Annotated in this window: 31 protein-coding genes (2 of these 31 only partly in view); 2 read left to right on the forward strand and 29 right to left on the reverse strand. The window is 37.4% G+C overall.

Annotated features, from left to right (window positions below; all coding sequences use genetic code 11):
* The 24 genes from GQR60_RS11185 to GQR60_RS11300 form a co-directional block, all read right to left on the reverse strand.
* Window positions 1-121: the 5' portion of a family 43 glycosylhydrolase gene (locus GQR60_RS11185; RefSeq protein WP_124993002.1), read on the reverse strand. Its footprint begins 1274 nt before the window's first position; only the first 121 of its 1395 coding nucleotides appear in the window; it begins with the start codon at window positions 119-121; its stop codon lies off the left edge, out of view.
* 19 nt (window positions 122-140) lie between these two features.
* Window positions 141-2183: an NPCBM/NEW2 domain-containing protein gene (locus tag GQR60_RS11190; RefSeq protein ID WP_191991613.1), complete on the reverse strand. Its 2043-nt coding sequence runs from the start codon at window positions 2181-2183 to the stop codon at window positions 141-143.
* 24 nt (window positions 2184-2207) lie between these two features.
* A complete protein-coding gene (locus GQR60_RS11195; RefSeq protein ID WP_124993003.1) occupies window positions 2208-4688 on the reverse strand; it encodes a glycoside hydrolase family 31 protein in 2481 nt (826 codons plus the stop codon).
* Between the two features lie 60 nt (window positions 4689-4748).
* Entirely contained in the window at window positions 4749-7148 is a 2400-nt protein-coding gene (locus tag GQR60_RS11200; protein WP_124993004.1) for a glycoside hydrolase family 5 protein, read from the reverse strand.
* Window positions 7149-7612: 464 nt separating this feature from the next.
* On the reverse strand, window positions 7613-9172 hold the full coding sequence (locus GQR60_RS11205; protein ID WP_124993005.1) for a carboxylesterase/lipase family protein: 1560 nt from the start codon (window positions 9170-9172) through the stop codon (window positions 7613-7615).
* Between the two features lie 15 nt (window positions 9173-9187).
* Window positions 9188-10312, reverse strand: a complete 1125-nt coding sequence (locus GQR60_RS11210) for an alpha/beta hydrolase-fold protein (protein WP_225441394.1) — start codon at window positions 10310-10312, stop codon at window positions 9188-9190.
* A 135-nt stretch (window positions 10313-10447) separates the two neighbouring features.
* A complete protein-coding gene (gene xyl3A, locus GQR60_RS11215; protein WP_124993006.1) occupies window positions 10448-13069 on the reverse strand; it encodes a xylan 1,4-beta-xylosidase in 2622 nt (873 codons plus the stop codon).
* A 200-nt stretch (window positions 13070-13269) separates the two neighbouring features.
* Window positions 13270-15192, reverse strand: coding sequence for a glycoside hydrolase family 97 protein (locus tag GQR60_RS11220; RefSeq protein ID WP_124993007.1), 1923 nt, complete (start codon window positions 15190-15192; stop codon window positions 13270-13272).
* 52 nt (window positions 15193-15244) lie between these two features.
* The gene (locus GQR60_RS11225) at window positions 15245-17167 is read right to left on the reverse strand and encodes an alpha/beta hydrolase-fold protein (protein WP_124993008.1); all 1923 of its coding nucleotides are present in this window, start codon (window positions 17165-17167) and stop codon (window positions 15245-15247) included.
* A gap of 684 nt (window positions 17168-17851) precedes the next feature.
* Entirely contained in the window at window positions 17852-19057 is a 1206-nt protein-coding gene (gene uxuA, locus GQR60_RS11230) for a mannonate dehydratase (RefSeq protein WP_124993009.1), read from the reverse strand.
* Between the two features lie 10 nt (window positions 19058-19067).
* Window positions 19068-19874: an SDR family oxidoreductase gene (locus GQR60_RS11235; RefSeq protein WP_124993010.1), complete on the reverse strand. Its 807-nt coding sequence runs from the start codon at window positions 19872-19874 to the stop codon at window positions 19068-19070.
* 54 nt (window positions 19875-19928) lie between these two features.
* Entirely contained in the window at window positions 19929-20567 is a 639-nt protein-coding gene (locus GQR60_RS11240; RefSeq protein ID WP_124993011.1) for an NUDIX hydrolase, read from the reverse strand.
* 138 nt (window positions 20568-20705) lie between these two features.
* Window positions 20706-22331, reverse strand: coding sequence for a glycoside hydrolase family 43 protein (locus tag GQR60_RS11245; RefSeq protein ID WP_124993012.1), 1626 nt, complete (start codon window positions 22329-22331; stop codon window positions 20706-20708).
* Between the two features lie 40 nt (window positions 22332-22371).
* Complete coding sequence (locus GQR60_RS11250; protein ID WP_225441395.1) at window positions 22372-24312, reverse strand: sialate O-acetylesterase; 1941 nt, start codon at window positions 24310-24312, stop codon at window positions 22372-22374.
* 67 nt (window positions 24313-24379) lie between these two features.
* The gene (locus GQR60_RS11255) at window positions 24380-25351 is read right to left on the reverse strand and encodes a glycoside hydrolase family 43 protein (RefSeq protein WP_191991614.1); all 972 of its coding nucleotides are present in this window, start codon (window positions 25349-25351) and stop codon (window positions 24380-24382) included.
* Between the two features lie 113 nt (window positions 25352-25464).
* On the reverse strand, window positions 25465-26598 hold the full coding sequence (locus tag GQR60_RS11260) for an endo-1,4-beta-xylanase (RefSeq protein ID WP_124993013.1): 1134 nt from the start codon (window positions 26596-26598) through the stop codon (window positions 25465-25467).
* 110 nt (window positions 26599-26708) lie between these two features.
* Window positions 26709-28196 carry an MFS transporter gene (locus GQR60_RS11265; RefSeq protein WP_124993014.1) on the reverse strand — a complete coding sequence of 496 codons (1488 nt, stop codon included), beginning with the start codon at window positions 28194-28196 and terminating at the stop codon, window positions 26709-26711.
* Between the two features lie 745 nt (window positions 28197-28941).
* Complete coding sequence (locus GQR60_RS11270; RefSeq protein ID WP_124993015.1) at window positions 28942-31128, reverse strand: endo-1,4-beta-xylanase; 2187 nt, start codon at window positions 31126-31128, stop codon at window positions 28942-28944.
* Window positions 31129-31210: 82 nt separating this feature from the next.
* Window positions 31211-32596 carry a glycan-binding surface protein gene (locus GQR60_RS11275; RefSeq protein ID WP_124993016.1) on the reverse strand — a complete coding sequence of 462 codons (1386 nt, stop codon included), beginning with the start codon at window positions 32594-32596 and terminating at the stop codon, window positions 31211-31213.
* Between the two features lie 43 nt (window positions 32597-32639).
* Window positions 32640-34271, reverse strand: a complete 1632-nt coding sequence (locus tag GQR60_RS11280; protein ID WP_124993017.1) for a RagB/SusD family nutrient uptake outer membrane protein — start codon at window positions 34269-34271, stop codon at window positions 32640-32642.
* Between the two features lie 59 nt (window positions 34272-34330).
* Window positions 34331-37486: a SusC/RagA family TonB-linked outer membrane protein gene (locus GQR60_RS11285; protein WP_124993018.1), complete on the reverse strand. Its 3156-nt coding sequence runs from the start codon at window positions 37484-37486 to the stop codon at window positions 34331-34333.
* A gap of 555 nt (window positions 37487-38041) precedes the next feature.
* On the reverse strand, window positions 38042-40795 hold the full coding sequence (gene galB, locus GQR60_RS11290) for a beta-galactosidase GalB (protein WP_124993019.1): 2754 nt from the start codon (window positions 40793-40795) through the stop codon (window positions 38042-38044).
* A gap of 137 nt (window positions 40796-40932) precedes the next feature.
* On the reverse strand, window positions 40933-43824 hold the full coding sequence (locus GQR60_RS11295) for a glycosyl hydrolase 115 family protein (protein WP_124993020.1): 2892 nt from the start codon (window positions 43822-43824) through the stop codon (window positions 40933-40935).
* Between the two features lie 171 nt (window positions 43825-43995).
* Complete coding sequence (locus GQR60_RS11300; protein WP_191991615.1) at window positions 43996-46140, reverse strand: alpha-glucuronidase family glycosyl hydrolase; 2145 nt, start codon at window positions 46138-46140, stop codon at window positions 43996-43998.
* 357 nt (window positions 46141-46497) lie between these two features.
* Between GQR60_RS11300 and GQR60_RS11305 the strand changes: the two genes are divergently transcribed.
* The gene (locus GQR60_RS11305) at window positions 46498-50556 is read left to right on the forward strand and encodes a two-component regulator propeller domain-containing protein (protein WP_160463464.1); all 4059 of its coding nucleotides are present in this window, start codon (window positions 46498-46500) and stop codon (window positions 50554-50556) included.
* 79 nt (window positions 50557-50635) lie between these two features.
* Here the strand turns inward: GQR60_RS11305 and GQR60_RS11310 are convergent, their stop codons facing one another.
* From GQR60_RS11310 to rhaT, 5 genes are all read right to left on the reverse strand, one after another.
* Window positions 50636-51934, reverse strand: coding sequence for a class II aldolase/adducin family protein (locus GQR60_RS11310; protein WP_124993022.1), 1299 nt, complete (start codon window positions 51932-51934; stop codon window positions 50636-50638).
* Between the two features lie 60 nt (window positions 51935-51994).
* On the reverse strand, window positions 51995-53149 hold the full coding sequence (locus tag GQR60_RS11315; protein ID WP_124993023.1) for an iron-containing alcohol dehydrogenase: 1155 nt from the start codon (window positions 53147-53149) through the stop codon (window positions 51995-51997).
* Window positions 53150-53176: 27 nt separating this feature from the next.
* Window positions 53177-54538, reverse strand: coding sequence for an FGGY-family carbohydrate kinase (locus GQR60_RS11320; RefSeq protein ID WP_124993024.1), 1362 nt, complete (start codon window positions 54536-54538; stop codon window positions 53177-53179).
* Between the two features lie 76 nt (window positions 54539-54614).
* A complete protein-coding gene (locus GQR60_RS11325; protein ID WP_124993025.1) occupies window positions 54615-55880 on the reverse strand; it encodes an L-rhamnose isomerase in 1266 nt (421 codons plus the stop codon).
* 97 nt (window positions 55881-55977) lie between these two features.
* Window positions 55978-57048: an L-rhamnose/proton symporter RhaT gene (rhaT, locus tag GQR60_RS11330; RefSeq protein WP_124993026.1), complete on the reverse strand. Its 1071-nt coding sequence runs from the start codon at window positions 57046-57048 to the stop codon at window positions 55978-55980.
* 136 nt (window positions 57049-57184) lie between these two features.
* Between rhaT and GQR60_RS11335 the strand changes: the two genes are divergently transcribed.
* Window positions 57185-57671 carry the 5' portion of an AraC family transcriptional regulator gene (locus GQR60_RS11335; RefSeq protein ID WP_124993027.1) on the forward strand. 389 nt of this gene lie beyond the right edge of the window, so 487 of the gene's 876 nt are visible here — the first part of the coding sequence; the start codon lies at window positions 57185-57187; the stop codon falls past the right edge of the window.

Consider the following 57671-nt stretch of genomic DNA (forward strand, 5'->3'; position numbering starts at 1 on the left):
ATGGTGCAGGATCTGCCGTGTATTTAGTCTGAATAATCGGATTTTGTGCATTTCCTGCACCAACTAATGCAACCAGAACTGCAACCAGACAGCCTTTTAGGTTTAGAAATTTACCTGGCATATTTTATTGTCGTATTTAATTATTTACTAGAACTAAATTTATATAGTAATACGCCATGTGCAGGGACTTTTATGGCCAGCTTTTCGGTGTTAGCGTCTAAGCCTGTAACTTCTTTCTGACGCCAAAGGTCACGCACATTAACTTTTCCTGTGATACCTAATTGTTCAAAATCGCTGTACTGAGTATCAATAATCTCAGTTCCGAAGTTGCAGAAACCAACTGCACGGCTGCCATCTTCGAGTTCTTTTACATAAATTCTTAAATCGCCGATGGTTTGTACACAAGTAGCTTGCTTGCCAAGTGGGTCCTGGTTTACATCAATTACCTCATCATTGGTCAACAGGTTAAGGGTAAAATCATCCAGTTTCTCCATGTCGCATCCAATTAAAAGAGGTGCAGCAAAAAGACTCCACAAACTAATATGCAAATATTGTTCGTCGGGTTTAAGCTTGCTAGGGTGTGTATTGCCCCACCCTACCTGTCCAACAACCAGCATATCGGGGTCGTTCCAATTGCCAGGTTTAGCATAAGGAGCCGACTTTTCGTGGTCGAGAGCAATACTTTTCACACTCACCCAGGTATCGGTAATATCGTTGGTGGTACGCCAGCAATTGCCGCCAACCGAACCGCCCCACTTCCAAACGTCGGACATACCATATTGGCATACACTATAAACAATATCACGTGGTTGCTTACGAAGGTACTCGCCCATCAATTTAAAAGGCTTCATGGCTGTTTCCAACTCACTACCACCATTGTACGAAAGCGATGACACTTTATAAGGGTCATTATCGGGCAGGCCATCAATAACGTTTCCATAGCTGCACCAATCGTATTTTAAGTAGTCAAATCCCCACTCTGCATAAGTTTCGGCATCCAACTCCTCGTAGCCAAAACTACCGGCACAGCCACCACACGACCATGGACCGGGGCTGGAATACAACCCAATTTTCAAACCAAGGCCATGTACATAATCAGCAAGGCCTTTCATATCTTCAAATCGTTTATTGGTTACAATATTTCCAGCTTCGTCACGCATTTCTCCTTGCAGTGCAGGATCTTTAGAGTCACGGTTGTTTTCCCAGAAATCGTCGATATTGATATAAGTCCATCCATGATTAATCAGCCCACTTTTTACCATCGCATCGGCGGCACGTTTCACTTTATCGGACGACACCTCTTGAGCAAAACAGTTCCAGCTGTTCCATCCCATTGGAGGTGTTAGGGCCATTTGGTCGCCACAAACAATACGTAGCTTTCGCTCTGCTTTACCTTTAATATTTTTTGCCGACAATGTAACCTCATAAGTTCCTTCTTTAGATAGCTTTCCTGTAATAATACCTGTTTGAGGATTCAGTTTCAAACCTTTTGGTAATTTTTGAGCTGAAAATGTCATTGGCCTATCACCAGTTGCAGTTACTAAAAATTGAAATGGCGAACCAGAGCGTACGCCATAAACCTTTGCACCTGTGATTTTTGGTGATGCTAATGGTTTTGGTGTTAAAATATAAGGTTCGCTTGCTATTGGATTATAGGTTTTAAATGTATGAACTCCGGTGGTTTCGAATTTAGCATCGGCCCAATTAGCATGGTCGTAGTAATTGCCATTACCGCCATCGGCCACTACCAGTTCAACTTTCTTTACGCCGGTTAATGCAACTGAACACACTTTAGCAGAATCACCTATATGCATCACACCACTTGCCCAAAGTTTATTTCCATCGCCATAAACTTCAAATTCAACAGCAGGTTCATGACCTTTCATCTCATCATCAAGCCCTACTTTTGCGGTAAACTCACTTGCATTTCCTTCCGTTAAAACAAATAAAGAACTAACGGCATGGGTAGCAAATCCCCGTTTAAAGGTTTGCCCTGCAATACTCATCGTATTGCCATCTAAAGATTTATTTTTCATCGGTACGCCATATCCTTGGGTTGCCGTACTCAGGTCTAGTTCATCAAGCCATACTGTTTGGGCTGATAGATTTTGCATTCCACACAGACCGGCTAATAATACCAATCCAATAATACCTGCCAATGTGATATTCTTAATCGCATTCATAAGTCACTATATTTTATATACCTATTAAAATTTAACCAACACTTTCTTTCCGTTGTACTTCACCACTTTATCAAACAACATAACAACCTCATCGCCTGCCGCTTTGCCTTTGTCCACTTTAACAATGCCGAAAGTACGCTCTTTAAGCATTCCCGGGAAATTTCCTTCGCGGTCATTGATAGTCAAAACTTTTTCAGCATCATTCCAATTAAAAGTGATGGTTGAATACATGCCTTTCTCATAGTTGTAATTGTCGTTTTCATCTTCGTACAGGGTGAATTCGCCATTGGCACCTTCATAAATACGAATTTCAAGCTTATCCCATTTCTTTTCTGCTGCATACTGCACTTTTGGCCCGAATGGAAGAATGCTGCCAGCTTTTATATATAATGGAATTTTATCAATGGTAGTTGTAGCGGTAATATTCTGTCCTCCTAAGTATTTTTCGTTTGTCCAGAAGTCGTACCACTCTTCCCCAGCGGGCAAATAAACATTTTTAAATTTAGGTTTACAGAAATTAGTTTCTGTATTGCTTTTAGTATCTTCCTTCTCTGCTTTATCCCAACCAGTATCCGCATCAATTTTCAATACTTTTTCCGAGGTATATTGCGCACTATCAATAGGAGCCACTAATATCGACTTGCCAAACATATACTCATTTCTCAAATCTTTTACATTCTCATCATTAAAATCCATTACTAAAGCCCGCATAAAACTTGACTGGTTTTTAGTAACGTCCCATGCAGTACCATAAATGTATGGAAGGAGAGAGTAACGCAATTTAATAGCTTTTTCAATGGCATCGTAAATTGGTTCTCCCTCTTTACCAAACTGATAGATTTCTCTGGGAACATCTGTTCCATGAGAACGCATCATAGGTGTAAATGCTCCAAACTGCAACCAACGAACATATAGTTCCTGATATAAAGGATTTTTTGAACCGGAGCCATCATTCCAATTTTTATTATAGGCTCCTGCAAAGAAACCCCCAATATCGCTGTTCCAGTATGGAATACCACAAAGAGAAAAGTTCAAACCTGCCGGAATTTGATTTCTCAAAGATTCCCAAGACGAACTAACATCACCCGACCATGTATTAGCTCCATAGCGCTGTTGTCCGGCAAAAGCCGAACGGGTTAAAATAAACACGCGCTTATCAGAAGAAACTTCACGCTGATGTTCATAAACCCCGCCAACAGTCATTAACGGATATGCATTACGAACTTTTCTAAATGAGCCCAAATAAGTTTTATTATCCATATCCTGTGCTCTGAAATCAAGATGATCAGGTTCTGTGGAGTCCATCCACCAACCGTCCATCCCCAACTTAAAGATACCTTGGTTTAAATATTTCCAGTATATATCGCGGGCTTCAGGATTATATGGATCATAAGGTTTAACTCCGGATGGATAATCTTTGTTGGGAGGCCAGCTGGTCAGCCCGGATTGAGGCCAGGTTCCAATATTGAGCAACATTCCCTTTGGATTCATTTCACGATAAGGTTTAGTCATAGGGCCAAAGGAAGACCAAATGGAAATAATTATGTGTGCATTCAAGTCATGAATATCATTCACCATTTTTTGCGGCTTTGCAAAATCAGGATTAAGGAACTCCATGGCATTCCACAGGTAATTATTTCCCCAATATTGCCAATCCTGTATAATACCATCGAGTGGCACGCCCAATTCCCTGTATTTTTTAACGACTCCAACTATCTCGTTCTGACTCTTATAACGTTCTTTGCTCTGCCAATAACCAAAAGTCCATAAAGGAAACATTGGCACTTGCCCGGTTAGGTTACGCATACAAGCAATTACACCATCGGAATTGCCACCATACATAAAGTAGTATTCGATACCATCGCCAACTTCTGAACTAAAACTGGTTGACTCACTATTATCCTTAAAGGTGGTAGGAGAGTAATTATCCCAATATACCCCATATCCTTTCTCAGACAAGAAGAAAGGCACGTAATCTTCGGTGTTGTTTTGCACCATTCTTACTTCTTGATTACGTTGCGACATTTTTCCCCGCTGAAGAATTCCCAAGCCATAAATTGCCTCGTTTTCATCCAGAACATATGACTGTGAGACACTATAAGTTGTATCTCCGGCATCAATAAAATCAGTAAATTTACCTCCAAATGCTTTTTCGTTCAACAAAGGTTCTCCTGATATTGTTTTAAATGCCACTTGCCCATTCTTTAAATTTAATACAACACTAATTTTCTTACTCTTCAAGGTAATTTCCTTGCCCATTTCTTGGATATCAAAAATCTCTTCCCGAGGCTGCATAATCACAGAGAGGCTCTTTTTTTCAAACTCGTCACCCTCCGGAAATTTTAATATCCGAACTGTTGATGGTCCATAAAATTGAATTTCTATTTCAGTAGAATTTATTACTGTTTTAATACCCAGATCTGTATGTTTATATGATTGACCTTTACTGGTATTGTATAACGAAAAGACCAGTAAGAGCAATATATACATATGCTTTAATTTCATAATAAAAATATTTTTAATAATCATGCAATTCTTCAAGTTTACCTTTATTTAAAGGTATTTTCAATATTCCATTTTTAAAACTTTAGTTGCAACCACAGTTCCATCTGAATAAAATTCTTTAACTATAAAAATTCCTCTCCGATTATCTAAATCAGTTATTTTTTGTCCTAATAAAGTAAAATATGCAGTTGACGTAACCACAGCGCCAGAACTTGGAATATTATAAATCCCATTCGTTTTTTCTACTTGTCCGAGTAGAGCAATAGTTTTACCAAATGCTCCAGCCGAAGAAAGCTCAATATCCCCACTATACATATTGTCTGTTAAACCGGAAACTAACCTTACATATATAGTAACCAATGAGACTTCACCCTTATTCGGACTAATCGATATCATTTGAGAATATCCTTGTGTCTCTTCTAGTGATATTTCATAATTGGCAGAAGATGTAATGACAATATCATTCGTCAATTTATTACCGGAAACTATAAATTGCTGCACAGTAGATGGTCCTGTATCAATTCCATAATAAAAGTCATTAAGCTCTGTAATATTATTTGAGTTAATATCCTGAATATTAATAGATGGTGGATCATATTCGCTGGAATTAGATAGGAATACAGTATCAATTACAAAAGGATTACTGCCATTAGACCAAAAGCCTGCAATATAAATATGTTCCGAATTAAGAGGTGTACCATCATTCTTCTTTGCATGTTCCAGCATTACAACCACTTCATTTTCATTACCGAACTGATACGAAGCAGGTGATCCCCAATAACTACTACCATCATAAATATTGAATGATATATCGGCAGTATTATTTCCACCTAATCGAGCGATGATATATTTATAACCAGTTAAATCAATTCCTTCATATTGCCAACCTCCAAAACCATATAATCCGGTTTTCAGCGTATTGGTAACTCCATCAAAAGAGCCATTTTCCCAGATATCAGGATTAAATAAATTATTTGTTAACGGAAAAGTGGTTGAAGTAATATTTAATGTCACTTGTTTTTGTGCACCTAAAGGTCCTGTGTAAGCTATATTAATAGTTGCTTCTCCATCCTTAAGTGAGTAAATTCTTCCATTAGAAATTTCAACGACCGAGGGATTGTCAATAGTGTACTCAGCAAGAGATCCTACATTTTCGATGTGCCCATCAGCAAAAACAGCCTTTATTTTTAAACCTACAGAGCTACCTGTTAAAAGTGTTAATTTCTCCCCACTTTCAACAACCAGATCCGATAACGTTAAATAGTCATCTGCAGCACCTTCAAAACTATATTCCTTTGCATATTCTTGATACCAATGATAAACCGGCCATGGACAAGCCTCCGGATCATTTAGAAAGACATAATTCTCACCTTCAGCAGGAGCAATTCCTGTAAAATCATCCAACAGGTCAGGACTTGTAAAAAGGAGCCAACTTACATTGCCGCAACTGTCAACAATCTTCTTCAAATTTGCACCGAAACCATCTCCACCAGCAATACCGGTAATATCTTTACCCCAGGATGCATTGTATTTTTCCGGCGCCCAATCCATCTCTGTTACCATAATAGGTGCCATATCAGCTATTGGCTGAACCTGATTATTCCATCCATTTTGGAAAGGTTCATAGCCTTGACCACTGTTAAACCACCCTGGATAAACATGTACTGCATAACCAATATTATCACCTTCAATGGGATTAGCTGCATACCCGGCATACAATGACTGATATCCTAATCCCGGTATCCAAAGTATGTTATTTGCACTCTCCCTTACAGCATCAACAATTGCCTGAAAATAGATTTTAAGCTTATCGAAATGACCTTGCGTACCTGCGCCATATGTTCCATCGGATCCAAGTATATCAACTGGTTCATTAGCTAATTCAAACATAATATTAGGATTGTTTTTTAATTTGGGATGTTGAGCAACATATCCCCAAACCTGAATAAGATATTGCTGATATGCATCGCCGATAGCTATCTCTTCGGGACAAACTCCCGGAGGACGCATTACAACGTACAATCCCTTTGAGATTGCATATTCGGCCATGGGGATAAAAACCTGATCGAGATATGTTTTAAACCTATTAAAGTCAAAGGCAGATATATCGTTTTCACCATTAACCTGCACACCCGGAGTATTGGACCAATAGGGATCCATATGCAATCGGATAAAATTCATTTTCCAACCAGCCTGCAATATACCGTCAATTAAGCCTTGATTATAAGTCAAACATGCAGCTACATCAAAGTTGGTCCATTTTGAATTCTGTTCGTTAAACCAAGGAGAGTATGTTTGAGCAAAACCGTGCAAATTTACAATATGACCAGAAACATCTTTTAAATATCTCCCCTCCACATGCAACTGAGGCATTGGCATTTCTTCCCATGCAAATGTGATATTTACATGGAAAATAACTGCTAATACCAAACACAATTTTAAAATTACTGTCTTCATCATGACTATTTTTTTTGTGTGACTTTTAATAATATTGCTTATTAATTACAATTGTACAAACGTTATCAGGCAATCTATCTTCCACCTTTTCCCTTTGGATTTGCGATCTTATTTTCAGTCCACAAAAAGAGAATAGTGTTGCGAACCAAATTTTTGATCGCAACACAGCCTCATTTAGTTAAAAAAATTTATTGCAGGCAACAAACCTTTTTTCCTGTTAAATATTTAATTGTTAAAACTTCATTATACCGATCAGTGTTACTCATACAAATTGTAGAAAAATGTCTATTAACAGATAAACTACAGAACTAATCGACCAAACCTTATGAGTAGATTCTACAAATTTCCGATCTCAACCTACTCATCATTGAAATAATATTTTATTTAAATTATTCCCTGCGTCAAAAAAAATAACCTTGGTAAATAAAAATTTTAAACACTTAAAAAATCCAATAATACTATTATCCTTATTTTGCCCAATCCTTCCCATTAGGTGTCCTGCGCCACTCAAAATATGCATCAAGTACTTTCAATGCTGTTTCACTTGGCACAGCACCTACATGAGGTTTCTGTTGTAAATACATTACCTCTGGAGTTTCATCGCTAAATGCATTCCATTCAGGAACTCCTTCGCCATTAGGATTACCATATTTTGCAAAGTTTGTCCAATAAATACCCATTGCTTCTGATATTTCCAGATCTGATTTTGAAGCATTTTGGGGATCTAAATGCTGAAATACATATGCTACATCTTGCCCATGAGGAGAACCATGTCCATACATAGGTGAATCTTCAGGATAATCTGGATGCTGATCAAAATAGTAATAATAAACTTTTGATTGACCTGTTCGAGATTGAAGCCTTGCCCAACTCCAGGTTTGCCAACCAAAAGCAGCATCACGCATAAGATCCCTAGCAGTTTTTGGCACCGTGTTTTCACCAACTGGATAAGCATTAATTAAAGCATCTGCAAATTCGCCATAGCGTCCTTTTACTCCACTAATATATTGCTCAGGTGTTTTTTCCCAGGAAAAACTAGCTCCTTCATCGGAGTTATAACCGATTAATACAGGTACATCATTGTATTTCCCTTCCTCATAAAGTTTATGTTGGTCGTCAGGAATCACAAATCCATCAACAATTGGCCAGCCACCGGGCATAGTCCACCCCTGTGGGATAAACTTTTCAGCAGGCTTTTCACGTAACTCAGCAATAGATGAAGCTCCATGATTTTTTACATATTCAATACCATCAGCTTCAGCCTGTTTAAGAGTTTTCATATTTTCACCAGGATAAGTAGTTGGGCGTGTTGGCCCAAATGATCCACCACTCTGCGAGATAGCCCCAGAAAAAAGTCCTTTTGCCAATGGTGAAGCACACAGCATACTAACCGAGATGGCTCCTGCCGACTCGCCAAAAATGGTCACCTTATCAGGATCTCCTCCAAATTTGGCAATGTTTTTTTGTATCCATTGTAATCCTGCTATCTGATCTAACAACCCATAATTACCTGACACTTTGTCCGGACTTTCGGCACTAAGTTCAGGGTGAGCTAAAAACCCTAGTTGCCCAACACGGTAAGCCACACTAACCAAAACAACCCCCTTTTTGGCTAACATTTCGCCATCGGAAACAGGATCTGACGTAGATCCAAAACTAAAGCCTCCACCATAGATCCAAACCAGTACCGGAACTTTTTCATCCGGTGTTTTTGCCGGAGTCCAAACATTAAGGTATAAGCAATCTTCACTTTTTCCAGCAACCGGGTTTCCTCCTTGCATAGGGGCAGGTGCAAATTCGATGGTTTGCTTAATACCATCCCACTTTTCTACTTGTTGAGGAGCCTTCCAACGCAATTCTCCAACCGGAGGTTTTGCAAAAGGAATTCCTTTAAAAATGGTTAAACCATTAGCAATAGTTCCCTGTAAAATTCCCTCGTCAACCTTAACCTGCCCGGGTTCTAAGGATGTACAAGAAGCAGCTACTGCTAGAATAAATAAACTAGCTAATATTCTAATATTTCTCATCTGGTTATATTTTTCTTATTTAAATAATTTTGGTGCAAACTCTTTCAAACTACGGCGCCAAGTCAAAAATTCGTGACCTGTGTTCTCCGAAACATATGAAACGGCATTAAAACCTGCCTCCTTTAAACTCTTAACAGAACTATTTACACGTTCAGGATTTTCACGGCTACCACAACTTTCGAAAATCAATTTCACTGTTGATTTGTCTTTTATATCCTCAGGAGCATAAACCCCACCACTTAATAGTGCATAATATGAAAAAACTGCTGGTTTATTTAATGTAATCAACTTGGTTTCAAAACCTCCCATTGACAAACCGGCCATTGCTCTATTTTCTGCGCCATTTAACGTTCGAAAATTAACATCGATGTACGGAATTAATTCATCTACCAAAACGGTTTGAAACGGGGTAATGTCAAAACTTTTTAACCCTCCTATTTTAGTTTCATTGGTCATGCCGTAAGTCATTACAATAATGAAAGGTTTTGACTTTCCTTCGGCTATAAGATTGTCCATAATCAGATTAGCATGCCCTTGATTTGTCCAGGCTGTTTCATCCTCACCCCAACCATGTTGAAGGTATAAAACAGGATATTTTTCTGTAAGGTTTTTACCATACCCCGGAGGTGTATATACAAAAGCCCTTCGAACAGTATTTGTACTTTTAGATGAAAACAATATTTGCTGAACATTGCCGTGTGGCACATCTTTTAATGCAAAGAAATCGCAGTCATGTGCAGGTATTTCAATACCACTCTCCCAACGGAGCGAACCAAAGTAATTCATCGCCCCCGGGTCGTTAAAAATACCGCCATCGATGGTTAAATGATAGTAATGAAATCCTTCGTCCATTGGACCTTCTGTAGTGCCCATCCAAGAACCATCTTCCATTTTTTCCAATTTTGTGCCCCCCCGGCCACCAAGTCCAAGGCTAACGCGCACGCTACCTGCTTCAGGAACATCAACACGAAAACGAGCGTATCCTTGTGAATTAACTTGAGGATATTCTTTGCCCGGCTGATTTAATTCAGAGGGTTTAAAATCTTCAATTATCTTTGATGGCGGTGTTTGTGCCACACACATCCCTCCTACAAAAGTAAATAAGAGGGCTAGTTTCAAGAAATGCTTCTTTTTCATCATGATTTGTTTTTTGGGTTGAAAGAAAAGTTAAAAAAACAGTCTCCTGCTGATATATTTCTGATTTTATAAACAAACTCTACGAAGATTAAAGAATCCTCGTAGAGAAGATGCCACACATATCACACTAATAATAAATTAGTTAATAGTAATTTTTACCATTTTTAAATTTTTTGCATCAGAGCTATTGCCATAGAAAACTTCGTACTCGCCAGGTGTAACAGCCATTTTACGTTGCTCCCAATCATAAAACTCAAATGAATCAGAAGCTAAATCTATCACTGCCTTTGCAGAACTTCCTGCTTTCACCTCTACTCTTTTGAAACCTTTTAATGTTTTTAAAGGACCATCAATATCATTCACTTTCCGCACATATACCTGAACAATTTCAGTTCCATCCATACTACCTGAATTCTTAACAGTCAAGGTTATCTGAGTGCTTTCACAAGTATTAATACTTGATTTACTTAAACTTGCTGCACCAATTTCAAAATTTGTATAACTTAAGCCAAATCCAAACGGAAAAAGAACATCTGTTGTATATCGATAGGTACGACCTTTCATGGAATAATCTTCAAAATCGCCTAATTTTTCAGAGTTTTTATAAAATGAAATCGGCAATTTACCGGAAGGATTATAATCGCCAAACAGAACATCAGCAATAGCTTGTCCTCCCGATTCGCCGGCATACCAAGCCTGAAGAATAGCATCACACGTCTCGGTTTCGGGAGTTAAAGCAATAGCCGAACCGGAACAGTTAACGAAAATCACTTTTTTACCGGCCTCTTTCAATGCCTTTAAACAGTTACGCTGAACAGATGGTAATTCAATATTGGTACGGTCGCCGCCTTTAAAACCCGGATAAGAAACCGGCATTTCTTCGCCTTCCAGTTCGCCGGAAAGTCCTCCTGCAAATACTACCACATCTATGCCTTTTAGCTTTTTAATTAAGGAGGTATAATCTACGTCAACTTCTTTTCCGAAATTCAGTTCAATATTGGCCTGCCAATCGTTCATTTGAGCATATCGTATTTCAATTTTATACTTTTTACCTGCTTCTACTTTAATAGACATCTTTGAGGAGAGCAAGCGCCAGTTATTGTATTTTCGAATAGTATCGCCATTTACCAACAATTCAAAAGCTCCTGAGGCACCTCCTTTAAAAACAAGATCTTCGGTTTTTTTTGCCACAAATTCGGTTTCATATAGAGCTGAAAAACCCTCAAGTTTTACACCTGATGCAAATTCGTGCTGGCCGGCAGTTGTTAATTTAATTGGATTGGTAATTTGCGTAGTTGCAACAACAGCACCTTCTCTTTCACTATTATTCCAATAGGTAGCTTTAAACCCGGGCTTGCCTTCAAAAGCACATTGCCCAATATAACTTTGGGTAACTTTATCCTCAACTAAATCACAACCTTTATCGTAAAAAAAGGTATTATCGGCCAATTTGGTTTTTATACCGTTAAGAATAGAAATAGTTCTTACCGGTGTACCATTATAATTTCCCCATAACATGGGTTCATTGCCGGCGTTGGGTCCTATAACAGCAATCTTATTCTCTTTTTTGGATAATGGAAGAATATGGTTGTTATTTTGAAGCAAAGTCAGTGACTGGCGAGCCATATCAAGTGCCAATTTTCTGTGTTTTTCATTATTCAAAATTGAAGGAGGAATTTGTGCCCAAGGTACTATTGAATCATCATCAAAATCACCAAGATCAAAACGCCCAATTAAAACACGCATTAAGCTTTTATCTATATCTTCTTCTTTTATCAACCCCTTTTCAACAGCTTTTGGTAATGTCTTATAAGGATAATTATTCCAAACACATTCTACATCGGTTCCAGAAAGAACAGCTTTTGAGGCGGCATGAACAGCATCGGAGGATACTTTATGTGAGGTGAAAAAATCAGTAACTGCCCCACAATCAGAAACGACTAAATACTTATACCCCCACTCTTCGCGAAGAATACGTTGCAAAAGCCTTGTGCTGCCACAACAAGGCTCATCGTCTAAACGCTGATAAGCGCACATCACCTGGCGTACATCACCTTCTTGTACCAAAGCTTTAAATGCCGGAAGGTAGGTTTCATATAATTCCCTGGGATCCACGTCGTTAAGATTCAATTCATGACGACTCCATTCCGGGCCGGAATGTACTGCATAATGCTTTGCACAAGCTAACAACTTACGATATTTAGCATCGGCAGGCCCTTGCAAGCCCTTTACTACCGCAATGCCCATTCGTGAAGTTAAATACGGATCCTCTCCATAGGTCTCCTGTCCGCGCCCCCAACGAGGGTCTCTAAAAATATTTACATTCGGTGTCCAAACTGAAAGACTTAGGAAACGTTTGTTTTCATTACCCATATTAATCCACTCATGGTATTTGGCACGTGCTTCATCTGACACAGCGTCATAAATATCATATAACAATTCATCATTAAATGAAGCTGCCATACCAATAGGTTCGGGAAATACGGTTACATTACCATTATTGGCATATCCATGTAAAGCTTCGCTCCACCAGTTAAATTTCTTAATATCCAGCCGTGGTACAGCGTCTGACTGATCGCACATTAATGTTGCCTTTTCTTCAAGAGTAAGCCTTAAAATTAAATCTTTAGCGCGCTCCCGGGAACTTAATTCCGAGTTTTGAAAAGGATATTTCTGCCCCCAAACAGCAAGAGTCAAAAGAAGATTTAAGACAATTAAAAATCCCCTTTTAAACACGGTAGAATCGATTTGTATTTTCATTTGTTTAAAAATTATCAAAACCACGATAACCTTTGCAATTTATAATCATGCACCTTTGTGCCCAATTATTTGCTCCGGTCATGTTGGTTACATCTGTTTATATTTTATTCTTTAAAGTCAGATGAAACTCGCAAAAGATCATCATCCCCTTGTTTTGGGAAGTTTTATTAATGGCTCGTTTCATTTTATAGATTTATTCGTTAATTCATTGGTTTTAGACTAGCAACAAAACCGCCCCTTGGTAAAGACTTTACAAGAACAATACTTGATTTATCAACCACCATATATTTGGTTTTCAACTCTGTATCAAAACTTCCATCGGCAATTAAAATCAGCTTATATTTCATCCCATCAGGCAAAAAACCAAATTCAACGTTTTGTGTATTTTTTTTATCTTCGGAATAAAGCCCGCCTATGTACCATTGATTCCCTTTTCTTCGAGCCATAACAATGCTTTTTCCAGGATAGCCATTGAGTAGCCTGGTATCATCCCAACTATTTGGCACCTCTTTTAAAAAGTTCTTAACTGCATCCGGCTGATTATAGTATCCCTCGGGACGATCGGCCAGATGTTGAATTCCCGACTCAAACACAACACTCAATGCCAGTTCATGCCCATAAGAGGTAGTATGTGGATACTGAGAATTAGTAAAAGTAACCGGTGTATAGTCCATACTTCCAACAACATTTCGGGTAAAAGGCAATATGGAATTATGTTTTGGTGCAGTAGTCGTAAATTCCGGCCCATTATTATACCATTCAGCCCCACGCACACCTTCGTATGTCATCAAATTAGGATAAGTACGTGCCCAACCTCGCGGTACTAAACAGCCATGAAAATAGACCATTATCTCAAATTGAGCTGCATCCTCCAAAATATCCAGATAATAGTTTATCATATTTTGTTTTTCGCTCTCGAAAAAATCAACTTTCACCCCAACTACGCCCAGCTTCTTTAACTTGGCAAACTCTTCCATGCGGTTTTCATGAGTCAACATCCTGTCTTTTGGTGTAGCGCCAACCCATGTGTGTTCGCCACCCGAGTTGTACCACATCAATGGCTTAACACCTATAGAATGAATGTATTTTAAAGCATCTTCCAATTGCCCGCCGTTACCCATGGCATCCCATTCCCAATCGAGTAAAGTGTATGGCCAATTAAAAGCAGCAGCCAAATCGGCAAATTTGCAAACTGTTTTAAAGTCTTTTGTGCCATGATTATCGGACCAATAATTCCACGAAGCAACACCCGGCTTAATCCACTCCGTATCTTTAATAACAGATGGTGTTGACACATCATTTACCAAAGTAGATTCAACTATATCGGAAAGGCTACCCATAATAATGACCCTCCAAGGAGATTGCCAAGGCAGTGTTACTGTTGGCTGTGTTTCACCGGTACCTCTACCATTCCACTGATCGGGAAAGGTTATTTTATAACTATTTTTATCACCATAGTTCGTGAGTTTTGAGCCACAGTAATTTCGGTTAACATCGGCTTCATGAATTAAAAACCAACACTTTTTATCGGCTGTATTAAAAAGTGCCGGATAACACCAATCCTTTTGAATATTACCATCTACCATTTCAGAGTAGAGCCCCTCATTTGCAGGATTATATTTTTCGAGCCATCTTTTTGTACTATCAGGAATAAAATAAGCTGTTAACTCATCTTTTACCAAGTATGTCCCATTTTTTTCAGGAAATTCGTACCGAAAAGCAATCCCATCATTATAAGCCCTGATAATTAGATTTAATTTTGCCTTCCCGGGATTTTGAAATGAAACAGTTATTTCGTTAGCAGAATTTGTGCATTTAGAACGCTTGCCAAGTAGAGTTGAATAGTTATCGGTTATTAATCGGGCTTTTCCTGTTTTAAGAAATTGTAAATCCCTACTAAAATTCTGGTCACTACGCACCAATCCAAGATTTATTTTAGGAATAATCTGTGTTGATCCATTATTATCATAATTTACCCGTAAAAACCATGTATCTGACACAAACTCATTTGGAGCATTCACCACAACATTTATTTGTTTGTTTGGTGAGGTTACGGATGCAACTTGAGATAATATTGCAGTACTCCACACACATAATAATATTGAAATAAAAAAGAATTTCATTTTTATGCCTATTAATTTTACCTGACTCATTCAACTAAGAAACGCACTATTATCACTTAAATAACACTTGTGAAAAATTATACAGGTTGTTTCGCCATACCGGCCAGGTATGTCCGCCAGGATATTCGCTATATGTATATTTAATTTTTATGTCATCGAATTTGCCCAACATTCTCTGACAGTTTTCCCAGGCAATATCTTCCTTTCCTCCCATTGAAATCCAAAAACACTTCAAATTTTTATTAATCTGCGTTGCATTTTCTTTCATAAAATCATACTCTTTATTTGCAATATCGTCTTGCATCGGATGAATCCATCCAGAACTAAATACGCCCAGATACCCAAACAGATCAGTATTGCGCACTCCCGCATAAAGAGTTTGCATTCCACCCATGGATAAACCTGCCAATGCACGTGACTGAGAATCGGTTTTAACACGATAATTCTTTTCAACGAAAGGAATGACCGTTTGCTTTAATTCTGATTCAAAAAGTTTCAGAAAACCCTCACTAAACCCTGACAATGCCAAATTGCCATCTAACATTACAATAACCATAGGTTTCGCTTTTCCTTCGGCAATCAGGTTATCTAAAATCAAATCGGTTTTACCTTGATTTGCCCATCCGCGCTGATCCTCTCCTCCTCCGTGCAGCAAATACAACACAGGATATTTTTCTTTAGTATTCTGAGAATAACCGGGAGGTGTATACATATAAAAATTACGCCACGAGTGGGTTAAATTTGAATAGTAACGCTTGAATCGAATATCGCCGTGAGACACCTCTTTTATTTGGTAGTAATCATCTCCGGCAAAAGGCACCTCAATACCACTTGCCATGCGTCCCATACCGTAAAATGTTTCACTTGAAGGATCAGCCACGGTAACTCCGTCAATAATTAAAGAATAATAATGAATGCCTTCGCTTAAAGAATCGGTGGTAACTTCCCAAAACCCATCAGCCTGCCTTATCATATCATATTTGCGGCCTAAATCAACCTGTATCTTAATTGCTTCCGGTGCCTTAATGCGAAAAACAGCTCTTCCATCAGTCAATATCTTTGGGTATTGAGCTGAACGTACATTTGATTCAGCTCTTTGCCCCTCACTGTTGACACCCGAAAACAGGGCATAATCAACCGACTTAAACAACAACTGTGAAAAATGATATAGATTATCTTTCCACACATTAAAATCGTGGTATCCACCGGCAATCACCTGGTAAATATGAGGTACATTATTCTTTTCCAGATAATCGTGAGTACGCTTACTAAAATTGATCAGGTTATCTTTATCGCCGCATGAGATCCAAAGCAGACTCAAATTTTTAGCGGCATCATTGGGATTTGGCAACAGCTTTTCGGGCTCTTTTGTGTTGGGTGCAGAAGAGAAGCCTCCAATCCAGGCAAACCGATCCATATTACCCAAGCCAAAATTCAAAGTTTGGCCTCCTCCCATGGAAAGTCCGGCGATGGCACGATGTTCCCGATCGGCAAACACGGGATAACTCTTTTCTATGTATGGAATCAAATCACTAATCAAGTCCTCTTCAAATGTTGCAAAAGCTGCCACTTTCAAACTATCATAAATATTCCCTACGGCCCGATCATCTTTCATTGCTCTTCCGTTAGGTAAAACCACAATCATGGGTTCAACCTTTTTTTGTGCGTAAAGATTATCCAGAATTACCTGAGGCTTTCCTTGCACATACCACTCTTTTTCATCACCTCCAATTCCGTGCAGGAGATAAAGGACAGGGTACTTTTTATTCTTTGAAAAACCAGGGGGTGTATAAATAAGAGCGCGCCGATTGCAACCAACAGTTTTCGAAGAATAGGTTATTGTATCAATTTTTCCGTGCAAAATATCAGCATTAACCATATCGTAACCTTGCGGTGCCGATTTCATAATCACCTGACTGTTTACGGCTAAGGTAAACAGCATACTAATTGACAAGAATAAAAAGAGTTTTTTCATTTTTTTTCATTTAAAGCTTTAAATGTCTTCGTTTGTTGTTTTTTAAGTATAACTATTTGATATTTTCCATTTAAATACGGCAAACTAAACAGATACAATAATCCATCATAATAAGGATCGAAATAACCATCGCTATATGGCTCAAATTTGGCATTTCGCAACTCAATTTACGGTAGCCTCCGGCTTCAATAATAAACTCAGGTTCAGTAGCATCAAGATTAAATTGGTCTTCAAATTCAGATATTCCCTAAGATCGTACTAACTCCTGAAACTTATCAGCATAAACCATCTTGAGATTCCAATCACTAAAAGAAAGTCTCGAAGCAGCAAATTAATATTTAGCAACCTGCTCGATATTTATTTTTAGATATTTGATTTGTAAATACAGATAATAACACTTTTATACTTCTTCCCAGTTAATATCCTAAGGCAAACTCAAACATTATTTCTAAGATCGTTTTGATCATATGGAACTTTAAATCTCTCCCCGCTAATATCATAGTTTCATTTTATTTTCAGATAAGCTCAAGGGGAACTCTCAAGTGAACACAAATAACCACACCCTATAAAAAACAATAAATCAACCTTTTATATACTAATAAGAAACTCCCTCTCTCTCCGCATTTTAGGAAGCATCCTAAACCTAAAGCCTGCAAATCAATTGATTTACAGGCTTTTTTTTATCTACTCTATAAACGATTCAATTCCTGTCATTAAACCATCAAGCTCAGCCAAGCCCTTTAATCTGCCGATTAAGGGATAACCGGGATTGTACTGATGTTCGTAATCTGACAGTATTTTAATTCCGTGATCGGGACGAACCGGCATGCGCACATCTTCCCGTCCTTCGGCTATCCGGCGTTTCTGCTCTTTTAATAAAGCACTGATTATTTTTACCATATTCTGGCTTCCCGAGATATGGCCTGACTCATAAAAACTGCCATCTTCAAGCATCTGAGTATTACGCAAATGAACAAAATGAATGCGTTTCGAAAACCGCTCAATAATATGTGGCAAATCATTTTCCCTGCGTGCAGACAAAGATCCTGCACAAAAAGTGATTCCATTATTTACTGATTTATTTGCTTCAAAAAGCCACTCATAATCCTCTTCTTGCCCAATAATTCGAGGAAGACCCAAAACAGGAAATGGAGGATCATCAGGATGAATAGCAAATCGGACTCCTGCTTCTTCAGCCACAGGGATAACGTCATCCAGAAACATCTTCAAATTATTGCGCATCGAATTTTTATCAAGCCCTTTATACTTTTCGATAAACTGCAGAAAAAGTGCTTTTGGATCCGTAACTGAACCATCAATCAAACCATCAATAAATCCTTGAGTAACTACAATAATGTTGTAAGCGAGCTCCTCTGCCTCCTCTTCCGACATTGATTCATATGCCTTGGTTGCTGCTGTCACAATCTCTTGTGGATAATCCTTATCGGCACCGGGTCTTTTTAGGATGTAGATATCGAAAGCCACAAAAGTGGGAAAATCAAAATACATGGATTCACCACCATTGGCCAGCTTGTAATGAAGATTGGTGCGGGCCCAATCGAGAACCGGCATGAAATTATAACAGATCGTATCGATTCCACACTCGCCCAAATTCCGAACAGATTTCTTATAATTTTCAATTAAACGGGGATAATCCTCCGAATGCAGTTTTATTCCTTCGGATACAGGTAAACTCTCTACCACACTCCATCGCATTCCTTTGGATTCTATCAATTCCTTCACTTTAAGAATCTCAGCTTTTTCCCAAATTTCCCCGTTGGGGATGTGGTGTAAAGCGGTAATTACACCTTCAACTCCCATCTGAACCAACATATCCAGCGTAATTGGATCTTTAACACCAAACCAGCGCCAAGTTTTTTCTAATGCCATAATCTATGATTTATACACCACTGAATGAGCTAAAACCTCCATCAACAGGCAATATCACACCTGTGATAAAGGATGCTGCATCAGAGCATAAAAATTGAACTGCTCCATTTAATTCTTTAATATCCCCAAATCGTCCCATTGGCGTACGTGCCAATACTTTTTCACTTCTTTCGGTATATGAACCATCCGGGTTAATTAATACATTCCGGTTCTGATCTCCAATAAAGAAACCCGGAGCAATTGCATTTACACGAATCTTTTCGCTAAACTTCGTTGCCATTTCCATGGCCATCCATTGAGTGAAAATATTGATTCCCGTCTTAGCTACGGAATATCCTAAAACACGGGTAATTGCAGAATAAGTTGCCATTGATGAAATGGTTATTATACTACCTTCCCCTTGTTCAGACATTGCTTCACCAAAAACAAGACTTGGATACACAGTTCCATTCATATTGAGGTTATTTACTTTCTCAAAGTCCTCAATTTTCATATCGAAAACAGTTTGTTGTTCGGTAAGTGTTGCTCCAGGCAAATTACCTCCGGCTGCATTTACTAAAATGTCAACCTTTCCCCATTTATTGATGATTGTTTCCCGAGCTTGTTTGAGCTCATCCATACTTAAAACACTGGATACAAAACCAATGGCCTCGCCACCCAATTCTTCCAACTCCTTTACCCGGTTGTTTACATTTTCTTTCCGGATATCAAGTATGGCAACTTTTACCCCTGCATTAATTAAACTACGGGCAATACTTCCTCCTAATACGCCCCCTCCACCGGTTACTACGGCAACTTTTCCTTTAATTTCAAACATCGTTTAATTTATTTTTAACGTATATTATACGTTATCTAATTTGTATAAATTTTTTTAGCTATTCTCTTTTAATCGATATAAAAAAGCAGGACGCTGTTTTCCGCCGATTGTTTTTTCATTCAGTTTTTCAACCAGTCTCTGAGCCATTACTTTTTTTCTGAAATTTCTATTGTCAATTGTCTGTTGCAGAAACGTTTCATACAAGTACTGCATTTGATTGAGCGGAAATTTTTCAGGCAACAAATTCACTAAAATTGGTTTTCTCCAAATCTCTTCCTTTAACCACTTTAAAGAATAAGAAATCATAGCATTGTGGTCGAAAGGCAATTTTTTAATATGATTCGTTTTACTCCACTTGATTCTTTTTGCATGCGCTCCTGCTATCAATTCAAACTGTTCCGGTTTCACCAAAGCACAATATAATATTGAAACAACTCTGCGATCAGGATAACGATTGGTTTCGCCAAACAAGCCTACTTGTGATAAAAAGAGATTTGACATTCCCGTTAACTCCTTAAGCAACCTATGAGCCGCATCATCGATATTTTCATCGATATAAATATTTCCACCCGGAAGTGACCATTCATTAAATTCAGGCTCCTTATCTCTTTTTATTAATAAGACCTTCAATTCTCCATTCACGTAACCAAATATGGCACAGTCAATTGAAACATTTAACAATATCTCTCCCATTGAATAATTAGTTTACGTACAATATACGTATATTATTTAAATAATAACAACTACTTAATATAGAAAATGGTTGCCCGCGGAATAACGGACAACCATACTTTTATAAGCTTGAAATATTTAATAAAAACAGACTGTTACCTATTTAGCATCATACTCAAACCAGTCAAACTCAGCCTCATTTGTTGACTCATGACCATTGCTGCTGGTATAAAAACCAATCATAGGTCCGGTAAAATCGGTACCGCTCTGACTAGCATTTACAGTAGCATCCTGAATATCGCCAATAGGCTGAAGCGAAGTTTTATCCTTGCCAAAATAAAATTGATATTTTAATTTATTTGCTTTTAATCCCAAGATTAAATTGCCTGATTTAACACACTCCATAGCAACCAACTTTTCATCACCTTCTTTTACGCGATAAAGTTTTACAACATTTTCACCATTCTCTGATGATTTCACTAATCTGAAATTACGTGCATTATTATAAACAGCAACAAAACCAGCTTCTTCGTTATCATTGGCGGGATTAAAATTCACTTTTGTAAAAGATTCAAAAGAAAATTCGCTGATTCGCTGTGCCAATAATGAAGGTTGCTCAAGTTTCGTCATCATTTGAGGACGAGTATCCAAAGTAATTTTGCCTTTTGAAATATCATACCATTTCTCATACGGTGTGCGCAGAAAAACCCATTTCAAAGCCAAATTATCATCATCAAAATCATCGCGAACAGGATACGACTCAACAGGTGTCCAAGGCAAGTTGGGCCTTTTTTCCTCGAAACGCACTTTACCAACTCCACGATTAAACAATGGCCAACCATCTTCAAACTCCATTGGCACAAGATAAGTTTCGCGACCTAATAAATTTTTTCCCTCACACAAACGAACAGCTAACATTACAGCCCACCACTCATTATTTTGTGTTTGAATAATATCGCAATGCCCAACAGCAGAAATAGGATAATCGCGTCCTAAATTACGATGAGTTAATACCGGATTAATGTTTGAAGGTGTATACTTACCATTCACTTTGTCACTTTCAAAAACCGTTATGGCATGATTGAAACTTGTGCCCCCTTCGGCAATCATTAACAGGTACCGGCCATTTACTTTATAAAGGTGTGGCCCTTCGCCCCAAACTGCATTTGTGGCATGACCAAAAGTGGCCTGAACCGGCTCACCCAAAAGTTGTTTTGTCTCCAAATCAAGTTGTTGAATAAAAACTCCATTCTGACCTTCCCATTCACGTTTCCCTGAAATATTATGAGCTCCAACATACCAACAAGTTCCATCATCATCCCAAAAAAGAGTAGGATCTATTCCTGGTGTATTTAGCCAAACAGGGTCACTCCAAGGCCCTGCAGGATCTTTTGCCGTAACGTAAAAATTACCTTTGCAACCTACACAAGTCGTTATCATATAAAATAAACCATCGTGATAACGCAACGTAGGAGCAAAAATACCTCTAGATGCTCTCAATCCTTCATTCAGCTGCAACTGTTCAGGTTTGTCCAACACATGACCTATTTGTTTCCAATTTACCAAATCTTTACTATGGAAAATAGGTACTCCGGGAAACCATTCAAAGGAAGAATTGACCAAATAGTAATCATCATCTACCCGACAAATTGATGGATCGGGGTAAAATCCTTTTAAAATTGGGTTCTCGTAAGTTTTATTCGTTTCTGTGGTATTTTCTTGTGCTCTAAGTGCTGTAATTGCGAGCAAAAATAATATCATCAGTGAAAATACATTCTTCTTCATCAGTTATGCTTTGGTGATTAAAATTCTCAACACGTATCAACTACCAAGTATCTGTTCTAAAAGGAGAAGCAGGCAAGCCTTCCTGATTAAACAGATTTGCTTTATTTGGATTGTCGGCCCAGGCATATCTGATTGCCTTAGGATTTTTCACCTGATCACTCCACACAATTATCTTGTTGCCAACAATTTTTGCTTTTGCCCAGACAAATTTCTTATCCTTCCCTGCTATTGCAAATTCTTTTAGCTCTCCATCTCCTTTCGCCAGAAGCCCGCTTCCTACATTTTCAAAAGAAAGAATTACCTTGTTTTTTTCAACCGTCATAGATTGATACACTGGACCTGAATAAACAACATGATCGTCGCCATAAGCAATCTTTTTTGCCACAAGAAGTAATCTTTCACCTACATCCTTCTTATTAAGTGGATGAATATCGTTCCACTCTCCAATATCAATGGTTACAGCCATTCCTGTATTTGGAATTGACAATATTTTGAGCTGAGCTTCCCTTAACATCGCCCAATTACTTTCTGACGGCTGATCTTTAGGCGACATAAAATTAGGTAACTGAACACATAAAAAAGGAAAATCACCTTGCCCCCATTGCTTTCTCCAATTTTTAATAAGAGATGATAACAGATGTTCATACTCATTGGGGCGACCAGTATTAGACTCTCCCTGATACCATACCGCTCCTTTAATTTTGTAGTTCAATAATGGAGCAATCATTGCATTGTATAAGCCTCCTGATTTCCATCTGATAAAAGTTGGTCCTTGTAAAGGCTCCATTGCCACTCCCAGTTTGTACTTCCATTCTCCTTTAAGATCTATTTGAAAATCATCGAATACGATTTGATATGGCTTACCGGCTACAAAACCACCTCTTCCACCATTACTGATCACACGAATCGAAATCGTATTTTTTCCTTCAACCAATATTCCTGCAGGAATAGTATATCGACGCGGTGGGTATTGGTAGCTGGTTGTTCCTATAAATTTTCCGTTTACAAAGACTGAATCAGCATCAATAATTCGCCCCATATTTAGTAAGCCCTCTTTGTTACAATATTCAGCAGGAATTTCAATCTCTTTTCGAAACCAAACAACGCCATTCACATTTCCCAACTTCCCATCAGCCCAATAACCAGGAATGGTCATGCTACTCCAATCGGAAGTATTACTATCTTTAGCCCGCCAGTTTCCTTTCTGACCTTCGTCATTTACTGCTGATTTTTGATACCAATTATTACTTCTACGATTATCACTTTGCTCAATTGAATCAATTACAGCTTGACTTTTAAATTTTTGCAATTCAGCACTATACAACGGAAACTCTTTAAGTGCTTCTTCATTCAACCATGCTTGTGCCGGAGAGCCACCTAAACTACTGTTAATTATCCCAATAGGAACATTATATTCTGAATTTAATTTTTGGGCGAAAAAATAAGATACTGCTGAAATATTATTAATCGTGTTCTTATTAATATCTACCCAATTTCCATCCGGCAAATCATTTTTAACAGTGTTGAAATTGTATTTCTTTGGCACTTCAAAATATCTGATGTTTCTGTTATCGGCTTTTGCAATCTCTTCCTTGTAAAGAGGACTAACTCTTCGCATAGGCAATTCCATATTGGACTGACCTGAACAAACCCAAACATCACCAACTAAAATATTTTTAAGATGAATCGTATCGCTTGCGCAGATATTCATTGCATAAGGGCCACCGGCTTTCTGTGCAGGAAGCATAACAAACCATTCTCCCTTATCATCGGCAATGGTTTTATACAGAGAATCTCTGTAGTTAACTGATACCTTTTCATTCTTCGCACTCCAGCCCCAAATTTTGACATCCACATTACGCTGAAGCACCAATCCATTTGAGATCAGTTTAGGCAAACGCAACTGAGCTGATACCATAAAAGGCATCAAAAAAAGACTACTCAAAAGAATAAAAGAAAGAGCTTTTCGATTAAAATACATTCCGTAATTTTTTTTAACTATTATTTAAAAATTGAATTCTCTTGTCTTAAACAATCAAAACACATGCCTAATCGGCCATTCCATCAATTGTTTTAATAGAACCATCTTCATTGTATTCTAACTCTGTAACTTTCATGCTGCGAAGCCATGTTTTTCCTCCTGATGGCTTGGAATCATGATGAAACAGGTACCATTTCCCCTTAAATTCGCAAATAGAATGGTGCGTAGTCCAGCCTACTACAGGTGTAAGAATTACTCCTTTGTAAGTAAAAGGACCATAAGGTGAATCTCCAACAGCATAACAAAGCAAATGAGTATTTCCGGTTGAGTAAGAAAAATAATATTTGCCATTGTACTTATGCATCCACGATGCTTCGAAGAAGCGGCGATCATGATCTCCAGCTTTTAAAGGCTCTCCATTTTCATCTAAAATAACAAGGCTTTTAGGTTCTTCGGAAAATTCCAACAGATCATCTGACATTTTTACAACCCGAGCCGGTAATGAAGGCTCTTCATCGGCAGGTTCGGAACCACACTCCTGTGCTTTATTGTTTCGGTAACGTTGCAACTGTCCTCCCCAAAGACCACCAAAATACATATAATGCTGACCATCCTCATCTTCAAAAACGGCAGGATCGATGCTATAACTTCCAATAATAGGGTGCTTTTCAGGAACAAAAGGCCCTTCAGGCTTATCACTTACTGCAACACCGATGCGGAAAATATCTGTTTTATCTTTTACCGGAAAATACAAATAATACTTACCGTTCTTATGAGCAACATCAGTATCCCACATTTGACGACCGGCCCAAGGCACATCCTGCACATCCAAAACAACTCCATGATCTGTTACTTCACCATCTATATCATCCATTGAAAACACATGGTAATCTCGCATATCAAAATGATCGCCATTATCATTTTCAGGTATACCAGATTCAATATCGTGAGATGGATAAATATATAGCTTGCCGTTAAATACGTGTGCTGATGGATCTGCGGTATATAAACCATCAACTAAATACCTTGGGTTCTTCATTATTTTATTTTTTTCAAGCTCTTTTATCAAGCTTTATTCATATTATTAAATCGATAGAATAAGAGTATCAAATTCTTATTTAAATGACACTTTGGAATAAACTCTTTAACCGATTACAGATCTTCGTTAATTATTTTTTCAACAATTGGTTTTGCTTTATACTCTCTGTCAAACAAAAGAGGATAATCTGTACGTCCGTTAACAGGCCAATAATTGCGCCATGACTGAGCATCACTAACTCCCCAAAGGGTAACACGGCTAATTTTATTGCTATGTTTATAAAACAATCTGAAAAAATCCTGATAACGCTCTGTCATTTTTGTGCTAATCGAATCAGGAAGTCCATTGGCGTATGGGTTTAACTCTTTCTTAAATTCAAAATTTAAAGCTATATCGGCTCCAGCATTCATATTTGGCATAGGAAGAACAGTCAAATCCAGCTCCGTAACCATCACTTGAACACCCAATTCGGAAAAAGCCACTATGCTTTTCTCAAAATCCTCAATCGTAGGATCATCCATTGAGATGTGCCCCTGCATGCCAATACCATCAATTCTTACTCCTTGTTCCTGCAATGATTTCACCATAGCCACAACTCCTTCTCTTTTCCCCTTTTTCGCCATCGAGTAATCATTGTAGTAAAGCTCAGCTTCCGGGTCGGCTTCATGCGCAAATTCAAATGCCAGCTTAACAAAGTCTGCACCAATTATTTCATAAAATTTGCTTTTGCGCCAGGTTCCATCATCCAAAATAGCTTCATTTACAACATCCCAGCCTTTTATAATTCCTTTATAACGACCTACCACTGTGTGTATATGACTTCTCATTCTTTCAATAAGAACATCTCTCGAAACATCATTTCCTTGCTTATCTACGAAAAGCCAATCTGGTGCCTGAGAATGCCAAATTAGAGTATGCCCCGTTATAAATAGCTTGTTATCAAGCCCAAACCGGACAAATTTATCCGCCATATCAAAATCAAACTCCCCTTCAACAGGTTGAACAACTTCACTTTTCATCACATTTTCAGCAACAACAGCATTAAAATGTTGCTTAATGATTTTTATGGCAGAGGTGTCAGCACCATCTATTTGGGCACTATTTAATGCTGTACCTATATAAAACCTATCGCCAACAGCCAATTTCAATGATACTGGCTTTACTTCTGTTTTTGAACAACTGCACAATACACCAAGCAGTAAAAACGCCAAAAAACCGGGGTTGTATATTTTTTTAAATCGATTCATTAATTATAAGTTTTCTAATTTGTATTTTATGCCAGACTAAGCAATAAATGTTTTTTTCTTAGGATCATCAAGTTCGATGCCTGAAAAACGATTCTCCTACAAATCACTATCTAGGAACGCTTAAAATCAGTCATTAATCCTCGTCTTTTGCTCAATTCATCTTCAATCTCTACTTCCTTCTTTTTATCAATCTTGTAGAAGAATAAACATCCTATTGCAATAAAAAATGTAATAGTTGGAAATACGCTTAAAGAAAGTTTTATACCATTAATTGTTTCAGGACTTTGAACATCCAGCAGATGATTATACCCATAACTTGCTAAAATTCCCGCTACTAAAGCTCCACCAACGCTCAAACCTGCTTTTAAACCAAATATCATTGCTGAAAAAATAATTGCAGTTGCCCTACGGTTATTTTTACATTCGGAATAATCTGCAACATCGGCAATCATTGCCCACAACAGAGGTGTGGTAATTCCATAAAAGAAACCATGCAACAACTGACTTATAAATACCAAAGCTATAGATTCCGGAGAATAAAAGTAAAATAAAAGCAAACATAAAGTGGCAAGAAAAAGACTCACTCCAAATACATCTCTTTTGCCATATTTATCGGCCAGACCCTTTGAAAACATAATCCCAATAATCATGAAAATGATTCCTCCGGCATTAAAAAGACTAAAACCTGATGTTGCAACATCTTCGGGCCACAAGAAGCCCACAAAGCCCATATTTGACAAAAGATTATTTAAACCACTAATAAAAGCATTAAAGCCAATATCATTTAAAAAAACTGCTAAATGTTGTTCACTTAAATAATTCTCGAAATAAAACACATACATACCGCCTTTCAGCGACAGCGTAATAAATACGAATACAGTAACAACAAGCATTACAATCCACGGCCTGTTTTTCATCAAATCTTTAACATCTTGTTTTACCGATGTTGTTTCTGTTTGAGTCGAAACCACACGTTCCTTTGTTGTTAAGAAAGTGATGATAAAAAAGACAATACCAACAAGTGCAAAAACTCCCATTACATTTTCAAAGCCTTTTGCCTTATCACCGTCACCAAATATCAACACCATAGGCAATAATAAACCTTGCACTATGAATTGAGCAACCATTACTGCAGTAAAACGATATGATGAAATACTGTTACGTTCGCCCATATTTCCTGTTAAAACGCCACTCAAAGCCGAGTAAGGTAAATTATTGGCACTATAAAGTAGTACTAATAAGATATAAGTAATAAATGCGTAAGCAATTTTACCTCCCGGACTAAACTGCGGCGTACTAAAAGCCAATAAGGCCATAAGCCCAAAAGGGACTGATGTCCAAAGAATCCATGGACGAAATTTCCCCCACCTTGTTTTGGTACGATCAGCAATAACACCCATTATCGGGTTAAAACATGCTCCAATCATACCTCCTGAAAAAATAATTACGGAGGCTGTTCCTGCCGGAATCTTATACACATCCGTATAAAAGAAGGCTAAAAACGTCATCAACGTTTGAAAAATTAAGTTAGCCGCCAAATCGCCTAAGCTATAACCAACCTTTTCAATTACCGATACTTTATCTGATTTTAATGTCATTTTGTAATATTTAATACTGACTTTATTATTCGATGTTATTTATTAAAAAAGTAGCTCCTTATAAACTCTAATTTCTGTGCGAGCCACCCAAACTGTCAACCAAAAATACTTGTATTGAAATAAACTCTCGTGATGCTGTGTTACACAAATTTGTTAGTTTGTTACATATTTTTCATTCCCGTTACATTTAATTTCATTTTGGTTACATCCTGTTTGTGCAGCTTCTTAAAAGATCAAATTGTATAACTATTCGCTGTCTGTTTATAATTTGTTCTGTGCATAGAGTTCTTCTTGATATCGCTATTTTCAATTGGTACAACAATTGTAATTATTCAGAGAAACAACCTATCTATATTGTCCAGACATAGAGAAATCCGGTCTTTATAATTCCTGATTTTTGCCTGTTCAAGACCCTTAGGTTTATTTATGATGACCGTTAAGTTTATTGAATTATGCCAGCGATGTAGTATTAATTTAGGCTGACTATCCGTTTAATTAAAACAATTTAATCACAATCTTCGTCGTACAGTAGTATTCTTCTCCCATTCAAACAATCTATAAAAAGATCAAAAAAAAGGATACTGAATCCAATTCGGTTCTTGTCCATTTTAATTCCTTCTATCATTCCAGAATCAACTCACTTATTACTTACATTACTGGGCTCAGCTTTATTTAATTCCCTCACAACCAATACATTAAAACACACATTGGTTATGAGGGATTACAGTAATTTAATATTAAAAAATTAGTATTCAAGTTCACCCGAGAAATCTTCACTTACATCGCGTCCTGCGAGACCATCACACACTCCTTTAAAAGCATGTTTCCGGTTGTAATCTGCATCCCAAAGATTTGGTGATTCATCTGGAAGCCAGTATTCATGTTCATCCTCATTATCGGAAATACCCCATATTGTTACACCATATTGCTGTGCGACAGGAATATATTTCATATACATATCCAGAACATATTGATACATGTCTGCCTGAGAAGCTAATTGTGCCACAGTTGGATTCTTAGTTCCCAATCTCACATCCAGCTCCGATATTTTAATCAATTTTCCGCTGGCAGCCAACTTTTGAAACATTTCTGCAATCTTATCACGATCGCTATTAATGGATATGTGCATTTGAGTTCCAATACCATCAACGGTTGCTCCCTGACTTTCAATGTACTCCACGTACTCGATCAATCCTTCACATTTGGATATGCTGGACTCGAGATTATAATCATTAATAAAAAGCTTATCTGTCGTATTACCATTCTGACGAGCCAATTTAAATGCAGTTACAGCATAGTCTTTTCCAAGATATTTTACCCATGAAAAGTAATCACTTGCAGGATCAGTTACATTTCCATCTCTTAGTGTTCCGTCTTCTTTCATTGGTTCGTTCACTACATCCCATGCATGAATATTATCGTTATAATGGGTTACCATTCCTGTAATCCAATTTTCCATTGCATTCCCAATGATTTCAGATTTTTCCTCATCTGTTTTTTCAATAATGGTTGGACCTGAATCACCTCCATCAGCAGCTCCCGTGGTAACAACTACATTATCTACATAATAAGTACCTTCAACACCTCCCAAATCAAAGTTTAAACCTGTTTCTCCACCATCGGCAGTAAATACCCATTCTACATATTGCCATGTTGGAGATGTAGCTTGATCCCCCTGGTAATGAGCTGAACCCGTTGTAGAACAACGAACAGAACCTGCAGCTTCAGATTTTATAAAATAAGAAATAGTATATTCTTCGCCTGCAGTTAAGTTTGCAGTAAAATCAGAATGAATTTGTGTTTTCCACTGGTTTCCAGCACCACTATTCGCAGCATCAGCAATTACTTTCATAGCACCATTGCCTTCGTAAGCATCAGCTGCATCAGCAAGACTTAATGCTGTATCACCACCATTCCACTTTGCCCATCCATCAATGCCTTCGTCAAATGTTCCATTAGCAATCATATTTACAACTTCAGGCACTGCATCCTGATCCACTACCTTAATATTATCAACATCAATAAGATATGTCACCCCAGGCAAATAACCTAAATCAAAGTTCATTTTGAAAGTTACACCTGTAAAATCGTTTACTGTAAATTTCACTTGTTGCCATTGAGTGCTTGTTTCAAAAGCTTCAGTCCAGGATCCTCCTGTACTATACCAATCCTTATATGGATAATTATTCTCCAAACCACTAAAAGAAATGCGGCCTTTACCTGCCTGATCTGATTTGATATAAAAAGAAATTTCATAAGTATGTCCGCTTACAACGGGGATTTCAGGAGTTATCAACTGTAGTTCATAAGCTTGGGCTGATGACGAACCTGCAATCATTTTAACTGCTTGTGAACTGCTGGACAAACCAGCACCATCCTCTACAGAAATTCCATCACCACTATTCCAGGCACCCCAACCTGTGAGCGTTCCATCTTTTAAACCAGATAAATCGAGTGAATTACTCCCTCCGGAAGCAGGGATTACTGTCGATGCAATTAAACCATTCAGATAACTGGCATTTTGATTGGAATGCCAAACCAGGGTATGACCAAATACTGAAAGTCCGGCTTCTTTGGTTTTAGCAATAAATGCATCCACCTTATCGAATCCGATTTCTCCTTTGGAGTTAACCATTGGTTTATGCTTCATGGCGTACCCAACTGTTACTTCATCAAAGTTTTCATTGGTTAAATTACGGTATGCCTCATTATTCATGTACTGATCAAGGCCGATACCAACACCAAGAGTGAAATCGGTATAGGTATTTAAGGTCTCGTATCTACTTATTTTTTCAGCCAACTCTAAAGGTAGATCGGCTATACTTACTTCGCCATGTGTTGGATCTGTGTACCAATCCATTATTTGATCATCGCATGATGAAAAGATCATGGAAACAACAGCGATTACAGGTAATATTTTTATGTATTTCATTTTTCTTTGTTTTAGAATAACACGATTTGTCTAAGCATTATCTCGACTTGACAAATTCATAGTTACTATCGCTTAAATATGTTTATTCTTCATCTTCAGGAAAATCACTATAAGTTGGTGTTTCCAAAGAAACGATTCTCCAATTATCAGTATAGACACTAACAGAAGTAGCCGCGGAAGTGAATTCAGTTTCACTGTCGCTATCATTTCCTGTGATATTTGCGAGAGTAAAATCAGTGTTTTCGAAGTAAAATCCAAAGTTCTTATAATTGGCTGCTTCCCGATAAGCTAATATATCTTCAAAAGTGAAACCGTCTTCTGAAAAATCATAAATCATATTCAAAGGAATGCTTACTGTAGTCCAACCGGTAGTTTGAAAATCTTTCACCTCGCCATTAACCACCCACGGTACGTAATTGTAACAGGCACCACTCCATTCTCCTCCATTAAATCCATTTACCAAACATATTTTTAAGTAACCAGTCTCTGTCCATGCTTCAGGTACATAAATATCAAACTGCAATGCAACATCAGCAAGAGGTGTTGTTGCCGGAATATAAGGTGTTAACTGACCACGCCAGTCATCCGAATTATTTCCTGCTGTCCACACTTCTGAACAACGAGGTGTTGCTGCATCAAATGATGCAATACGCGAAGGACGATGCGGCACATACGTTCCCTGAGAAACATTTCCAGTACCCATAGATGCTGATTCCAAATCTTCATCCATAATCATACTCGTTGCAGTACCCCAAAAACCATGTGCACCATTTCCATCAAAATCAAGTATTACCCCTTTTTTGAAATTAAAACAGGCAGGAGAATAAGCCCCTCCATTAGAGCATTCGATCAGTAAGGAACCACCTTCTTCTGAAACGCCATCAGGAACAACTACTGTGAAAAATTCTCCATCAACATCAGAAGTAATTCCCTCTGTTACTTCAACATTACCAGGAAAAACTACTTTGCTAACTTCAACTAAACCAAAACCATTTACAGTAATAGTTTCACCTGCTAATGGTAAAGTATGGGAGATACTTGTTATAGATGGTGCTGCAGAGCGAATTTCAAATGAAAATGTAGCTTCATTGCCATCATTTGTCATTCGAATGGTATTTCGAACATCAGCTTCGGCTTCAACCGTTGGTGTATTTTTGGAAACACTTACCAACATTGAATTCTCCGAAACATATACAGGATTAAAATAAGATGAAAATCCATTAATGTAAACTTTCCTTAGCCCTGTGAAACCAGAACCTTCAATTCTGATCAACTGTCCCAAACGGGCAAATGTTACTTCTCTGTCAGGTAACGATGAATCCACATCTTCCAAATAGACTTTACTTATCGTAATTGGACCATTACTTAAATCCTCATCATCACAAGCTGTAAACAGCATTGCAAGAAGCATTATTGAAAAGAATGCGACGGATATCCAACGATTTTTATTTAAATTATTTCTCTTCATGTTAATCGATATTTTAAATTCCAATTCACTTATTATCTAACAATTAGAATAAATCAGTTATTTTTTCTTCAGTAAACTCATACGGTACCGGTGTTTCTTTCAACAATGGATTTTGCACCACTTCCGATTCCGGATAAGGCAACAGAAAAATGGTTTCATCTACATTGCCAATAGAGCGTGATGATCTCGTTCGGGTTTCATCTTCAGTTGCTGTATTTGTTGAAGTATCATAAGTAAAAGGGACTATCGTTCCACGTTCCTGGTTGATAATGTAATTTATCACCTCTTGTTGTTTGTAATACGATCGGCGAACCAAATCGTACCAATACTGACCTTCCATGCATAACTCTACTCTTCGTTCATGAATAATATCCTCATAAGTAAGACTGGATTTATCCTCAAGTCCGGCACGAAAACGAAGTTTATTAAAATATAGTAAAGCTGTTGCATCGGATGTACTTTCAGTATTCCCTAAAACAGCTTCGGAATAGTTTAAATAAACTTCAGCCAAGCGCAACATATTCGTGTTTAGAGCAGAGTTCTGTTTCGAAATTTTCGCATTATCTTTTGTAGATCCTACAACTCCTTTTTTCACATTTAGAGCTTCTTGTGTTTTTTCATAGGTATATCCACCATTCGCTTTGTTAATTTCAGGATAATAATCACCATATCCCATCCAGGTAGCTTTACGACGAGCATCAGCAGATTCGTACTCCAGTAACACATTGTAAGAAGCTCTTGTCCAATATCCCCATGCAGCATCATCGCCGGTAATTTCAGATCCAGCTGCAAAGTAAGCCTGCTGTGTATTGGTCACACCATAATCTCCATTTGGAACCCACTGCAGTGCAAACATCGACTCTGAATTATTGTTGTTTTCTATCATGAATATATCAGCATAATCGTCCATTAATTCATAAGGACCTTTATCCATAACCATTTCAGCAGCTTTTTTAGCTAAATCAAGATATTCCTGACTACGTATTCCACTGTTTGGATCTGCTCCTAAACCAGAAAATGATAAATAAATACGAGATAACATTCCAAATGCGCTGTATCTTGTTAAACGACCATCCTGTGCCGCCTGTTCAGGTAAATATTTAGCTGCATATTCCAAATCCCGCATTACAAATTCATACACATCAGTAACTGGGTTGGTGCTTACAATCGGATTATTCACCAATGTTCCAGGATCTTCAGAAATAATTACATCTCCCCATAAAGAAGCCAGATACCAGTAAGCTGTTCCTCTCATAAAGCGCGCCTCAGCGATATATTGTTTTTGTAAATCATCTTCAACACTACTTCCTTTAATACCAATAATTACTAAATTAGATTGTTGAATTACATTGTAAAGCGATTGCCATGCCGACACCAGAGGTCCGGTCAAACCTGTTTCTGTTAAATCACTAAACGGATAAATATAATCCGAGTACGGAGCATATAAATTGTAAGAGCGCCCATCGCCCAAACCATAATAAAATTTATCGTTAAAATCGAACCAAACTTTGTTGTAAAGTGGCGCTGTTGCCGCTTTAAAGTCTTCTTCTGACTGATAGAAATTTTCTTCAGTAATTTGATCTTGAGGTTCTTCCTCTAAAAAATCGCTGCACCCAGTCCAAATAATGGGAAAAGCCATCAATAGAATCGTGTATATGATATGTATTTTTTTCATCTGTATCGTATTTTTATTACATGTGCTGCCTATTCTCTTCATCTTAAGTATAAATTCATTTAGAATGTAACATTTACCCCAAATGTATAGATACGAGGTGAAGGATAACGAGCATTATCAATACCTGTTAAAAGTGCATCCTGATTGGTTGATCCAATTTCAGGATCATAACCCGAATATTTTGTAAAAGTATATACGTTTTGGAGGTTGGTATAAACTTTAATATTTTGAATTCCAAATCGGGATACTAACTTACGTGGAAAATTATAACCAAAAGAGATACTTTGAATTCGCAGGTACGAACCATCCTCTACAAATCTATTACTGTAACGATAGTTAGAGGTTGATGAGGCTGAAGAAGCACCTATACGTGGCATATCCGAATCGCCCCCTACAATTTGTACGTTGCGGTAATCATTTGGACCATTTGGATCGATTAACGACAATTGCGCATAACCCAATGCTGATTTCAACAAGTTGGTACTTTCACGTGGATTTTCTAACCAGCGACGTTGGTAGTTTACCACTTCATTTCCATATGAACCAGATAGAAAGATATTCAAATCAAATCCTTTATAAGAAAATGAATTACCAATTCCGAACGTGAAATCAGCCTCAGGATTCCCAATATAACCTCGGTCTTCCTCGTTAATTACACCATCCTTATTTATATCCTCAAAAATATAATCTCCAATCCAAACACTATTTTCACCAATATCCATTCCTTCAGGTAAGGCTGTTGGAACAACTTCTCCGGCACTGTTCTTGTAATAAAAATCAGTAGCCTTCTCAAAACGGCCAATCACTTTATATCCATAATATTGACCTATTGGCTTGCCCACTGCCGTACGGGTAACTACGGTATTATCTGATCCTTGCTGGATATTTCTATTTAAAATACCGGTTTCCGTATTAAGAGATAACACTTTATTACGGTTAATGGAAAAAACCAGATTGGAACGCCACAGAAAATCTCCTTTATCAATGTTAACGGTATTCAATGTCAACTCAATTCCTTTATTTTCGAGCGACCCAACATTTACCCATGGTGCTGATGTTGCCCCTACTCCTGATGTACCAACGTAAGCAGGTAAAGGCAACTGCAATAATAAGTTCTTCGTTTTCTTGTAGTAAACATCTGCAATAAACTCGATGCGATTGTTAAAAAGATTCAAGTCAATTCCCGCATTACTTGAATAAGTCGTTTCCCATTGCAGATCTTCATTTGCAGTATTGGCAGCAAGTAATCCCGTTCCCCAATTTGTTGCTGATGCTGCATATGTTGAGGTATATGCATAGTTAGGTACATTTTGGTTCCCAACGGTACCCCAACCCAGGCGAAGTTTCAGGTTGTTAATGACTGCATTATCCTTCAGGAAATTTTCATTGGATACTTTCCATGCTATTGCCGCGGAAGGAAACCATCCCCATCGGTTATCTTTATAAAATTTTGATGAACCATCATAACGTAAAGTTGCTGTCAATAAATATTTATCATCAAAAGAGTAGAACATTCTACCAAAATAGGAACTAATTGAGCTAGTTCCGCTGCTGTTAGAATTTTTAGCTGTTGTAGCATCACCTGCATCCAAATCGGTTGCACCATTGGTTAAATATCCTGAACGATAAGCATAAAGGTTTTCCCAATGAGATTCCTGCATTTCCTGTCCTAACATCATGTTGATATTATGAATACCAAATTCACGATTGTAAGTCAGAATATTTTTCCAGTTCCAATACTTATTGTATGTCTTTGTGCGTGAGCCTTCGCTTACTTCATTTACAATAGCCCCAAAAGTATAGGTTGGATTAAAAGTATAGATATTACCAAATCCATAATCAAAAGAATATTCTGTTTTAAATGTAAGCCCTTTTATCAGTGTCGCTTCTGCAAAAGTGGAAGCTCTGATTCCAGCTTTTTCATTTCGGTTGTCTTTGATCATAGCCAAACCAACAGGATTGTTCTGAACGTACTCGTCAGTATCCGGACCATCAAAAGATCCATCGGCATTTCGAACCGCTACATTAGGTGTTTGTTTAAGGGCAGTCAGAATTAGAGATTCATCTGAAACAGTCGTTTTTTGTTTGGAGTTGCTGAATGCGAAATTCACACCAATTTTTAAAAAATCTTTCACCTGAGAGTCGAAAGTTCCCCTTAGGTTGAATCGCTCGAATGCTGAACCAACAGCTATCCCATCCTGATCAAGATAACCAACTCCCATGGCATAAGTACTTTTATCTGTGCCACCGGAAACTGACAAGTTATGACTTTGCATCATTGCATGAGTAAACATTTCGTCCTGCCAATCAGTACCTTCACCCAAAAGATCAGTACGGACAAAATTATTATCCAAAGGTACAATTCCCATGTCTGCACGAGTATTTTTATGTATCGCATACTCTTGCAGATTAAGTAAATCAAGTTTTTTAGGCATCTCCTGCCATCCCATATAACCATCGTAAGTTATAGTAGCTTCCCCTTTCTTTCCACGCTTGGTGGTAATAATAATAACTCCATTTGCTGCTCTGGATCCGTAAATAGCAGTTGCCGAAGCATCTTTCAAAACATCCATAGAAACAATGTCTGATGGATTTATTGATGAAAGAGCATTTTCGTTTCCAGAACCTGTTGCCCCATCAATAATTATCCCATCAATAACAAAAATTGGTTCATTTGAGCCATTCAGAGAACTGATACCACGAATGCGAATAGAAGAACCTGCACCCGGCGCTCCGCTGTTTTGCTGCACCTGTACTCCTGCTGCACGCCCCTGTAAAACCTGATCGATAGACGTGGTAACCGATTGGCTAATTGCTTCGCTTGAAACAGAAACCACTGATCCGGTTACGTCGGAACGCTTCATTTGACCATAACCAACTATAACAACCTCATCAAGAGATTGTACATCCTCAGCCATTACAACATTAATGGTGTTTTGATTATTCACCTCAATCGTTTGAGTATTGAAACCAATAAAATTAAATGTAAGCCTGGCATTTGAAGGTACATCCATACTGTAAACACCATCAATATTAGTAATAGTACCCTGGGTTGTACCTAAAATAACAATATTAACACCAGGTAAGGATTCTCCTCCTGAGTCAGTTACTTTACCCGTTACTCTTATCGTCTGGGCTAATGTTACCAAAGGCACAGCGATTAAAAGGAGCAATAGAAATATCCCCTTTTTTGTTCGAACATAGCATTTTTTCATAAATTTAAAATTTGCAGTATTTAATTCTGATTTAATTACTAACTGTTTAAGTATTAAAAACAGTGGTTCTATATGTGGTGGTTTTATTGATTATTTGTGAATGAGTAATATAAAATATGATCGCAATTAAATTTTGTTGTTTAAAATTACTTCTATTGAAATTAACTAACATGCAAGCTTGTTACTAATATTTGTTTGTTTGTTACATCGTTTGCGTGCCCGTTACATTTTATTTTATTTTGGTTACATTGATGGCTTAATTGCTTGTATTTAACCATTTTCAAGCCACCTAAAAACATTTTCAACATTTTATATTTATCTTTTAGTAAAGAACTTCGGATCAAGCTAAGCTTCATTGAATATGAATATAAACTCTCATAATTACTCGGAAAATGAAATACAGATATTGAAGGCTAAATTGAATTTCACTCTAACAAAATAATTCCAACATATAAAGATCAGACAATCGTACACTACGCATTTAAACCGATTCTTTACTTCCGAAATACAGCCCGCTAAATGATGTCAAAAAATCCCTTAACTCGATTCGTTTTTCTATTTTACCTGAACAGTCGTTGCAATTTTCCGGATACCTTCTGATTCTGCAATCACTTTAATTGTTCCGACCTCTCCTTGCTTTGCCTTAACAATTACCAATGCCAGTCCGTTAAATGCTTTGCGTTCATGAGAAGAAAATATTTCCAGATCGGATGGATCTCCATTATCTGTGGCAACAATCTCTCCCGGGCCTTCAATGCTGAATTTTATCAGATTATTTGAACGAGGCACCACAATTCCTTCCTGATCGCACACACTAACTGTAATAAAGGATAAATCTTTTCCATCACCTGTAATATAATTTCTATCCGCAGAAAGTTTTAATTGGCTGGCCTTTCCTGTTGTTTTCACGATCTCTTCAGCCCACTTTTCTCCATTTTTGTAAGCAATAGCTTTCAACTCTCCCGGAGTATATTTCACTTCGTCCCAACGAAAACGGTATTCTCCATCTATTTTTTTCTGATGTCCAAGCGATTTTCCGTTTAAAAACAATTCCACCTCATCGCCAGAAGTTGCAACATGAACCGGAGTAATTTCACCCACTCTTTCGGGCCAGTTCCAATGCGGAAAAATATGTACCATAGGTAATTCCGGACGCCATCTTGCCTGATAAAGGAAATAACGGTCTTTTTTAAAGCCTGCCAAATCAATAATTCCACAATAGGAACTGCGTGAAAGATAATATGGTGTTGGTTCGCCAATATAATCCCAGCCCGACCAAACAAACTCACCAGCAACATAGGGATGTTTATCCTGAGTAGCGAATACCTTATCGGCCGACGAGCCAAATGGAGCCGTATACAATTCGTAGGAACTAACATATTTCGTATTAGGATCACCACCAGAACCATCCATAGCAGGTGCACTGCTTCCGGCAAATACAGGAAACAAATAAGTTCCGCGAGTACTTAAAGCTGATGCCGTTTCACTGCTCACAATAAGCTTTCCTGGATATTTCTCATGGAAATCTGGATAAAGCGGATGTGTATGAATTCCTTTCATCGCAACATAAGCGGGTGCATTCCGAATTCCTTCTCCCTGATAATTTAAACTGATTACATCCGGCACTTCAGAAAACGGCATATCTGGTTTTGCAAAATTCATCGATGCCGTTGCAGGTCGTGAAGGATCTTCCTCTTTTACAATATCGCGTAAACGTTTTGAAATTGAAGTGCCTTCTTTATCTGTATATTGTTCTCCAACTTCGTTGCCATAGCTCCACATTATAACTGAAGGACAATTTCTGTCTCTGCGCACAAAAGCACGTGTATCCTGTTCATACCAGTCCGGGAAAATCAGATGAAAATCAAGCGGTGTTTTCTTTCTTTCCCACACATCAAAAATCTCATCTACCACCAAAAACCCCATTCTATCAGTCAATTCAAGTAATTCAGGAGCCGGAGGATTATGCGACAAACGAATAGCATTACAGCCCAGTTCATGCAACATTTCTAACTGGCGTTCAGCTGCACGTTTGTTAAAAGCTGCTCCCAAAGCTCCTAAATCGTGATGCTGATTAACACCTTGAATCCTTACAGCTTCTCCATTCACCACGATACCTTTTTCTGAATTATACTCTACAGAGCGAATTCCAAAACGAGTTTTATAAGTATCAATCAGCTTCCCGTCTTTCTGTAATGAGATTACAGCCAAATACAAGTTTGGAGTTTGCGTTGGAAGTGGTCCCCACAAAGCCGGTTTTTCAATTGTAACGGTGTTTTTAATTTCAGTATTTCCAGAAGCGGAAACGATAACTTTTTCCGGAGAAAAACGGGCAACAGGATCACCTGTTTGAACACCATTTTTGTCCAAAGCATAAACAGTTGTATTCACTTCAATATGGCATTCAGACTTGCTGTCATTATCAACAGTTACAACTAAATCTACTTCAGCCGCTTTTTCGGAAACATTGCGCGATGTAATAACTGTACCCCACTGACCAACATGCACCGAATTTGTTTTTGTTAACCAAACACTACGGTACAATCCTCCACCAGGATACCATCGGGCAGAGTTGGGTGGATTATCAATTCGGATTGCCAATTGGTTCACTCCACCGGGAATAATGTAAGACGTTAAATCAACCTGCCATGAATTATAACCGTAAGGCCATCCTCCCACCAAATTTCCATTTAACCATACAATTGCATATGACATAGCACCTTCTATTTCCAGGAAAATTGATTTTCCTGCATCATCAGTCGAAATATCCAGTTTCCTGCGGTACCATGCTGTTCCTTGACTCGCCAAACGTCCCATTCCTCCGCCAACTTCAGATTCCCAACCTTCCTGAAATGGCTCTTCGATACCCCAATCATGAGGTAAATTCAATTTTCTCCACGAACTATCATCAAAATCAGCCTGAACAAAAGGAAAATCACTTCCGGGATTTCCTTCCGGACGAATATGACGCTTTTCAGAATCCTTAATAAAATGATTTCCTGTTGGTAAAACCCAATCTTTCAGTACAGTTTGCTTCGCATCAACACGAACCGCTTCTGTTGGTTTCGAATCTGCAACCTTATCATCCTTACTATCATTCACTTCAGGACGCACATCATAAATAAGACTATCTGCATCTGCCTGCGAAACATACTTAAAAAAATACCAACCGCTGTTGATTAAAATACGTTCACGGGAATTTGTTTCGCTATTTTTTGTTTTCGAACATGACAGGAAAATTAAACATCCTAAAAGCACAAAAAGGCTCCTTGCTATCCAGTTCTTAAATGATCTTTTATTTGCATTCATACTCTTTTAATTTTATATTGATATCCGATCCTATTCTGCAAAAAGATATGCTCCAACAAATGCCAATTTAAAATTTACAGGTCTTTGCAATAACTCATATACTTCTTTAGGTAATTTACAAATCACTGGTTCAATATTCAATTGTACATTTTACACTCCGGAGGTCCCAAATAAGATGGTTTGAGTCCACCATTATCAATCATCAATTTTTGAAGCACAATTCCCGGATCAATCAACCAATATTTCACAGTATGGGTTTCTGTATTATTCAGTTTGTGTTTTGACTTTCTTACTAATTTATTATCGGATACCGCTGTACACCACCATTCTGCGTAATTCCAATCCTTACCTGTACAACCTTCATGCAGGTTAATAATCTGAGGTTCTTCATCATCTACAGATACCGCATATTTTAATCCGTCTTTATTCTTAAAATCCTGTGTTGGTGCCAAACACATAAAAAGAGTAATGGAATCATTTTTAGGTTTATTAAGCAATGTGAATGTATATTCCAAATGTGAATTGTCCTTACTAAACTCCTGATAACCTTTATTTACCGGCAATGATGTTACACCTCCTTTTGTGTTTCCCAAACCATTTATCACTTCCCAAGCAAATCCCTGACTGGTACTGCTTGAATTAAAGTCTGCAGCTTCAATGCTTACCACTCCGTTGTTCTCAATAAATCCTTGTAACTTCTTTTTATTCAGATCAATTTTATCTGCAATAACACCTAGTTCAATCACCTGACCATTACCAGATACAGAAATTGTTCCTGCTGAATTGCCGACAGGAAGTTGATCCCAGTTAACAGAAACAAAATGCCGATCCTCCTCTTTTAGATTATTTCCAATTCCACTGATTTTCAACCACTCAGGAGCTTCAACTTTATAATCTATTGCTCTTTTCCCAGTGTTGAAAAGCTCAAAATAAAATTTCTGCTGATTGATATTATCGAAATTTGAAAGATTCGCTGTAGAATCATGCTCTGTCCAAATTTTATCTTTCCCTTCAATCTTTATACAAAGCTGTCCTACTTCCGGCACTTTCAAATAGGTTACCTGAGGCATCGTATTAGAGTCCGGATGGTTCCAATAGGTATAACCAATATGCTGCTGTGCCATCATATGATTCCACTTACCATCAGCTAATTCAGTATGAAACTCAAGAGTAAGCAATGAATCACGTTTAAAAAGTTCAACTACTTTATCAGCCATCAAGTTAGTTGCAGCTCTATTTTCTTTAGCATACTGCTTATTTTTAGCCACATACAAATACATTTCATTCAGATTAGCACAAATAGTTACTGGAAAATAAACCAATTGATAAAAGGCATCTTTTTGATCCTCATCTATGATATCATAAAGACTTTTAGCTCTTTGTGCTAAACGATTGTAATCCTCAACTACTTTTTCAAATTCCCGGTAATGAATCAAACTATAGGTATGATTGTCCAATAATTCAGGTGTGCGACGCCTGTTATATTTTGTATATAAATCCAGCAGTTCAGCGATTTCTTTTGCATATTTTCCAGAGAATTGTTCTGATGCCCAATTTGTTGTATATTCTGATAATTCATTTACAGTAACCGACTCAGGATTCCATGCATAGTCGAAGAAAAATGAAATAGGTAACTCCATTGGTTTCAAGTCGCCAACATTCACAATCCAAATACGATCAACCCCGTGTTCATATGTTAATCTTAATTGCTCCCAAACCCGCGGTAATGAATTCGTATTGAGCCACTTGTAATTACGCGGACCTCCCACATAATCAAAATGATAATACATACCGTAACCTCCCGAACGTTCAGCAGCTTCTGGTTCCGGCAATACCCTAACATTTCCCCAGTTGTCATCACAAAACAATAGTGTAACATCATCAGGTACTTTCATACCTTTGTCGTAATATTCCTGAACTTCTTTGTATAAAGCCCAAACCTGCGGTGTTTCATTAGCTGGCTTCTGAGTCACCTCTTCTATAATTTTTCGTTGATTGGCAACAATATCTTCCAGTAGTTCGATGTTGGTTCCTTCTTCCATGGCTTCATCGCCATCTCCTCTCATAGCAAGAGTAACAACACTTTCCTTATTACCCATTCGTTCAATTCCCTCTTTCCAGAAAGCATCCAATTGGCTTTTGTTGCTCTTATAATTCCATGCTTTTCCACCGTATGGTTTCCATTCTGCATGAGCTCTCATCAATGGTTCATGATGTGATGTGCTCATTACAATTCCAAATTCATCTGCCAGCTGAGCATTTAGCGGATCGTCGCTATTAAAACTTGCCCACCACATAGCAGGCCACAAGAAGTTGCCTTTTAAGCGTAAAATCAATTCGAAAACATGCTCATACATTTGATGATTGAATCCGCCGTAATTCTCAACCGCCCATCGTCCTAAAGCAGGTTCCTCATCGTTTAAAAAAATACCGCGATATTTAACTTTTGGCTCACCCAAATTATATCTGCCTGCTTTAATAAATACCTCGGAGTGCTTTTTTACAGGAACATCAGCCCAAAAATACCAAGGAGAAACTCCCATTTTACGGCTAATATCGAACATGCCGTAAATTGTGCCTCTTTTATCGCTCCCGGCAATCACTAAAGCTCTATCAACGTTTGGTAAAGGATTCTCAACTACTTCAATTAAACTATTATCCCATTTCCCCTTTACATCATCTACAATTAACTTACCAGACTTAATTAATCCGTCTATCAATTGACTTTTTCCAATTGTTCCTATAATGATAACAGTACCCTGAGGATTTTTTCCAATATGCAAAGGACTAGTTACTCCTGTTACTTTTTCGATGTCTTTTTGAAATAATTCAGCGACTTTAATTACACCTGAATAGTCTTTATCATCAATATATATGGGAGTGCCTTTTTGAGATTTTACTATCGGGAAATTGTTCTCATTTACTGAAAAAGACACAAATTTATTCTCACTTAATTCCTTACCTGTACCATTTTTACAAGAGATTATACTGAACAAGACAATCAACTCTAACACAATAAATCTTATCATATTGATTTTATTTGTTTTTATCATTAAACTGAAACACATTACCTCGGGCTGCATTAATTGGCTGTTTTCACTCACAATCTCAGCTGAAGTTCAATAAAACTTAAATTTCTAAAGTCCTTCTCCAGGTACTTAAAAAAAAACATTTATCATCCATTTAGTTATTGTTAATCATTAATTATGGTGAGTCTTTAAAAATTTAAGTTTCTTAAGATCTTCCAATTTATATTTTGGTTGATCCAGTTGAGAAGGAATTGGTCTGTGGGAAAAAGTTTGAAAATAAAGCAAACACGCATCCCTCCACCATATAGCTTCCTTTAATTGTATTGCCAATTTATTTTGCACATCATTAAATCTATTTTTATCCACTTTTGATTGAAGAGAATTCCAGGTGCATTGAAAATATTTTACCTGTTCAACACCCATGCTGTATCTGTAACACAATTCTGTCCATAAATCCCTGCCATTAATCAATTCATAATTCCATGGCAAATGATGAAACCACAGCAAAAGTTCTTCCGGGCAAAGTGCAGGATCGTTATAAACTGAAAACAAAGGTTCTGCATACTGACTGACTGCATTACTTCCGCTTGATGATCGGTTAAATCCAATACCAATGCTATCTGCCTTATGGTAATAAGTTGGCAACCAGTCTGGTCTTGCTCCGGAAATCTCGCACCAGGGTTCTGGACCATAATGATGGCCCCACCCCATTAAATGATGTAATCCCAGTGGTGTCATATAATTTACAACGGCTTCTCTGGATTCCATCATTACACCTGACATTTGATTCAGAAAATCCGGATCGTGTGAAAAGGTTTGCATTAACCACTCCGTTGCAATTTTCCTGGCAGATAATTGATGATTCCAGGCCAAACGACCAAAAGCATACCAATTGGCCTGAGCAAAATGATGTCCGCACCAATTACTGTCTAAACCTATATTAGCAACCCCGGCAATAGCTGTTATCGAGTCATCGTAAACAGATCCGTCGGTAATCCTGGATACTGTAGAGTTTCTTCCATTTGTGTAGGTGTCTGAGTTTAAAAACTCCTTAAACAGTGTTCCTAAATAAACCAAGTGGTCCGAAAAACCCAAATATTCTTGTGTTATCTGTAATTCTGGCATCAGGGTAGTTTGGTGCAATGCACCAAACAAAGGACTGAATGGCTCTCTGGGCTGAAAGTCAACAGGGCCGTTTTTCACTTGAAGTATTACATTTTTGCGAAATTTCCCATCCAGAGGTTTAAATTCATCATAAGCTTGTTTAGCGCGATCGTTTCCGTTGGAATTGTAAACAAAGGCTCTCCACATCACAATGCCTCCATGTGGTTTTAAAGCGTCGGCAAGCATATTGGCACCGTCAGCATGTGTTCTTCCAAAATCCTGAGGTCCGGGCAGTCCTTCAGAATTAGCTTTCACTAAAAAACCGCCAAAATCAGGAATTAATGAATAGATCTCATTGGCCTTCTCCTTCCACCAATTCTGTACTTCTTCTTTTAAAGGATCAGAATTCTCTAATCCACCTAATGCACTTGGTGAGGAAAAATTAATCGACAAATAAACTTTGATTCCGTATGGGCGAAAAGTATTTGCTAACACTTTTACTTTTTCCAGATATTCCAGTTTTAGAATATCGGGTTTGGCATTAACGTTATTTAATACAGTTCCATTAATACCTATTGATGCATTTGCCTTAGCATATTCCACATATCTTGGACTGATCTTTTCTGGAAGATCTTCCCATTGCCAAATTGAATGACCAGCGTATCCTCTTTCAACCGTGCCGTCTAAATTATCCCAATGATTCAGAATTCTTCGTTGGTATGATGGTACTTCTACAATGTCAAAATTTGCTTTATGTGTATTCTCAGTTTGTAAGTATCTTAAATAATGATAGGTACCATATAATGCTCCTAAATCGGTATTTGCAATAATAATGGTTACATTATTGCCTACTGTTCTTATGATATAACCGTCATTCCCTAATACACTCAACTCTTCTTTCTTAAAGTAAGATGATAAATCTTTTTGGCTGGATGTGCCAACGCATAAACCATTTGAATTCAATCGGCTTACATCCTTCACCTCCCTATTATACAATTTATTAAGACCACTTTTGAGTTCATTGTGAATGATGGTAAAAGTTGGAGATGATTGTGGTATCCAAATAAAAGATGGGCAGGCAAACGACGCGCTTTCAATCGTTTCCATATGTGTAAACCACAATTCTGAACCATCCAATTTATTTTGACCTGAAGCCCATTGTGTTACAGTAATAAAATACAAAAATATGATCAAGAAATATTTAGTAAGCATATGTATCGGTTTTGGCTTTATTAAAATATATTTTCGCAATTGCTAAAAACATATTAGGGTTAACAAATCAGATTCTTTATTTTTATCAAATTCACTTTTTCACCTCAACCATAGAATTTGGCATTCAGTATTCAAGTGTTAATTTCTTTGGACTACAAGATACGTATAGTCTCTTCTTGAACTAAAACACTCTTGTTACCAACTATTTTCTGTTAGTTACTGCGAATTACATATTTGTTACATTATCTTTCCTATTGGTTACATTGTGCTGTTAAGCTTAAATTAAGGCTTGTAATTTTCACACTATTTAGTATTTTTTAATATTTTTAGACACCATTAATGAAAACTGACAAAACTATGCGCTCAAAACAATATATCACACTTCTTATTCTCTTATTCTCAATATCCGCTTTTTCTCAAAAAAAAAAATTATTCGACTATAACGAAGGATTATCCAATAGTTTAATTAATCAGGTTTACCAAGATCATTTAAATTTTTTATGGGTCGCTACCGAAGATGGATTAAATCGATTTGATGGAATCAAATTTAAGTCCTACGCAAACAATATAAATCTTAGCAATACATTAAAAAACAATTTTGTAACCGCATTATCTGAAGATAAAAAGGGAAATTTATGGGTTGCTCAAATAAATGGATTGCAAATATACAATCATGAAACAGAATCTTTCCATGAAATAGAATTAGCTCTGTCTCATCAAAAAGATCATCTGTTTATATCCTGTATGATAACATCATCAAATGGTGACATTTGGTTGGCAACAACAGGGCATGGATTGATTCGAATCGATAAAAACACCCTAAAACCAGATTATTGTGAAAAGCTAAATGAACAATTGGGCAAACATAGTCTGATAGATATTTTTGAAGACAAAGAAGGAACATTATGGATCGCTTCCAACCAGAGTTTAAATTCTTTTGATCCGGACACGAAGGAAATTAAGAATTTCACCTTATCCAAAAACAATCAAACATTCTTCTTGAATAAAGAAATTTCATGTATCTGTGAAGGAGATCAGGACATTATATATATAGGGTTTTTAAACGGTGGATTAGCTCAGTTAGATAAACAAACCGGAGTTGTAAAACCAATCAACTGTGCAAACCAAAATGAAGATAATCTTCCGGTAAAAGATATTCTTTTTGATTCAAAAAATCGGCTGTGGGTAGGAACAGATGGTTTTGGCTTAAAGCTATTGAACAAAGAATCAAATCTGTTGGAAAACTATACCACTGTGAATGCCTCTTTCGATTTTTTAAAGAGTAAAATTCATTCTATTATCGAAGATAAAACGGGTAATATTTGGTTGGGTATTTTTCAAAAAGGCATTTACTTACTACCCGAATCGCAAGAAACATTTAAGACTTATGGATACAAAGCCTTTGATCAAAATAGTATCGGATCAAGCTGTATAACGGCAATTGACGGAAATGGCAAAGAACTTTGGATTGCAACAGATGGAGACGGCCTGTATTATTTGAACCGATCAACTAAAAAAGTTAAACACATCCCTTTAAAAAATGAAAGTGGGATTTTTGTTGGAGAGAATATTCTTACTCTGTATAATGATACAAACGACTATCTGTGGTTAGGCAGATATATTAATGGTCTTATCAGATATGATAAGAAAAACCAAAGTTTTAAGACCTTTACTACTAAAAAGAACAACACCTCAGGTAAAACTTATAATAAAATCACGTCAATCACAAAAAACAAGCAAAACCAACTGATCATAGGAACCTTAGACGATGGAATATGTAGGTTTGACACTCAAAAAGAATTGTACTACGACGGACTAGACATTCCCAAATCGCTGAATGAAAAAATTCCTAAATGGATTCTTTGCGTTTACATTGATAAAGCTCAAAATTTATGGATCGGAACCTATGTTGGACTCTTTCATGTTAACCTAAAAACAAAATCACTAACTCAGTATTCGAAAGAAAACGGACTGCTAAAAAATAACACCGTCGACTGTATTATTTCCGATAGTGAAAATAACATATGGGTTGGTACCTACGAAGGATTGGTGAAAATAAACGGTGATAGCTCCAGCTTCTATGATACCAACGATGGTTTATGCAACAATGTGGTCTGTTCAATAGTTGAAGATGAATACAACCAACTATGGATTGGAACACATAACGGATTGTCCAGATTCAATCCAAAAGATGAGTCTTTTACCAACTATTATTCCTACGATGGTATTCAGGCAAATGAATTCTCAAGAAATGCAGCCTTTAAATCAGATAAACAAGAACTTTTTTTTGGTGGTATAAATGGAATTACACAAATCTGCAAAGATTATGCAACTATCGTCAGAGAAGTGAGAGATGTTATTCTTACAGAATTTTTAAGTTTCGACAAACCAGTGAAAATTGGTGATAAATCGGGTAAGCATGTAATTTTGGATAAATCAATAGTTCTTGCAGATACAATCAGGCTTCGCGAACAGGATAATGTATTTTCAATTGAATTTACTTCAGCCGATTTTGCGAATCAAACAGCCGTTTCTTACGAATATATAATGGAAGGTTTTGATTTAAGCTGGAACGTAACAAACTCGACCAATAAAAGGGCTACCTACACCAATTTAAATCATGGAATCTATACCTTTTGGGTGCGTGCCGTTGATAAAGAGAACCTCTCAACACCAAGAAAACTTACCATTATTATCTACCCCCCCTGGTATAAAATGCTTTGGGCAAAAATTTTATGGATACTATTAACCGGCACTTTTATTTATGGAATATTTCTGTTATACATGGAGAAGGTGAAACGCCTGCACGCCGAAAAGGTGAATGAAATGAAAATGCAGTTTTTCATCAATATATCACACGAAATTAAAACCCCTTTATCGTTAATATTAGATCCCTTAGAAAAATTAATCAAACAAGATTTTGGTGAGAAAAACTCGAGGCTGTTCTTTATTATGCAGCAAAATGCCAATAGAATATACCGTTTGGTTAGCCAAATGATGGATGTGAGGCGAATTGACAAAGGACAGATCCTTATTAAATTTCAACAAACAAACATCTACAGCTTTATTAAGGAGATAGCTCAATCTTTCGAACTGTTAGCCAACGATAAGAACATATCTTTCAGTATAACTACCAGCGATCCGGATATTGAGGTATGGATAGATCCTCTGAATTTTGAAAAGGTTATTTTCAACCTATTATCAAATGCTTTTAAATTTACACTTTCAGGAGGTGAAATAGAATTAAGTATCACAAAAGAAACCATTGGAAAAGGAAATCATCAACATGAACAGGTAAAAATAACTGTCAGCGATACAGGTGTTGGAATTAAGGAAAGTGAAATTGAGCGAATTTTTGATCGCTTTTACCAAGTTTATTCGCCGGATACGAAACAATCAACAGGTACAGGCATTGGTTTGCATCTTTCCCGTTCATTGGTTAGCTTACACAAAGGCAAACTTTTGGCCGAAAACCGTAATGACCAAACCGGAAGCCGATTCATCATTACACTTCCTCTTGGAAATGAGCATCTTTCCCCAAAAGATCTTATCACAGAAAAAACAGCTTTTCAGGCTCCGTCACATAAATATATTTCGCAGGTATCAAAAGAGAACATCCAAACTCCTGTTGATAAAAGCGTAAAACGCAAAACCAATTACAAGATTATGATTGTTGATGATGAAGTTGACATCAGAAACTATCTGTACAATGAATTATCTGCCTATTATAAAGTAGTGGCGTGTGAAAATGGTAAAAAAGCTCATGAAATTTTATTGGACGAAAAACCAGATCTGATTATTAGTGATATTATGATGCCGGAAATGGATGGTATCACTTTGTGCAAAAAAATAAAAACAAATATTCTAACCAACCATATTCCTGTTATTTTACTTACGGCACTTTCTAAGGAAGAAAATGAAACAGAGGGCATTGAAACGGGTGCCGACATGTATTTGGTAAAACCTTTCAAAAGTGAATTTATCCTTAAAATGATTTCTAATATTTTAGAAAACCGGAAAAAGATATACAGCAAATTACAGACTAAGAAAGAACATGAAATAGAAAATATAGAAATAAAATCGCACGACGAAATATTGATGCAAAAAGTAATGGCAATTATTAAAGATAACATCTCTAACAGTGAGCTAAATGTTGAAATGCTGGCCGATGGTGTTGGAATCAGCAGAGTACATATGCATCGAAAATTAAAAGAGCTGACCAATCAGTCGGCCCGTGATTTCATCAAAAACATTCGGATGAAACAGGCAGCCTATCTGCTTACAACAAGTAAAATTAACATCGGAGAAATAGGTTATGCGATCGGGTATTCTAATTTATCACATTTTTCAAAATCTTTTAAAGCTTATTATGGTGTATCACCAAAAGAATATTCATCAAAGCAACACGAGAGTTGAAAAATCTTAATTCATTTTAATAAAATAAAAAAGATGAACCGTTGAGTTCATCTTTTTTGCTTTATAATACTGATTCAAATTAACTTAAAAATTTCTTTCTCAAATCTTCAACCTGCTCATCATTAATAGGAACCATTTTTCCAAGAGGAGCACCGATCACTAGAGATTTAGCACTAAACTCAGCTACCTCAAGTCTGTCAAATGCCTGCATCATAGAGCCACCAGTTACCAAAAATGAGTTGTTTGCAACCAAAACAGCAGGAACTGTATCGCAAATCATTTCGGGAATTGTAGTATTCCCTTGAAATTGAGTTTCAATTGGCAGGCAAGGTACATCCTGTAGGAAAATCCAGCTTTCTGGTATCGTTCTTACATCAAATTTAACGCCTGTTGTACCGTAAGCCATTAAATAGGGAGACTGAGTAATAATGATTGTATTCACATTTGGATTTTGCTCATAAATCATCTGATGCAACTTGGTTGAACGGCTTGGTGTTTTGCCTTCCTCCGGTTTACCATCTTTAATCTGAACAATGTCCTCAGTTTTAAGATCCCATCGGGCTATTCCTGTTGGAGTAATCAAAAAATCGTTTCCTTCGGCACGCATCGAGATTGTTCCAAAAGAGCTGATCATTAAATTTTGACGACAAGCACGGTGAACAAATTCAACAATCTCCGATCGAAGTGCTTTTTCGATGGTTGTATTTACCACATTGGTATTGCAGTCTTTAACTTCGGGCATTTGAGCTTCGTAGGCTTTAATTTGCTCATCGGTTAAGTAAGTTGGATTCCCAATTCCTTTGGCGTTAATGATGGTTTGACAGCAAAACTCCAATGTTTCAAAACGAGTATAAGCATCCAGCATATCTGTACCACCCAAAACAGTACCGTGATTTTCCATAATTACGGCCATGTAATCGCTGCCAATAAATTGTTTCGCGATTACTGCTCCCAAAGCCTCACTGCCTGGCAATTCATATTCTGCATAACCTATTTTTCCGCATACTTTTTTAGCCTGAGGAATAATATTTGTATTTGGTATTTCTCGAACAATACTGAAAGAAACCAATGCCGGCGGATGCGCGTGAATTACTGCTTTTATTTCAGGACGAGCATCATATATTGCCTTGTGAAAAGGATATTCCGACGAAGGTTTGTGCTTGCCAACAATCGTTCCGTCTTTTTTCACACAAATAATATCATCTTCGGTCAATTTGCCTTTATCAATAGCCGATGGGGTTACCCATATGTCGCCATTTTCATCCATGATAGAAATATTCCCTCCTGATGTGGTGGTCATTCCATCTCTGTAAATTTTACCAATAACTTGTGTTAACTGAGTTTTTGGATGTAATAAATTCGGATTAAAATTTTTCATCATTCTATAAGTTAGTATCAAGACACAAGTATCGAGACACACGATTTAAATAATTTCTTTTTAGTATGCTGCTTCGTAAATCTTAATGGTCTCTTCCAAGGAAACTTCTCTTGGGTTACCTCCAGTACAAACATCGGCCATCGCATTTTTCGCCATCGCTTTAAAGTCCTTCGGATCAACATTCAATTCTTTTAATCCTGCAGGAATACCAACATCTTTCGACAATTTTTTAATAGCATCAATAGCCGCTTTCTTCTTTTCATCTACCGACATACCTGTTGTATCTGCACCCAAGGCTTCTGCTACCTTACCCAATTTTTCGCCACACACCTCAGCATTAAATTCTTCTACATAAGGCAAAAGAATTGCATTACAAACACCATGAGGCAAATCGTACATTCCACCCAACTGGTGAGCCATTGAGTGTACATATCCCAAACCGCAATTTGAGAATGCTTGTCCGGCAATGAATTGTCCCCAAGCCATTTTTGTTCTGGCTTCAATATTCTGTCCATCTTTTACTGCATCTCTTAAACTACTGCCGATTAGCTCTATCGACTTTAGTGCAAGCGTATCCGACCATTCAAAAGCACCCGCAGTTACGTAAGCTTCAATGGCGTGAGTTAAGGCATCCATTCCTGTTGCGGCTGTTAAAGAGGCAGGTTTATTCAACATTAACATACTATCGTTAACTGCAATATCCACCAAACAGTTTTTATCAACCATCACCATTTTTACTTTACGCTTTTCGTCGGTGATCACATAGTTGATCGTAATTTCACTTGCAGTACCAGCAGTTGTATTGATTGCGATTATTGGTAAAGATTTCTTTTTTGAAACATGAATTCCTTCATAATCTTCAATAGAACCACCATTGGTTGCTAAAACACCAACAGCTTTACCACAATCCTGAGGAGAACCACCGCCCAAGGTTATGATACAATCACATTTATTTTCTGTTAAAATAGCTAAACCTTCCTTTACGTTTTCGGTATTTGGATTTTGCTTTACACTACTATAAGTCACATAATCCAGGCCAGCTCCTTTTAGTACATCTTCCACTTTTTCTGCCACACCAATCTTCACCAAAACCTCATCTGTTACAAATAAAGCTTTTGTAAAACCTCTGGCGGCCAGTTCATCTTTTAATTCCAGTAAAGCATTTGGACCTACCAAACTTAAAGGTGGCAAGTAAATTCGTCTGCAAGTATTCATTTTTGTTTATTTTGAGATTGTTATGTTTTATTTTGACTCTAATTCAATTTTATTGGTCGTAAAACCCTCTAAATTTCCGGCAATTACCAGGGCCGCTCCAAGCGCACTTGCATTATCAATTTCAGAAGTACGAACTTTTTTATCCGTAAAGTAATTGGTAAGAAGACTTACAAATATTTTATTTCGCGAAAAACCTCCTGATACGTAAATCGTTTTTGTTGTATCCCTTTTCGGAATAACAAGTTCTACAGAACGAACACACAAACGGGTTAATTCCATTACCAAGCGAGTGTATGCTTCATCATAATCTGCGAAAACAGATAAATCCACTTTTTCGAGTCCTTCACTGAATTTTTCAATTCCTTCGGGGAAAAATAATAAAGCTTTGCCGAATTTCAGATTGATGGAATTTACTGCATCTTCGCAATAATCGATATTTTGAAAATACTTATCACTTGCATTAAAATGATGATTGAGCCTGGCAATGCATGCTTCATGAAAATGCCCCATAAATAACCGGGATGACTTCACCTGTTGCTTTTCAGGAGTCAGAAAACACAAACAATCGTTCTTCAATTGTTCGCTTGTTAAAGGCTCTTCGTTAAATGGATTCATGCTAATGCACCACGTTCCGGTGGAAACCAAAATAAAATCTTCTTTTGAATTGTGAAGATAAGGAACCAAGGATGCGGAGCTATCGTGAATACCAACTCCTGTTTTAATTTCTTTTCCTTTAATCAGAGCAGGATAAACCTGATCGTTATTAACAGGTTTTGGCAATTTTAAGCCTTCCTTTTTTAGCCATGGATGATATTGCATTTTATCGAAATCCCATAGAAAAGTGTGACAGCCAATAGAGGTTGGTTCAGATGTTATCTGCCCGGTTAAAACCAAAGAAAGATATTGCGGAAAATGAAGTATATTCTCCACCTTTTCCCAAAGATCTTGTTTTTCTTTTTTTAACCAAAGCACCTGAATTCCAGAATTTAAAAGCAATCCCAAAGCCGGGCTGGCCGTTTGACGGCAAAACTCATCCATTCCGCGGTATTCTTGAAATAAGGATTCCTGAATTTCAGGATTTACTTGCTTTAGGTAGTTGTAAATTGGCGTTACTAATTTACCTTCTTTGTTTAAAAAGGCAAGAGATGCACCATAGGTTGAGAAATTAATGGCCTGAATATCGAACTTTCCTTCCTCAACAAGAACACTCAAAGTATTCACCATCCAATTTTGAATCAATTGAATATCATCGCATTCAAAACCATCATCGTCAACTGTCGTCGAAAATTTCTCTTCGTATTGATAAACCAAATTAAACACCCGATCGAATAGAAGTATTTTTTTATTGGTTTTGCCAATATCAAAAACTGCGATTACTTTAGTATCCATCTATTGTAATTTTGATTCAATAAAAAAGCGAACCAGATGATGAAACAAATGTGTTTCATCATCCAGCTCCTTCTACTTATCTTTTAGATAAAACTTCTTTTTCGTAAGCTTGTATTTCTGCGATATAATCCTCGCTAACAGGTACACCTTCTTGTAAACAGTAGTAATCCCAAACAGCACCAAATGGCTTTGTTTTCAACTCCTCAAGAAGTGCTAAACGTTCAAAATTCTGCCCGTTTTCTTCATATTTCACTAATGTAGAAGTAGGCTCCAACATAGCAATCATAAACGCTTTTTGTGCTGCACGTGTACCTACTACATAAGCACCAATACGATTGATAGAAGCGTCAAAAAAGTCAAGACCTACATTTACGCGACCGATAAAGTCGTTACGTACTATTTCAGAAGCGATCAACTGTACTTCTTCGTTAAGTGTTACCACGTGATCAGAATCCCAGCGAACAGGACGTGTTACGTGAAGTAATACTTCGTCTACAAACTGAAGGCACGAAGAAATCTTATCGCCTACAACCTCTGTTGGATGGAAGTGACCATTATCCAAACAAATCATTTTGTTGTTCTTGATAGCATATCCCAGGTAATAATCGTGTGAACCTACAGTCATAGACTCAGCACCTATACCAAATACTTTACTCTCAACAGCATCCTTCATGTATTCTTTTGGAAATTCTGCAGCGAAACCTTCATCAAGAGATTTAGTCAACTGTGAACGCATTCCGTTACGATCGACCGGGGTATCTTTAGATCCATCAGGAATCCAGGTATTCAATACACAAGGGCTTTCCAGCTGTTTACCAATTTCAGCAGCAATTTCGCGTGTACGCTTAAGGTGTTCTACCCAAAATTTACGTACCTCTTCATCTTTAGAAGATAAAGTAAATCCACTATCAGCCTTAGGGTGAGAGAAGAATGAACCATTAAAGTCCATACCAATACCTTGCTTTTTACACCAGTCTATCCATCCTTGGAAATGCTTTACTTCAATAGCATCACGATCAGCAGCTCCATCAGAGAAGTCACCGTATAAAGCATGTACGTTTACGCGTTGCTTACCTGGCAGCAATGACATTACCTTTTCCAGATCAGCCATAATTTCAGTTACATTACGTGCTTTTCCAGGATAATTACCTGTAGCCTGAATACCTCCGGAAAGTTGACCGTCAGGATTCTCAGTACCCGACACATCATCAGTTTGCCAGCAGTGAAGACTGATTTTAATTTCATTGATTTTATTCAATACAGCTTCAGTATCAACACCTAAAGCAGCATACTGCTCCTTGGCCAACTCATAGGCCTTTTTAATCATTTCTTTATTTGCCATAACACGTATATATTCTAAATAAAATACTTCTTCTAATTCAACAGAAACAGGTGAATCATCTGAATTAATATTCTCTAAAACTTAAAAAAAATGCCATTTACATTGCATTCCCCAAACCAACAATCACCACGGAAACAATAATAACGGCTATACCAATAGTTATCGTCCATTTTGTTTTAGGAGCTACTCCTTTCCATTCATTTCGGTAGATTCCCCACATATTAGCGGTTAGAATGATGGTGGACATATGAAGAATCCAGGAACTTGCACCATTCCCAAGTTTACTCTCGCCCATTCCGTAAAAGAAAAACTGGAGAAACCATGTGGTTCCGGCCAGTGCAGAAAACAAGATGTTATTCCGGATAGGTGTCGATTTATTTCCAAAATCTTTATAGGACTTATTTTTAAAACTTAAAATAGTAGTCCATATTAAATTGGTTGTTAGTCCCCCCCAAAGAATTACCACAAATGATACATTGTTTTGAAACAAGTGACTTGAACCTTCAAATAAATAATCGGGTAATAAGGCTGCCGATTCGGCCATGGTTTTACCTGCTTCAATACCAAAATTAAAGAATGAACTAAGGATACCAGATAAAATAGCGATCACTAAACCTTTCACCAAACTAAACTCTGCAACGCTCTTTTTTTGATCCTCCTCGCTTAACTCACCTTCTTTCAACATTCCTGCATAACCACACAAGGCAATACCAACAAGACAAACTACTACTCCAACTAACACTAATTGTCCCCCTGAAGAGGCCAACATATCGGTAAAAGAAACCTTCCCCGCTGTTGGATTAATATTGTAATATATGGAAGGAACGATTGCACCAAAAGCTGAACAAAACCCAAGAACTACCGAATTCCCTAATGACATGCCTAAATAACGAACACCTAAACCATAAGTAAGGCCGCCAATGCCCCAACAAAGGCCTAATGTAAATGTAAGAGCAAAAATCTGGGATGAACTGGCTAAAATAATATCAAAAAAGCCTGGGATCGTTAAATATGCTGCTATTGGTGGTACTATTAACCATGAGAATAAACCGCCAACAATCCAAAAGCTCTCCCATGCCCAGCCTTTTACTTTGTTAAAAGGCATGTAAAAACTACCTGATGCGACTCCACCTAATGAATGATAAATAATTCCTAATAACGCGTGCATATTTTCGGATTTAGTTTGATTTAATTGGTATTTTTGTTTTTGTTATATTCTGATAATATGAGACACAAATGTATATTGACACCTACATAATTTCAATACACAAACTGGCGTTTCATTTGCACTTTTTGGACCAATAATGGAAGATTTTTTCAAATACATATCTGCAAGTGAAGAAGACAAGGATTGGGGGCTCTATTTAAATGTGGCCGGAAAATCAAAAGTCCCCTCAGGAATCACCTATCCATCTGCAGAACATCCCAGTGGATATCACTTTTCATGGGCCAAAGGACGCACTCTAAATGAATATCAGATTAACTACATTACGAAAGGAACAGGGATACTCGAAAACGCCCGGGGAAAATTTGCGGTTAAGCCCGGTTCATTACTAATTATCCGAAAAGGGGAATGGCATCGCTACAGACCTACCAAAAATGAAGGTTGGCTTGAACATTACATTGGTTTTGACGGCATGTTTGCGAACCACTTTTTACAGGAAAATCAAATTCTGCAAGGACAATCGGTTATCCATTGCGGTGTGCGCGAAGATTTTATTGATACTTACTACAAAATTTTCGAGTTGGTTCGAAACGAAGATCCAGGAAACCAGCACATTGCTGCCGGAC

The sequence above is a fragment of the Labilibaculum euxinicum genome (genome assembly GCF_009795715.1).
Classification (GTDB): Bacteria; Bacteroidota; Bacteroidia; order Bacteroidales; family Marinifilaceae; genus Labilibaculum; species Labilibaculum euxinus.

What these genes read in the sequence shown, in the direction of transcription:
- GQR60_RS11190 (WP_191991613.1), bottom strand. Translation starts at nt 2,183, where the DNA reads ATGAATGCGATTAAGAATATCACATTGGCAGGTATTATTGGATTGGTA.
- GQR60_RS11195 (WP_124993003.1), bottom strand. Translation starts at nt 4,688, where the DNA reads ATGAAATTAAAGCATATGTATATATTGCTCTTACTGGTCTTTTCGTTA.
- GQR60_RS11200 (WP_124993004.1), bottom strand. Translation starts at nt 7,148, where the DNA reads ATGATGAAGACAGTAATTTTAAAATTGTGTTTGGTATTAGCAGTTATT.
- GQR60_RS11205 (WP_124993005.1), bottom strand. Translation starts at nt 9,172, where the DNA reads ATGAGAAATATTAGAATATTAGCTAGTTTATTTATTCTAGCAGTAGCT.
- GQR60_RS11210 (WP_225441394.1), bottom strand. Translation starts at nt 10,312, where the DNA reads ATGATGAAAAAGAAGCATTTCTTGAAACTAGCCCTCTTATTTACTTTT.
- xyl3A (WP_124993006.1), bottom strand. Translation starts at nt 13,069, where the DNA reads ATGAAAATACAAATCGATTCTACCGTGTTTAAAAGGGGATTTTTAATT.
- GQR60_RS11220 (WP_124993007.1), bottom strand. Translation starts at nt 15,192, where the DNA reads ATGAAATTCTTTTTTATTTCAATATTATTATGTGTGTGGAGTACTGCA.
- GQR60_RS11225 (WP_124993008.1), bottom strand. Translation starts at nt 17,167, where the DNA reads ATGAAAAAACTCTTTTTATTCTTGTCAATTAGTATGCTGTTTACCTTA.
- uxuA (WP_124993009.1), bottom strand. Translation starts at nt 19,057, where the DNA reads ATGGCATTAGAAAAAACTTGGCGCTGGTTTGGTGTTAAAGATCCAATT.
- GQR60_RS11235 (WP_124993010.1), bottom strand. Translation starts at nt 19,874, where the DNA reads ATGTTTGAAATTAAAGGAAAAGTTGCCGTAGTAACCGGTGGAGGGGGC.
- GQR60_RS11240 (WP_124993011.1), bottom strand. Translation starts at nt 20,567, where the DNA reads ATGGGAGAGATATTGTTAAATGTTTCAATTGACTGTGCCATATTTGGT.
- GQR60_RS11245 (WP_124993012.1), bottom strand. Translation starts at nt 22,331, where the DNA reads ATGAAGAAGAATGTATTTTCACTGATGATATTATTTTTGCTCGCAATT.
- GQR60_RS11250 (WP_225441395.1), bottom strand. Translation starts at nt 24,312, where the DNA reads ATGTATTTTAATCGAAAAGCTCTTTCTTTTATTCTTTTGAGTAGTCTT.
- GQR60_RS11255 (WP_191991614.1), bottom strand. Translation starts at nt 25,351, where the DNA reads ATGAAGAACCCAAGGTATTTAGTTGATGGTTTATATACCGCAGATCCA.
- GQR60_RS11260 (WP_124993013.1), bottom strand. Translation starts at nt 26,598, where the DNA reads ATGAATCGATTTAAAAAAATATACAACCCCGGTTTTTTGGCGTTTTTA.
- GQR60_RS11265 (WP_124993014.1), bottom strand. Translation starts at nt 28,196, where the DNA reads ATGACATTAAAATCAGATAAAGTATCGGTAATTGAAAAGGTTGGTTAT.
- GQR60_RS11270 (WP_124993015.1), bottom strand. Translation starts at nt 31,128, where the DNA reads ATGAAATACATAAAAATATTACCTGTAATCGCTGTTGTTTCCATGATC.
- GQR60_RS11275 (WP_124993016.1), bottom strand. Translation starts at nt 32,596, where the DNA reads ATGAAGAGAAATAATTTAAATAAAAATCGTTGGATATCCGTCGCATTC.
- GQR60_RS11280 (WP_124993017.1), bottom strand. Translation starts at nt 34,271, where the DNA reads ATGAAAAAAATACATATCATATACACGATTCTATTGATGGCTTTTCCC.
- GQR60_RS11285 (WP_124993018.1), bottom strand. Translation starts at nt 37,486, where the DNA reads ATGAAAAAATGCTATGTTCGAACAAAAAAGGGGATATTTCTATTGCTC.
- galB (WP_124993019.1), bottom strand. Translation starts at nt 40,795, where the DNA reads ATGAATGCAAATAAAAGATCATTTAAGAACTGGATAGCAAGGAGCCTT.
- GQR60_RS11295 (WP_124993020.1), bottom strand. Translation starts at nt 43,824, where the DNA reads ATGATAAGATTTATTGTGTTAGAGTTGATTGTCTTGTTCAGTATAATC.
- GQR60_RS11300 (WP_191991615.1), bottom strand. Translation starts at nt 46,140, where the DNA reads ATGCTTACTAAATATTTCTTGATCATATTTTTGTATTTTATTACTGTA.
- GQR60_RS11305 (WP_160463464.1), top strand. Translation starts at nt 46,498, where the DNA reads ATGCGCTCAAAACAATATATCACACTTCTTATTCTCTTATTCTCAATA.
- GQR60_RS11310 (WP_124993022.1), bottom strand. Translation starts at nt 51,934, where the DNA reads ATGAAAAATTTTAATCCGAATTTATTACATCCAAAAACTCAGTTAACA.
- GQR60_RS11315 (WP_124993023.1), bottom strand. Translation starts at nt 53,149, where the DNA reads ATGAATACTTGCAGACGAATTTACTTGCCACCTTTAAGTTTGGTAGGT.
- GQR60_RS11320 (WP_124993024.1), bottom strand. Translation starts at nt 54,538, where the DNA reads ATGGATACTAAAGTAATCGCAGTTTTTGATATTGGCAAAACCAATAAA.
- GQR60_RS11325 (WP_124993025.1), bottom strand. Translation starts at nt 55,880, where the DNA reads ATGGCAAATAAAGAAATGATTAAAAAGGCCTATGAGTTGGCCAAGGAG.
- rhaT (WP_124993026.1), bottom strand. Translation starts at nt 57,048, where the DNA reads ATGCACGCGTTATTAGGAATTATTTATCATTCATTAGGTGGAGTCGCA.